This window comes from Bosea sp. 29B, assembly GCF_902506165.1.
Classification (GTDB): domain Bacteria; phylum Pseudomonadota; class Alphaproteobacteria; order Rhizobiales; family Beijerinckiaceae; genus Allobosea.
This window is the reverse complement of sequence record NZ_LR733817.1, coordinates 2,720,001-2,777,393: the sequence shown is the minus strand read 5'-3', so window position 1 is coordinate 2,777,393 and position 57,393 is coordinate 2,720,001. Positions and strand designations below refer to the sequence as shown.

General features: G+C 63.7%; 53 protein-coding genes (2 of these 53 running past the window's edge). 26 read left to right on the top strand and 27 right to left on the bottom strand.

Going from position 1 to position 57,393, the window contains the following annotated elements:
- From GV161_RS13610 to GV161_RS13595, 4 genes are all read left to right on the top strand, one after another.
- Positions 1-82 carry the end of a type II toxin-antitoxin system PrlF family antitoxin gene (locus tag GV161_RS13610; protein WP_152014036.1) on the top strand. Its footprint begins 254 nt before the window's first position, so 82 of the gene's 336 nt are visible here — the last part of the coding sequence; its start codon lies beyond the left edge, outside the window; the stop codon is at positions 80-82.
- Entirely contained in the window at positions 79-582 is a 504-nt protein-coding gene (locus GV161_RS13605; RefSeq protein WP_152014037.1) for a type II toxin-antitoxin system YhaV family toxin, read from the top strand. Before GV161_RS13610 ends, GV161_RS13605 begins: the two co-directional genes overlap by 4 nt.
- 20 nt (positions 583-602) lie before the next feature.
- The gene (locus tag GV161_RS13600) at positions 603-1,505 is read left to right on the top strand and encodes a hypothetical protein (protein ID WP_152014038.1); all 903 of its coding nucleotides are present in this window, start codon (positions 603-605) and stop codon (positions 1,503-1,505) included.
- Positions 1,506-1,906: 401 nt separating this feature from the next.
- Positions 1,907-2,170, top strand: a complete 264-nt coding sequence (locus tag GV161_RS13595; protein WP_152014039.1) for a WGR domain-containing protein — start codon at positions 1,907-1,909, stop codon at positions 2,168-2,170.
- A gap of 40 nt (positions 2,171-2,210) precedes the next feature.
- Here the strand turns inward: GV161_RS13595 and GV161_RS31155 are convergent, their stop codons facing one another.
- The 6 genes from GV161_RS31155 to GV161_RS13565 all read right to left on the bottom strand — a co-directional run bounded on the left by GV161_RS31155 (position 2,211) and on the right by GV161_RS13565 (position 6,850).
- Positions 2,211-2,399, bottom strand: coding sequence for a hypothetical protein (locus GV161_RS31155; RefSeq protein ID WP_244624022.1), 189 nt, complete (start codon positions 2,397-2,399; stop codon positions 2,211-2,213).
- A 27-nt stretch (positions 2,400-2,426) separates the two neighbouring features.
- Complete coding sequence (locus GV161_RS13590) at positions 2,427-3,182, bottom strand: hypothetical protein (protein ID WP_244624023.1); 756 nt, start codon at positions 3,180-3,182, stop codon at positions 2,427-2,429.
- Between the two features lie 346 nt (positions 3,183-3,528).
- Positions 3,529-3,843, bottom strand: coding sequence for a DUF736 domain-containing protein (locus GV161_RS13580; RefSeq protein ID WP_152014041.1), 315 nt, complete (start codon positions 3,841-3,843; stop codon positions 3,529-3,531).
- 686 nt (positions 3,844-4,529) lie between these two features.
- Entirely contained in the window at positions 4,530-4,688 is a 159-nt protein-coding gene (locus GV161_RS13575) for a hypothetical protein (protein ID WP_159654023.1), read from the bottom strand.
- Positions 4,689-5,127: 439 nt separating this feature from the next.
- A complete protein-coding gene (locus GV161_RS13570) occupies positions 5,128-5,697 on the bottom strand; it encodes a hypothetical protein (protein ID WP_244624024.1) in 570 nt (189 codons plus the stop codon).
- A gap of 226 nt (positions 5,698-5,923) precedes the next feature.
- On the bottom strand, positions 5,924-6,850 hold the full coding sequence (locus GV161_RS13565) for a DUF3991 and toprim domain-containing protein (protein WP_152014042.1): 927 nt from the start codon (positions 6,848-6,850) through the stop codon (positions 5,924-5,926).
- Between the two features lie 781 nt (positions 6,851-7,631).
- On the opposite strand from GV161_RS13565, the gene GV161_RS13560 reads away from it, so the two are divergent.
- Together GV161_RS13560 and GV161_RS13555 are read left to right on the top strand one after the other, a co-directional pair.
- Positions 7,632-7,958, top strand: a complete 327-nt coding sequence (locus GV161_RS13560; RefSeq protein ID WP_244624025.1) for a hypothetical protein — start codon at positions 7,632-7,634, stop codon at positions 7,956-7,958.
- A 650-nt stretch (positions 7,959-8,608) separates the two neighbouring features.
- Complete coding sequence (locus GV161_RS13555) at positions 8,609-8,914, top strand: hypothetical protein (RefSeq protein WP_152014044.1); 306 nt, start codon at positions 8,609-8,611, stop codon at positions 8,912-8,914.
- Between the two features lie 104 nt (positions 8,915-9,018).
- Here the strand turns inward: GV161_RS13555 and GV161_RS13550 are convergent, their stop codons facing one another.
- Together GV161_RS13550 and GV161_RS13545 are read right to left on the bottom strand one after the other, a co-directional pair.
- A complete protein-coding gene (locus tag GV161_RS13550) occupies positions 9,019-9,447 on the bottom strand; it encodes a DUF305 domain-containing protein (protein WP_244624036.1) in 429 nt (142 codons plus the stop codon).
- A gap of 270 nt (positions 9,448-9,717) precedes the next feature.
- Positions 9,718-9,915, bottom strand: a complete 198-nt coding sequence (locus GV161_RS13545; RefSeq protein WP_152014046.1) for a heavy-metal-associated domain-containing protein — start codon at positions 9,913-9,915, stop codon at positions 9,718-9,720.
- A 155-nt stretch (positions 9,916-10,070) separates the two neighbouring features.
- On the opposite strand from GV161_RS13545, the gene GV161_RS13540 reads away from it, so the two are divergent.
- The 8 genes from GV161_RS13540 (at position 10,071) to GV161_RS13505 (ending at position 17,970) form a co-directional block, all read left to right on the top strand.
- Complete coding sequence (locus GV161_RS13540) at positions 10,071-12,623, top strand: heavy metal translocating P-type ATPase (protein WP_152014047.1); 2,553 nt, start codon at positions 10,071-10,073, stop codon at positions 12,621-12,623.
- The gene (gene cueR, locus GV161_RS13535) at positions 12,620-13,057 is read left to right on the top strand and encodes a Cu(I)-responsive transcriptional regulator (protein ID WP_152014048.1); all 438 of its coding nucleotides are present in this window, start codon (positions 12,620-12,622) and stop codon (positions 13,055-13,057) included. The genes GV161_RS13540 and cueR overlap by 4 nt, the downstream gene beginning before the upstream one ends.
- A gap of 37 nt (positions 13,058-13,094) precedes the next feature.
- Positions 13,095-13,553, top strand: a complete 459-nt coding sequence (locus GV161_RS13530; RefSeq protein WP_244624026.1) for a DUF411 domain-containing protein — start codon at positions 13,095-13,097, stop codon at positions 13,551-13,553.
- Between the two features lie 111 nt (positions 13,554-13,664).
- Positions 13,665-13,868 carry a DUF2934 domain-containing protein gene (locus GV161_RS13525; RefSeq protein WP_152014049.1) on the top strand — a complete coding sequence of 68 codons (204 nt, stop codon included), beginning with the start codon at positions 13,665-13,667 and terminating at the stop codon, positions 13,866-13,868.
- Between the two features lie 60 nt (positions 13,869-13,928).
- Positions 13,929-15,623, top strand: a complete 1,695-nt coding sequence (gene glgP, locus GV161_RS13520) for an alpha-glucan family phosphorylase (RefSeq protein ID WP_201304305.1) — start codon at positions 13,929-13,931, stop codon at positions 15,621-15,623.
- Between the two features lie 13 nt (positions 15,624-15,636).
- Positions 15,637-16,290, top strand: coding sequence for a CBS domain-containing protein (locus tag GV161_RS13515; RefSeq protein ID WP_152014050.1), 654 nt, complete (start codon positions 15,637-15,639; stop codon positions 16,288-16,290).
- Entirely contained in the window at positions 16,287-17,297 is a 1,011-nt protein-coding gene (locus GV161_RS13510; RefSeq protein WP_152014051.1) for a hydroxyacid dehydrogenase, read from the top strand. Before GV161_RS13515 ends, GV161_RS13510 begins: the two co-directional genes overlap by 4 nt.
- A 1-nt stretch (position 17,298) precedes the next feature.
- Entirely contained in the window at positions 17,299-17,970 is a 672-nt protein-coding gene (locus GV161_RS13505) for a DUF6629 family protein (RefSeq protein WP_152014052.1), read from the top strand.
- A gap of 13 nt (positions 17,971-17,983) precedes the next feature.
- On the opposite strand, the gene GV161_RS13500 is transcribed toward GV161_RS13505, so the two are convergent.
- Together GV161_RS13500 and GV161_RS13495 are read right to left on the bottom strand one after the other, a co-directional pair.
- A complete protein-coding gene (locus GV161_RS13500) occupies positions 17,984-19,582 on the bottom strand; it encodes an AarF/UbiB family protein (protein ID WP_152014053.1) in 1,599 nt (532 codons plus the stop codon).
- 42 nt (positions 19,583-19,624) lie between these two features.
- Complete coding sequence (locus GV161_RS13495) at positions 19,625-20,665, bottom strand: type II glyceraldehyde-3-phosphate dehydrogenase (protein ID WP_152014054.1); 1,041 nt, start codon at positions 20,663-20,665, stop codon at positions 19,625-19,627.
- Between the two features lie 398 nt (positions 20,666-21,063).
- Here GV161_RS13495 and GV161_RS13490 point away from each other — a divergent pair, with 398 nt between their 5' ends.
- Both GV161_RS13490 and GV161_RS13485 read left to right on the top strand, forming a co-directional pair.
- The gene (locus GV161_RS13490) at positions 21,064-22,182 is read left to right on the top strand and encodes an IS5 family transposase (RefSeq protein ID WP_152014055.1); all 1,119 of its coding nucleotides are present in this window, start codon (positions 21,064-21,066) and stop codon (positions 22,180-22,182) included.
- Positions 22,183-22,347: 165 nt separating this feature from the next.
- Positions 22,348-22,686, top strand: a complete 339-nt coding sequence (locus GV161_RS13485; RefSeq protein WP_244624027.1) for a hypothetical protein — start codon at positions 22,348-22,350, stop codon at positions 22,684-22,686.
- Positions 22,687-22,849: 163 nt separating this feature from the next.
- Here GV161_RS13485 and GV161_RS13480 read toward each other — a convergent pair whose 3' ends face one another.
- The 8 genes from GV161_RS13480 to GV161_RS13445 form a co-directional block, all read right to left on the bottom strand.
- The gene (locus tag GV161_RS13480; RefSeq protein ID WP_128778336.1) at positions 22,850-24,349 is read right to left on the bottom strand and encodes a multicopper oxidase domain-containing protein; all 1,500 of its coding nucleotides are present in this window, start codon (positions 24,347-24,349) and stop codon (positions 22,850-22,852) included.
- Positions 24,350-24,439: 90 nt separating this feature from the next.
- On the bottom strand, positions 24,440-24,775 hold the full coding sequence (locus GV161_RS13475) for a hypothetical protein (protein WP_152014057.1): 336 nt from the start codon (positions 24,773-24,775) through the stop codon (positions 24,440-24,442).
- A 172-nt stretch (positions 24,776-24,947) separates the two neighbouring features.
- Entirely contained in the window at positions 24,948-26,225 is a 1,278-nt protein-coding gene (locus tag GV161_RS13470; RefSeq protein WP_152014058.1) for an MgtC/SapB family protein, read from the bottom strand.
- Between the two features lie 43 nt (positions 26,226-26,268).
- The gene (locus GV161_RS13465; RefSeq protein WP_152014059.1) at positions 26,269-26,769 is read right to left on the bottom strand and encodes a cytochrome b/b6 domain-containing protein; all 501 of its coding nucleotides are present in this window, start codon (positions 26,767-26,769) and stop codon (positions 26,269-26,271) included.
- A 20-nt stretch (positions 26,770-26,789) separates the two neighbouring features.
- Positions 26,790-28,316 carry a thymidine phosphorylase family protein gene (locus tag GV161_RS13460; RefSeq protein ID WP_152014060.1) on the bottom strand — a complete coding sequence of 509 codons (1,527 nt, stop codon included), beginning with the start codon at positions 28,314-28,316 and terminating at the stop codon, positions 26,790-26,792.
- On the bottom strand, positions 28,313-29,671 hold the full coding sequence (locus GV161_RS13455) for an MBL fold metallo-hydrolase (protein ID WP_128778332.1): 1,359 nt from the start codon (positions 29,669-29,671) through the stop codon (positions 28,313-28,315). Before GV161_RS13455 ends, GV161_RS13460 begins: the two co-directional genes overlap by 4 nt.
- Before the next feature lie 8 nt (positions 29,672-29,679).
- A complete protein-coding gene (locus GV161_RS13450) occupies positions 29,680-32,049 on the bottom strand; it encodes a xylulose 5-phosphate 3-epimerase (RefSeq protein ID WP_128778331.1) in 2,370 nt (789 codons plus the stop codon).
- A 37-nt stretch (positions 32,050-32,086) separates the two neighbouring features.
- Entirely contained in the window at positions 32,087-33,115 is a 1,029-nt protein-coding gene (locus tag GV161_RS13445) for a ribose-phosphate pyrophosphokinase (RefSeq protein WP_128778330.1), read from the bottom strand.
- 430 nt (positions 33,116-33,545) lie between these two features.
- On the opposite strand from GV161_RS13445, the gene ftsH reads away from it, so the two are divergent.
- The 4 genes from ftsH to GV161_RS13425 all read left to right on the top strand — a co-directional run bounded on the left by ftsH (position 33,546) and on the right by GV161_RS13425 (position 40,355).
- Entirely contained in the window at positions 33,546-35,420 is a 1,875-nt protein-coding gene (ftsH, locus tag GV161_RS13440; protein WP_128778329.1) for an ATP-dependent zinc metalloprotease FtsH, read from the top strand.
- A 63-nt stretch (positions 35,421-35,483) separates the two neighbouring features.
- Entirely contained in the window at positions 35,484-36,470 is a 987-nt protein-coding gene (locus GV161_RS13435) for an HlyD family efflux transporter periplasmic adaptor subunit (RefSeq protein ID WP_248310620.1), read from the top strand.
- Complete coding sequence (gene rbbA, locus GV161_RS13430; protein ID WP_152014061.1) at positions 36,460-39,225, top strand: ribosome-associated ATPase/putative transporter RbbA; 2,766 nt, start codon at positions 36,460-36,462, stop codon at positions 39,223-39,225. The genes GV161_RS13435 and rbbA overlap by 11 nt, the downstream gene beginning before the upstream one ends.
- Before the next feature lie 2 nt (positions 39,226-39,227).
- Positions 39,228-40,355: an ABC transporter permease gene (locus GV161_RS13425; protein ID WP_128778326.1), complete on the top strand. Its 1,128-nt coding sequence runs from the start codon at positions 39,228-39,230 to the stop codon at positions 40,353-40,355.
- A gap of 58 nt (positions 40,356-40,413) precedes the next feature.
- Here the strand turns inward: GV161_RS13425 and GV161_RS13420 are convergent, their stop codons facing one another.
- From GV161_RS13420 to arcC, 5 genes are all read right to left on the bottom strand, one after another.
- Positions 40,414-41,652, bottom strand: a complete 1,239-nt coding sequence (locus GV161_RS13420) for an MFS transporter (RefSeq protein ID WP_244624029.1) — start codon at positions 41,650-41,652, stop codon at positions 40,414-40,416.
- 65 nt (positions 41,653-41,717) lie between these two features.
- On the bottom strand, positions 41,718-41,951 hold the full coding sequence (locus tag GV161_RS13415) for a hypothetical protein (protein WP_128778325.1): 234 nt from the start codon (positions 41,949-41,951) through the stop codon (positions 41,718-41,720).
- Positions 41,952-42,139: 188 nt separating this feature from the next.
- Positions 42,140-43,915, bottom strand: a complete 1,776-nt coding sequence (locus GV161_RS13410) for a DUF3141 domain-containing protein (RefSeq protein ID WP_152014062.1) — start codon at positions 43,913-43,915, stop codon at positions 42,140-42,142.
- A gap of 216 nt (positions 43,916-44,131) precedes the next feature.
- Entirely contained in the window at positions 44,132-46,234 is a 2,103-nt protein-coding gene (locus tag GV161_RS13405) for a heavy metal translocating P-type ATPase (RefSeq protein WP_128778323.1), read from the bottom strand.
- 210 nt (positions 46,235-46,444) lie between these two features.
- Positions 46,445-47,368 carry a carbamate kinase gene (arcC, locus tag GV161_RS13400; RefSeq protein WP_128778322.1) on the bottom strand — a complete coding sequence of 308 codons (924 nt, stop codon included), beginning with the start codon at positions 47,366-47,368 and terminating at the stop codon, positions 46,445-46,447.
- 409 nt (positions 47,369-47,777) lie between these two features.
- On the opposite strand from arcC, the gene GV161_RS31150 reads away from it, so the two are divergent.
- The 3 genes from GV161_RS31150 (at position 47,778) to GV161_RS13385 (ending at position 49,702) form a co-directional block, all read left to right on the top strand.
- Positions 47,778-48,245: a DUF305 domain-containing protein gene (locus GV161_RS31150; RefSeq protein ID WP_244624030.1), complete on the top strand. Its 468-nt coding sequence runs from the start codon at positions 47,778-47,780 to the stop codon at positions 48,243-48,245.
- 73 nt (positions 48,246-48,318) lie between these two features.
- Positions 48,319-48,786, top strand: coding sequence for a hypothetical protein (locus tag GV161_RS13390; protein ID WP_152014064.1), 468 nt, complete (start codon positions 48,319-48,321; stop codon positions 48,784-48,786).
- 238 nt (positions 48,787-49,024) lie between these two features.
- Complete coding sequence (locus GV161_RS13385) at positions 49,025-49,702, top strand: NrsF family protein (RefSeq protein WP_159650691.1); 678 nt, start codon at positions 49,025-49,027, stop codon at positions 49,700-49,702.
- Positions 49,703-49,770: 68 nt separating this feature from the next.
- On the opposite strand, the gene GV161_RS13380 is transcribed toward GV161_RS13385, so the two are convergent.
- The 3 genes from GV161_RS13380 to GV161_RS13370 form a co-directional block, all read right to left on the bottom strand.
- Entirely contained in the window at positions 49,771-51,045 is a 1,275-nt protein-coding gene (locus tag GV161_RS13380; RefSeq protein WP_152014066.1) for a cyclopropane-fatty-acyl-phospholipid synthase family protein, read from the bottom strand.
- A 139-nt stretch (positions 51,046-51,184) separates the two neighbouring features.
- Positions 51,185-51,841, bottom strand: coding sequence for an isoprenylcysteine carboxylmethyltransferase family protein (locus GV161_RS13375; RefSeq protein WP_128778318.1), 657 nt, complete (start codon positions 51,839-51,841; stop codon positions 51,185-51,187).
- 20 nt (positions 51,842-51,861) lie between these two features.
- A complete protein-coding gene (locus tag GV161_RS13370) occupies positions 51,862-52,116 on the bottom strand; it encodes a DUF2933 domain-containing protein (RefSeq protein WP_128778429.1) in 255 nt (84 codons plus the stop codon).
- 1,525 nt (positions 52,117-53,641) lie between these two features.
- Between GV161_RS13370 and GV161_RS13365 the strand changes: the two genes are divergently transcribed.
- Together GV161_RS13365 and ppk2 are read left to right on the top strand one after the other, a co-directional pair.
- A complete protein-coding gene (locus tag GV161_RS13365) occupies positions 53,642-54,553 on the top strand; it encodes a Crp/Fnr family transcriptional regulator (RefSeq protein WP_244624031.1) in 912 nt (303 codons plus the stop codon).
- A gap of 808 nt (positions 54,554-55,361) precedes the next feature.
- On the top strand, positions 55,362-56,132 hold the full coding sequence (gene ppk2 / locus GV161_RS13360; protein ID WP_152014067.1) for a polyphosphate kinase 2: 771 nt from the start codon (positions 55,362-55,364) through the stop codon (positions 56,130-56,132).
- A gap of 509 nt (positions 56,133-56,641) precedes the next feature.
- Here ppk2 and GV161_RS13355 read toward each other — a convergent pair.
- Positions 56,642-57,298, bottom strand: coding sequence for a sigma-70 family RNA polymerase sigma factor (locus tag GV161_RS13355; RefSeq protein ID WP_244624032.1), 657 nt, complete (start codon positions 57,296-57,298; stop codon positions 56,642-56,644).
- Between the two features lie 32 nt (positions 57,299-57,330).
- Here GV161_RS13355 and GV161_RS13350 point away from each other — a divergent pair, with 32 nt between their 5' ends.
- On the top strand, positions 57,331-57,393 hold the 5' end (the start) of the coding sequence (locus GV161_RS13350; protein ID WP_244624033.1) for an acyl-homoserine-lactone synthase. Its footprint extends 825 nt past the window's final position; the window shows 63 of its 888 coding nt (coding positions 1-63); the start codon lies at positions 57,331-57,333; its stop codon lies beyond the right edge, outside the window.

Genomic DNA, 57,393 nt, shown 5'->3' with positions numbered 1-57,393 from the left:
GTCGCTGGTCGCGCGCGGCAAATCCCTCGTCAAGGGCGTCCAGGTCGATCTCGACGCTGCTCTGCCGGAAGATGAGGCGTGAACGACGACACCGTCGAGGTTAACGGTTGGACGATCTATGCGCATCCGCTGTTTCTCGACCAGCTCGAGGCGATGACCGCGGCGGTCGAGAAGGCGCGCGAGAAGGATCCCAAGGGGTACAAAAAGAAGCGCGCCGCAAAGCTCCTCGCGGCGGTCTTGAAGGTGGCGTTCGAGGATATCCCGAGTGACCCGACTCGCGACGCCTATCGGCAGGGCGGCACGCTCGGCGACGACTACAAGCACTGGTTCCGCGCGAAATTCCTGCAGCAATTCCGGCTCTTCTTTCGCTATCAGCAATCGGCGAGTTCCATGATCATCGTGCTGGCGTGGGTGAACGACGACTCGACGCTACGGGCCTATGAGAGTGCCAACGACGCCTACGCCGTATTTCGGAGGATGCTGGATCGCGGGAATCCGCCCGATACGTGGAAGGAGCTTCTCGCCGCCGCGTCAGATACCGGCGCAGCAAGTCGGCTCACGCGAGTTGCCCGCAAGCGTTAATTCAAGGAAAGCGGCATGAGATGATCGCACGAACAAAACTCACTCGATTTGATGCGCGCGTCCGTACTTTCCTTGCGCACCAATTTAAGAATAGCCCTTGGTCGCTGGCCGAACTCACAGGGCTTTGGGAGACCTACGCGCGCCTTGGTCTCCCCAACGAAGATTTTGTCGCTGAATTCACCAACGGGAAACCGTCGAGCCTTGCGCAACGCACGTGGGAGCTTCTGCTTGCGCAGCATCTGCATGATCAAGGTCACGAGCTGACCTGCGTCGGCGATGGCCCGGACCTGTGCCTTGAACATAATGGCGTGAGGATTTGGATCGAGGCTGTATGTCCTGAGCCAAAAAACCTCCCCGCCGATTGGTTGGAGGGTCCGAAGCCGAACGAATGCAAGGTCGGTACGTTCCCCCACGAACAGATCTTGCTGCGCTGGACGACCGCCTTCGACGCGAAAGTCAGCAAGCTGAAAAAGTATCTCGAAAAGGGAACCGTCTTGCCGACGGACGGCTACATCATTGCGATCAACGGTTGCCAGTTGGGATGGACTCCCGGTGCGCGCGGAATCACACGAATGCCGTTTGGCGTTGAAAGCGTTTTCCCAGTGGGACCACTTCAGTATGCGATTAATCGCGAGACCAGTAAAATCGAGGGCGCCTCTATTTCACTGCGCTTCTCCATCATCAATCACAACAACACTGCAATTCCGACGACGCCGTTCCTGGATCCGGCCTACGCCGGTGTGTCAGCTGTATTCGGCTGTGCCGCCGATCGGCGCCATGGAAAGCCTCTGGCCATGCACGTAGTCCATAACCCGCTGGCGACAGTGCCAGTGTCGCACGGGCTCTTTGGCGTCGATGAAGATGAATGGTTCGCGGTGCCGATCAAAGATGCGCCGGGCGAGTTCGATCTAAGCCACGCTTAGCGGCGTCGACCTCGATGATCTGAATGCCACATTTCCCAACAGAGATATCGATGGAGAGGATATACGGGGCGCGTCCCGAAAGCCCGTAAAGGTGATTTGTTGTTTGGTGCCGTGCCGAGGCTAGTTCCAACGAAGTACCCCATCAATCAGCCGGATCTTGTCTCGCGAGATGGATCGTCACCCTGCTGGGCGGAGACCGCGAAGCGGGCTCCGGGAGTGACACGGAGTGGCGCGAGTAGAGCCAGGCCGCCACAGGCGGCTCGCCCAACCACTACCGCTTTTTCCGATCGGCCGGATCACGTGCTCTTGCGTTCCCACCTATCGATGCCGTGAATCATTCGCTCCTGATCGATTCAAGAATTCAATTGGACCGCGTCATCGGAGCAGGCGAGACTCCTGGCATGGCTAGGAAGGATCAGGACTCTCTTTGTCTTCGGCGCATCGATCCGACGCGGAATATGCGGCGGTTCTACGTGCTCTCCATCCAGCCGACCCTGTTCGGTGGCGTCTCGCTGGTTCGACATTGGGGGCGCATCGGCACTATTGGGCAGTCGATGATTGAAACGTTCGATGATGTCGAGGAAGCTGACGACGCGTTGAACAGGCTCGAGCGTGCCAAGAGGCGGCGAGGCTATCTCGATCCCAACTCGATCGAACGCCATTGATCGGCACCCGGCGTGGCTCCAGGCGACGCGCACACTTGGCCTATTGGGGTTGCGCCGCTGCCGGACCCGCGTTCAGAAGAAACGTCTGCATGGTCCGGCCGATCTTTACGGCTTGGCCGATATCCTCGGGGACGGTGGGATAGATATCGATCACCGGCTCACCAGGATCGTGAAGGAACTTCGGAATGAGCGTTCCGACACGCCGCTGCCCCTCGCGTAGAGCGTCCATCTTCTCGAACTCCTGGGCGTGAAGCGCTTACGAGATCAAGGCCTCGAACCGCTCGAACTCGACCACGTCCTCCGGCGTCAGCGCCGCCGGCGGCACGTAGAGCGGCATGCGGTGAGCTGCCGGGTTGCGTCGGGTCTTAACATCTCTCTCCCAGTCACTGAACGGCTGCAGGGCATCAGCCGCAGGCTTTAGAGCGGGATCAACGGCAAAGGCCTGTTTGAACAGACCGATCGAGAACGGGTTCGCAGCCTTCATCGCTGCTGACCCGAGCTGATGAACGGCCACCCAGGCGTAGTTGTCGAGAAGGCCGAGGAGATCGATGTAAATCGCGTTGAGGTCGCGACAGACCCGATCGGATTGATCCGGCGACAGAGGGACGGTCCGATTTGGCGGAACGATGCTCTGAAAGCTCTTGAACGATGAATCAATCATCCGCAGACGACGCATCACACCGAAACGGAGAAAGTGAGAGGCCTCCGCAGTGAATGCAATCCGAGACAGGAGGGTGAGGGCGTCTCCCGTCAGTTCGAGCAGTGCGTTATTGACCCCGTAAATGTGGTTCTGCTGTGCCTCATGGATAAAAACTAGGTTATTCTCAGCATTTCCTTCGACCAGGAAGGGAGCCGCAAACTGTCGATACAGCTTCTGATATTCGACCTCTTGAAACCCGAACTCATTAAAGGGCATCGTTATCTCGCGCGCCATTGAACTAGCTTCGACGATTGCCCAGTCAGGCTGATTTTGGAAGTCGATGTCGGAGATTTCATTGGCGAGCGACAGCAAGTGGCCAGGCTTGAGATTTTTGCGCGATCACATGGCGTAGAATAGATCAGCGCGAGGGCCCACGCTTTCGATTGTGTTCCAATTGCCTGCAGGGGACTGCAATGTCGGAAATCAGGCTCTCTGCGACGCCGAAAGGCAACGGCTATCAGGCGACAGTGACGTTTCCCGGTGGTGTTTCGGTGAGCTCCGCCGAAACCTATCCGACCGTCGCCGAGGCGATGATCGCCGCTGCGCAAAAGCTACTCGCTATGCCGGAGCGTCTTGCGGCGTTGTTTGGCCGCAGCCCGAGCGTGAGGCGTAAATGGCGAAGGCCCCGCCTTTCGGCGGGGCCCGCTCGTCGCCCGGATCAATCCCGGTTCGGCCGGGACCAGATCAGCTGCAGGCCTTCTTCGCCTTCGACCTCGACCAGGGTCGCGTAGATCGGGGCGGGGAAGCTCGGATCGTCGAGCTTGACCGAGAGGTAGTCGCGGTCCGTCTGGTCGGAGTGCTTCTGCCAGGCGGCGCCGAGCTCGACATTCGCAGCGGCGAAGATGCGGAAGTGCGGGCCCTTGTCGGAGGGGTTTTCGATTCGGACCAGCCGAGCTTTGACGTTCAGGGTCAGGGTGCGGATCGTGCCCGTGAAGCCGTTGCCGTTCGAGGTGAAGTTGCCGATGTTAGCCATTGTCTCATTCCCTTGTTTCAGGGCCGCGCCCATCGCGACCCGATGGCGGTCGTGAGACCGGAGGCGATCGACCCGCACCCGGAGGGCTGAAACGCAGTGGAAGGCGGCCGGAGACGGCTTTTTTGTTTCGCGATGCAAAGCCGAAGGCGGCGGAAAAAAGTCGTCGAAGGACGTTGCGGGGACAAGATCGAGAGGACGCGTGCGTGCTCGTCCTTCGGTCAGACCAGGCCAATCGGGTTCGTGCTGGGGGTGGCTTTCGCAAACGCCTTGGGAATGATGACAGGCGCTTCCACATCGACATCGCTATCGCACTCGACGGCAGCATCACGGCGCACTCGCTCTCCCAGGCCGGCGTCGAACTCGCCGACCGCAACCGCACCCGCGCAAGGGATTCGCGATCACCCGCCTTCGCGCGAATGTCGCGCACCAAGGCTCGCCTGACGCTCGATGTTCAGACTGCACGATTTCTCGGCCGCACCGTCCGATGTTCCGCGCTCCGCGCCAACCGGCACCCGACATTCTGGCCCGAGGTCGGAGGTGAGCCCTGCAGATCGCTCTGAGCCGCCACCGCTCCATCCGTTCGACGAGCGAGCCCCGCCGAGAGGCGGGGCCTTCGCCCGAGGGACGCAAGCGCATCACTTCCGGATGCAACAACACCCACAGCCATCGCCGACAAAAAAAGGGGGCTAAGCCCCCTCTACCGCGCGCTGCCGACGCTCAGCTTCCACGAGCGCTCTATCAAGCCGCAGCTGCGTTTCGCGGCGCTCCTTGCGCGTTAGGATGCAGTGCGCAAGCTCGGCGCGGAGTTCTGCGATTTCGGCGTAGATGTCGCGAATGTCTTCCATGTGAACCTCCTTCGTCTCGATGACGGAGGCAGGCGACCAGGTGTTGGAGGGAGGGGTCAGGGATCGCGAGGCGACCGGCGGAGCCGGCGCGTGGGGGTGCCGATTTTCTGGCGACGCCCAACGGGCGGCGACCGAAAATTGGGGGCACCGCGCGTCCTTGACGCCGCCCGACTGCCGGTACGATCAGCCCCCAATGAGAGAGAGATGGCCCTGGCTCGACGTTGAGACCGGGTCACTCTTTCTTCCTTCCCGCGGCCTGAGGCTGCGGGGTCGGCTCTGCCGATAGTCGAGGCGCCGCGTGGCGCGGCGCCGGCGCAACCGGCTCAGTGAGCCGGGCCGCGCTCGTAGGGATCGAACTCGTGGATCAGCTCGAGGTCGTCGCTGTCGTCAAGCTCGTTGGAGGGGAGGGCGCCATAGGCGTCGCCGGATTTGAAGAGCGTCACCGGGACCATGAGGGTGCGGGCCAGCTGGAAGGCGTGGTTCTGTCGTCGTCTCCGATCTCATCGGCCGAGAGCGTGGCGAAGGTCTCGTCGCCGGCGATGATTTCGCCGATCGTCGCGCGCACCTCGCTCTCGTCGAACGACAGCAGGATGTGCGGCCGTGGCATCGGCGCGTCCGGAGCAGGATCGCGCGCACCGGCAAGGATCGCCTCCGCCTTGGCGACGGCCGATGCCGCGCGCTCGACCCAATAGGTACTCTGCTTCGCATCGCCCGCGCCGCCCAGAACCTTGACCAGGCCGAGCAGGATCTCGAAATGATCCGCCTTGCGCTGCACGGTCTCGTCGAAATGCGACGGCACGGGCAGCGCCGGGCCGCTATAGGCGCAGTCGCGGCCGTCCCAGGCGCCCGTGACATAGGTTTCGCCGGCGAATTCATAGTCGCGCGTTTCCGCCTCCCAATCATCGTCCTCGATGGCGAGGCGGCAGGCCTCGGCAAGGCTCGGCGCCTCATAGGAGCGGTGGCGGTAGACCGGCAGATGGTAGGTAGTCTCGATCGTGTAGATGGGCATGGGGGGCCGTCCTTCCCTTCGGGTGTTGATGACACCTTCGGGGCGGCCGCTTCTCCGGTCCGGCGGGTCAAGGGCCGCGCAGCGGGCGGAGCCTCCCTTGATGCGCCGGCCGGGCATGCGGCAGCGCTCACTCATTTCCTGTCCGGCCCTCGGCTCTCGCCTTCACCTCTTATCCGCGAAAACCGTACCCGGCTGATTTCGCCCGGCGGTTTGCAACCTCGGATGATCACCCGGCCGCCGCGAGCGGCTCTTGTGCAAGTCGGCCGAGAAGCACGAGCAGGTCTTCGTTCCAATCGCCGGTGCGGGGGCGCGCTCGCACGTATGCGGCGCCGGTCTCGTCAGCGATCTGCCGGATGCGCTCCGCATAAACCTCGCCCTGCCGATTGTTATCGGTCGCGCCGACAAGACGAGTGTTCCGCCTACTGGCCAGACGGCGAATGGCTTCCTCGCTGGCGGGCGACCAGCCGCCGCCGGTGCTGACATAGAGCGTGTCTGGCCGCAGAACCTGGATCGCCGCCAGGCTCATGGCGTCGATCGCCGCCTCCGTGATGCAGATCCTTGGCGCTGCCGAAGGACCCAGCCGAAACAGTTCCTTCGCACCGCCGGTCGCGAAACCACGCCACTCAGGGCCACGCTCTTCCCAGCCAAGCAGAGCGCCATCGTCGTTGCAATGAGCCGCCCACATGCTGCCGCGCGGGCCCTCGCGGAGTGTGCCCTGTCCGACGGCGGCAATCACAATCGTGTCGGGTATGCCGCGCACCTCGGTGAGGTAGCGCCAGGCCTCGGAGCCGAGCCGTGGGATGCCCCGCCGGCGCCAGCGATCGGCTACCGCCGCGAGCGGCGTGGGCCGGACCTCACGCTGCCATGCAGGCGGGCTCGGCACAAAACCGACAAGCGCGGCGACCCGTTCGCAGGCTTGCGGAAAGCTTTGCGCGCCCAGATGCCCGGCTAAATCAAACACGTCGCCTTTCGCAATCGACAGGGGATCGAACCAGCCGCGATCATTGTGAATGACGATGATGATCTGGGCATCGCGACGGTACTTGACGGCGCGCCGCGTGCTTTCTTTCAAATCGACCTTCCAACCGCCCTGCTGGAGCAGCGCGGCGCAACCCACCTTGGCTCGCAACTCTTCGATTTCGCTTTTCTCCATGATCCTTCACCTGGCGCGCTTCCCGCCTGGTCCTTTCTGTAGCTGACCCTCCGTTGCCCTATCGCGACGGCAATGCCATCCGCCCGCCGCGAAGCGTGCCGGATGCAAGGGCGCGTTGACAAGCCGTCTCAAAATCGGATCCCGGCCGCGGCGCAGCCTCCCTTGCATCAGGCACCGCGCCAGCGGCATCACCCCCGCTCAGCGAGCCGGGAGCATGGATCATGCTGTTGGACGAGGGTTACATCCTCTGTTTGAGTTCCCGGCGCGCGAAATCCGGGATCGATGCGGCGGACGGAGCTGTCGCGGGAGGTTCTGGGCGACAAGCAAGATTTCAGGCGATCTCGCGCCGGGGCGGAGATCGTGTCGCAGGAATTCGCGCTGTGTGCGTCAGGGATGGTTGCCCGAATGGGGGAAGACCCGCCCGCGGGGCTTCCGCGCAGCCGCCAGCCCGGCCCCGAAGGGGAGACGCCCAATCCTGTGGTCGGAAGCGTAGCTTTACGCAAACCATCTAGAAGCCGCTCGAACGAGCGGTTATGAGTCGTGCGGGGCAGTACGCGCTGCCCTGGGGCGTCGACACCCCTGCTAGCGGTTGGTGCCGGCCGTTACGGCATCAAACTCCTTGACCTTATGGTCGGGGAGCCTGCGGCGTATGCAACAGGTTCACCCGAACTAAAGGCCACAGGGCCGTCTAGCACGGTTTCGAACTCCCCGATCACCAAGAGTCAGAGAGGGTTCGTTTGCGGGGGCGTACCGCAGACACTATCCCGCCGGGGAATGTGTGGTGGTTGAGAACGGACAGCACGAACTGTCGCTTGAGTCGCGCGCTGTTGCGGCACATCGTGCTTATGTCGAGGCGTTGGCGGCTTGGGAGCATAGTTTTCACGTCGCCTCCTGCCCGATCTGCCGACCTGAGGGGCTCACGGACGAAGAACACGCAGACCGCTGCGACAGTGCCCAGATCGAGAAAGAACGGCGGCGACTTGCGTTCCGCGATCTGTGCGACGAGCTGGGCTATGTTCCGGAAGGCCACGGCGTCGAGCTCGCCGCGCCGCCCTGTCCGGTCGCAAGAGCAGGCCACAGTCGGATCACAAACGACGATCGTGCCTGACCTACCGGATTGGGTTGTCCGCTGCGATCGCTCACTCTCGCCCTACTCCGGACATAGCTGTCGCAATACTTGCTGACGATTGCGAATCGGGTCGAGGTGGGAATGGTATCGCGTAGGATCGCGCTGCCGCGTGATTGGGGCCGTCGGCTGATGAGTTGGCTCCTGGTGGCGTGGATCGCTGCGTCTGCTTTGACCCATGTGCCGGCTGCTCTTGCGGACGTCTCCGGCTCGGAATCAGCGGTTCATGTGGCCGAGGGCGCCGCCGAGAACGCATCCGCTCAATCGCCATCAGCGGTTCACTTGCATGCGTGCAGCGGAGCGACATGCCCATCGTCGGCCCCGCAGCTGTCAGACCTATCGATCGCCGTCCTTAGCGATGGCAAAGCCATGTTGCATGCGCCCGACGAAGACGGTGCAGGCCTCGGGCCCTCCGACTTTGAGCGGCCGCCGCGTGACGCCGCGGGCGTCAGCACGTAGCGCGGGACGCGTGCCGTTTTTGTAAGGCACCCGTTCCTTTCGGACATTATCCGGTCTCTCGATCTCGCGCATCGGTGCTCAAGGCTTGGGGCCTGGGCGCGGCGCGGATCGAGATCCACGCCTGCGCTCCCGAGAGGAGCCGCGGGGGAAGCCGGGCTTTTGGAAAATCTGCCATGAAGAAGACTATCAAGATGCGGCAAGCGCATCGCACCCCGGTCGTGAAGTCTTGCGTCGGGGTCATTCTCCTGTCGATGGTGACGGTCGGCGCGGCATTCGCGAGCGATGGCCAGCTCAGTGCAACGCTGCAGGCAGCACGCTGCCTGCCGGGGAAGATCGAGGAGGCTTACAAATCAGACGCGATCGCCGTCTTCAAAGTGGATTGCGAAGGGCCGGGCAACCGCCAACTGACCATTACCTGCACACGAAGCACATGCAGCGCAGCGTCGGCGCGCGGCGAGGACAAGGACGATGAATCATGAGTGTCGATCCGCCCGATGCGGCGGCCGCTTGCGCCATGCGTGCGTTCTCGAGTCGCCGTTTGAAAGGGAGAACAGCCGAGTCCCGATGGGTCCTGACCACGCTCTCAGCGTAGGCGTGCGGCGATCGCATTCATCTGTTCGATTTCACGCCGCTGTCCCTGCGAGATGTCCTGACACAGCTTGACCAGTTCCGGGTCCACGAGCTTGGCCTCGCGGCACATCAGGATAGCGCCGGAGTGGTGCGGGACCATCGACTGGATAAATTGGCGATCATCGACCAATGCCTGGCTGCGCGTGGCCCAGAACGAGCCGAGTGTCACCAGAGCAAAGACTGCATAAAGCACGATGTTCGTTCGCGCGTTCTGGTACATGCTGCCCATTGTGACGATCATCAGGATGCCCATCGGCGCCCACATGGTGAGCGCCATGTAGAGCATATTGATGTTGTTGCGGTAATCGGGCCAGCCGTCGATCATCGTGTACATGACCAGATACATCACGATCAGGCTCAACAACAGATTGAGGCCGAGCATCCAGTATGCGCGCGCCGCAGAATGACTGTGTCCCTGATGATGATGCGTCTCGTCCATCGGCCGTTACCTTCTTCTGGTTGGTTGTACGGGTCAGCTGTCGTGTTTGTGGCGCACCAAGGGAACGCATCGAAAGGATGATTGTTTCGGGCGACCCAGCCGCCCGTTGCCGCGGAGGGGCGACGAGCAATCAATCCCGGACCGGGCAGGCCACCAAACTAAACCGCAAGAGCAGCGCGGCCCGGCGGCGGACCCGGGCCGCGCCTTTCCGCCTCACGCCGCGCCCGCTGCCGGATAGCCGGCGCGCTGCAAGGCTGCCTCGAAATCGACGCGCGGCCGCTGGGACGCGACGTCGACCTTGCGGGTGTTTGGATCGATGGTGACCTTGGCCTGGGCGTCCACACTCTGGATCGCCTTGGTGACGCTGCGGGCGCAGCCGCCGCAGGTCATGTTCTTGATGTGGAACTGCATGAGGATCTCCTTTTGGCTCTCATGCCCACTCAGATGGCGGTTTCCAGCGTGGGAAGGTCAAGGGGCTGCCGAAATCTTTTTTTGGCCTTGACCTTCCAACGACTGGAAGCCCCACCTTTCGCTCCAGACGAGAATAGTTGCGGAAGGATGACGCCATGAACGCACCCGTGAGGAACCTCTCCGCCGCCCGAAATGCGGTCATCTTGCCGGTCGAGGGCATGAGCTGCGCGTCCTGCGTGGGACGTGTGGAAAAGGCCCTGAAATCCGTTCCTGGCGTTGAAAGTGCCAGCGTCAATCTCGCGACCGAGACGGCGGAGGTGAGGGGCTCCGGCCCGATCGCCTATCAGGCGTTGGTCGCCGCGGTCGAGGAAGCCGGCTACGCCGTTCCGGCGACCCGGACGGAACTCGCCATCGAGGGCATGACCTGCGCCTCCTGCGTTGCGCGGGTCGAGCGCGCCCTCGCCTCCGTTCCGGGCGTCGCGGCGGCGTGGGTCAACTTGGCCACCGAGCGCGCGACCGTCGAGGGATCGATCGACGCTGCCTTGCTGGTCCAGGCCGTTGAGGAGGCCGGCTACGAAGCTCGGGTGGTGAGCGCTGGCGCGCCCGACCCGGCGACAGCGGCGCGCAAGGAGGCGGAGGCCGCCGGCCTGAAGCGGGATCTCGCGACCGCAGCGTTGCTTACGGCGCCCATTGTGGTGCTGGAGATGGGCTCGCACCTGGTTCCAGTGATTCACGACCTGATCATGCGCACCATTGGCATGCAGGCGAGCTGGTACATCCAGTTCACGCTGGCGACGTTGGTCCTGTTCGTCCCCGGACGGCGGTTCTACGCGAAGGGGTTGCCGGCGCTGGTGCGGCTGGCCCCCGATATGAGCTCTCTGGTCGCCGTCGGCACACTTGCCGCCTACCTTTATTCTCTCGTGGCCACCTTCGCGCCGGGCCTTCTGCCGCCTGGCACCGTGAACGTTTATTATGAAGCCGCCGCGGTGATCGTCACTCTGATCCTGCTCGGTCGCTTCCTCGAGGCACGCGCGAAGGGACGGACGTCCGAGGCGATCAAGCGACTGGTCGGGTTGCAGCCGAGAATCGCGCATGTCCGGCGTGGCGACGGCGTTGTCGAAGTGGACATTGCCGAGGTGGTGTCGGGAGACGTGGTCGAGGTCCGACCCGGCGAGCGCGTGCCGATCGACGGCGAGGTCATCCAGGGTGAAAGCTACATCGATGAATCGATGATCACCGGCGAGCCGATCCCCGTGGTGAAGGTTGCCGGCAGCAACGTCGTTGGCGGAACCGTCAACCAGAAGGGCGCGCTGAGCGTGCGGGCAAGCGCCGTCGGCGATGCGACCGTGCTCGCGCAAATCATTCGGATGGTCGAGGAGGCGCAAGGCTCGAAGCTGCCCATCCAGGCCTTGGTGGATCGGGTGACGATGTGGTTCGTGCCGGCGGTCATGGCGGTGGCCGCCGCGACATTCGCCATATGGCTCATCTTCGGGCCGGATCCGGCATTGACCTTTGCCGTGGTCAATGCGGTCGCCGTTCTCATCATTGCCTGCCCCTGCGCGATGGGACTCGCCACGCCGACCTCAATCATGGTCGGCACCGGCCGGGGCGCCGAGATGGGCGTCCTGTTCCGAAAGGGCGAGGCGTTGCAATTGCTGAAGGATGCCAAGGTCGTCGCGCTCGACAAGACGGGCACGGTGACCGAGGGTCGCCCGGTCCTCACCGATCTCGGCGTGGCCGATGGATTCGAGCGTAGCGACGTGCTGGCGCTGGTCGCCGCCGTGGAGGCCAAGTCCGAACATCCGATTGCGCGGGCGATCGTGGATATGGCAACGAATGAGAGGCTTCGCCTCCCGGACGTCAGCCGGTTCGAATCACTGACCGGCTTAGGCGTCACCGCGGACGCGGGCGGGGTCCGTGTGGAGATCGGCGCCGATCGCTACATGCGCTCGCTGGGCATCGATGTCGCGCCGTTTGCTGCGATCGCCAGCCAGCTCGCCGACGAGGGCAAGTCGCCGCTCTATGCCGCGATCGGGGGCAAGCTGGCCGCGATCATCGCGGTCGCCGATCCGATCAAGGCCTCAAGCCCCGATGCGGTCGCGGCCTTGCATGGTCTCGGACTGAAGGTGGCGATGATCACCGGCGACAATGCTCGTACCGCCGACGCTATCGCGCGCCAGCTCGGCATCGACGAGGTCGTCGCGGAAGTGCCGCCGGAAGGCAAGGTCGAAGCGGTCCGTCGCCTCAAGCAAGCCTATGGTCGGCTGGCCTTCGTCGGCGACGGCATCAATGATGCGCCGGCGCTGGCGGAGGCGGATGTTGGCCTCGCGGTCGGCACCGGCACCGACATTGCGATCGAGGCAGCCGACGTGGTGTTGATGTCGGGCAGCATCAAGGGTGTCGCGGATGCCTTCGCCCTGTCGAAAGCCACGATCGGCAATATCCGGCAGAACCTGTTCTGGGCGTTCGCTTATAACATCCTGCTGATTCCGGTTGCCGCCGGCGTGCTCTATCCGGCGTTCGGCATCCTGCTGTCGCCGGTGCTGGCGGCAGGCGCGATGGCGCTCTCGAGCGTCTTCGTGCTCGGCAACGCGTTGCGGCTGCGGCGCTTCCGTCCGGGAGTCATGCCTGGCGCCCATCACAAATCGGACGACGGCGAGGGACGCGCATCGCGCTCTTCTGCGGCATTGGAAAGGAGCGCGGCATGAATATCGGCGAGGCGGCGCGCGCTTCAGGCGTCAGCGCAAAGATGATCCGGTACTACGAGCAGAGCGGGCTGATCCCCAAGGCAGGCAGAACGACGGCCGGCTATCGCGACTACTCAGCCACCGACGTGCACATGCTGCATTTCGTGAGGCGGTCGCGCGACCTCGGCTTCACGATGGCGGAGATCGAGGACCTGTTGCAGCTCTGGCGGGACCGCAGCCGGCAAAGCGCCGATGTGAAGCGGATCGCGCTCGCACGCATCGCCGACCTGCGCCGACGGATCCAGGAGATGGAGGAAATGGCTGCGACGCTGGAGCATCTGGCGTCGTGCTGCTCGGGAGACAACCGGCCCGACTGCCCGATCCTTGCGGATCTGGAACTGGGCGAGGTTGGCAAGCCGCGACGCTCGCGTGGCGCCATCGATAGTGCGCCATGATCGAGCTTGAGACGATATCGCATCGAAGGAGAACACCGTGAACTTCAGCCGCCGGACACTCATGAGCCTTGCCGCGGGACTTGGCGCGTCGCTCGTCACGCTTGGCAGCACATCCGTGTCGGCTTCGGGCACCTCGATTGAGGTGACGCGCTCGCCAAGCTGCGGCTGCTGCTCGGCCTGGATCGCCCATCTTCGTCGGGCTGGGTTTTCCATCGAGGAAAAGCTGCTGGACGATCTCACGCCTTTCAAGGCGCGGCTCGGCGTGCCGGACGATCTGCAATCCTGCCACACAGCGATGGTCGGGGGCTACGTGATCGAGGGTCATGTTCCGGCGCAGGAGATTTTGCGCGTTCTTGCCCAACGGCCGACTGCGACAGGCCTTGCGGTCGCCGGCATGCCTATCGGCTCTCCCGGCATGGAGACCGGCGGTCCACCGGACCGATACGACGTGGTGCTCTTTGGTGCGCGCGGGCGGCAAATCTTTGCGCGCTACTGAAAGGTGCGGCGGGCGCTGATCTTTAACATCCATCAACGATGACCGGCCACCTCAGGCCCATGCTGCCGGGCGCCTGGTGAGGTCAGACATTGAAGAAGGAGCCCGACGATCATGTCCGAAACCGACGCCGCTGCCGAGCAGGATATCCTTCGGCCGAAGATTGAGCTGCGCGCCTATGAGATCTGGGTGCATGAGGGCTGTCCGGAAGGCCACGATCTGGAGCACTGGCTGCGCGCCGAATCCGAGATCGTCGGAGAGGGACCTAGCCCGGAGGCGACGGACGAAGCTGCCGTGGCAAGCAAGAAGAAGAAATAGCTCGTCGTCCGACCGAAGGGCGCCGACGCGTGGGGCCGGCCTCATGCCGGAGGTGCACAGTTGAATTTCCTCGATCGATCGATCCGTCGCGCGCGGTTTGCCTATTTCTCGATGGAGATCGCGCTTCGCACCGAGATGCACACCTACAGCGGCGGGCTGGGTGTGCTCGCCGGGGATTCGGCACGCTCGGCGGCGGACCTCGATCTGCCTATGGTGTTCGTCACGCTCGTGAGCCGCCAGGGTTACGTGCGGCAGGAGATCGACGCGCGCCATGCGCAAGTCGGTCATCCCGATCCGTGGTCGCCGCAGGACTTTGCGACGGCGTTGCCACAGATGGTGGCCGTATCGATCGAAGGGCGTTCCGTCTGGGTGCGCCCGTGGCTTCATGCATTGGAATGCCCCCTCGGGCATGTCATTCCAGTTCTGCTGCTCGACACCGATCTCGATCAGAATGCGATCGAGGACCGCCGGATCACCGATGCGCTCTATGGCGGCGATCAAGCTTATCGACTGAAGCAGGAGATCGTGCTCGGGATCGGCGGTCAGAGCGTGCTGCGCGCGCTCGGCTTCAGCATCGAGAAATATCATCTCAATGAAGGTCATGCGGCCCTGCTGACCTTGCCCCTGCTGCGCGCGACCCAGCAACTCGACGGTGGCCGCGCCGCGGACCCGATGCTTGGCTATGACATCCCGGGAGTCCGGGAGCGGTGCGTGTTCACGACGCACACGCCGGTGGAAGCCGGCTTCGACAAGTTCGATTATGACCTCGTTCAGCGTGTGCTTGGCGACTATGTCGAGCGCGAAGTCCTGACGCGCCTCGCCGGCTCTGATCGGCTCAACATGACTCGTTTGGCGATGAACCTCAGCGGCTATGTGAACGGCGTCGCGCGCCGGCACGCCGAGACGACGCGAAAGCTCTTTCCAGGTTATACGATCGCCTCGATCACCAACGGCGTTCATGTGCATCGATGGACGCATGGCGCAATCGCCAGGCTCTTCGAGCAGCAGTTTTCCAATTGGGCGCATGAGCCGGAAGTGCTCGCCTTCGCCGATCAAATCGACGATGGGGCACTGTGGTCGGCCCACGAGGAAGCCAAGAGCGATCTGCTGGCGCGGATCGCTCAGACAAATCGGAGGCAGTTGCGTCTCGACCTGCCGCTGATTGGATATGCGCGGCGCATGACGGCCTACAAACGCCCCGAACTCATTTTCTCCGACATGGAAAGGCTGCGCGAGATCGCCAAAGGTCAACCGTTCCAGATCGTTCTCGCCGGCCTGGCCCATCCGAGCGACGGCGGCGGGCAGGAGGCGATCCGGGCGCTTGGAGCGCATATCGATGTGCTCGACGGCGTGATCCCTGCCGCGTTCATCCCCGGTTACAATCTCGACATCGGCGCGGCCTTGGTGGCCGGCTGCGATGTGTGGTTGAACACGCCGCAGCCGCCGCTCGAGGCATCGGGCACCAGCGGCATGAAAGCGGCCATCAACGGCGCGCTCAATCTCAGCGTCCTTGATGGGTGGTGGGTCGAGGGATGCGTCGACGGCGTGACGGGCTGGTCGATCGCCGGCAACGGCGTCGAGGCGAGCGATGCGGGCGCGCTTTACCAGAAGCTGCGGGATGTGGTGCTCCCGCTCTATCACAGTGATCGTGGACGCTGGATCTGGATGATGAAGCAGGCGATCAGCAAGATCGGCCCGTCCTTCAATTCTCATCGGATGATGCGGCGCTACGTCACCGAAGCCTATCTGCGTTGACGGGGGACGAGCGATGTATGTGCGCGATGTGATGTCGACCCGGCTGGTGACAATCAGCCCCGAGCACAGCGTCTGGCACGCAGCGCAGATCATGCTCGCCGAACATGTCAGCGGCCTGCCGGTGCTCGATGACGGCGGGGCCTTGGTCGGCTTGGTGACCGAGGGCGACCTGCTGCGACGCTCCGAGCTTGGAACACCGCTCGGCGACGGAGGGGCGCCGGAGCGCGCCCGTGCCTATGTCCAAAGCCGGAGCTGGAAGGTTGGCGCGCTGATGTCGTCGCCAGTCCTCACGATCGGGGAAGACGCCCCGCTATCCAAGGCGGCGATGCTGCTCGGCGTTCACCGGATCAAGCGCCTGCCGGATGTCCGCGACCCGCAGCTGGTGGGCATCGTCAGCCGGGCGGATCTGCTCAAGGCCATCGCAACGGGCGGGCCGGACGCCGAAATCAGGGGCGACGAGGCGGTCCGCCGCGCGCTACACGCCCGCCTCGCGGAGGCCGGGAACGTCTTGAGCCGTCAGCCGGAACTTCACGTCGAGGCTGGCAGGGTGCGCGTGGCCGGCGCAATGGGGTCGCCCGCAGAGCTCGAGGTCGTGCGGATGGTGGTCGACAGCGTCGTCGGATCGGGGTTTAAGGACGAACTGACAGTCGAGAAGGAGCGTGAATGAGGGTTGTTCTGTTCGAGGCGGAGGATTGGGAAAAGAAGGCTTGCGCAACACTGATGCGTCTGCACGATGTCCGCTGCACGACAGTTCCGCTCAACATCTCGACAGTCGATGACTTCAAGGATGCCGAGGCAATCAGCCCCTTCGTGGCCTCGCGCCTCGATGCCCGCATCATCAACCGACTGCCCGATCTGAAGCTCATTGCGACCCGATCGGCGGGATACGATCATATCGACCTCGACGCCTGCCGCGAACAGGGGGTCGCCGTTGCCAATGTCCCGGACTATGGGGATGCGACGGTCGCCGAGCATGCCTTCGCGCTCCTGCTGGCGCTCGCCCGCAACATTGTCGAGAGCGTTGCGCTGACCCGCCGTGGCGGCTTCTCGATGGCTGGCGTGCGCGGTCTCGAATTGCGCGACAAGGTCATCGCGGTCGTCGGGACGGGGCGCATCGGCCGCCGCACGATTGAGATCGCGCGCGGCTTCGGCATGAAGGTGTTGGCCTTCGACCAAGTAGAGGACCACGCGGCCGCGACGCGGCTGGGATTCACCTATGGCGCGCTCGACGAAATCCTGGCGCTCGCCGATGTCGTGACGCTGCATGTGCCGTCATCGCCGACGACCGTGGGGCTGATCGGCGACCAGCAGTTCGCAACCATGAAGGATGGCGCCATCCTCATCAACACGGCGCGCGGCAACGTGGTCGATACCGAGGCGCTGGTGCGGGCGCTGGCAAGCGGCAAGCTGCGGGCGGTTGGTCTCGACGTGTTACCCCAGGAGCCGCTGATCCGGGAAGAAGCCGAGATCTTCCGCCAGGACAAGGCGGTTGATGCGTCCGATCTCAAGGCGCTGGTCGCCAACCATGTGCTGCTGCGATTTCCGAACGTTCTGATCACGCCGCACAATGCCTACAACACCGACTCTGCTCTCCGGCGGATCATAGAGACCACTATCGCCAACATCGAAGGGTTCGCGGCCGGTCGCTCCGTCGACCTGGTCCAGGCCGGCTGAGATGTGCCTGTCGGCAGAGGTCAGTCTGGGCGCCGCGGCCGTTCTCATCCCGACCGGGGCGGTTGCCGCCGCCTCCGCCTGGCGGCGGGATCGCCGCTACCTGATGATCGCGACTCTGCCTTTTCTCTTCGGACTGCAGCAATTGGTGGAAGGGCTGATCTGGATTGAGGGCCGTGCCGGCAATGCGCATCACGTCGCACAATACTCGCTCCTCTATATGTTTTTCACCTGGATCGCCTGGCCGATTTGGGTGCCGGTCTCGGCCTATTTCCTCGAAAGCGGCGCGCGGCGGAACGTCATCCTGCTGTTCGTCATCGCCGGCGCGATGCTGGGCGGCCTGCAGTTCATTCCGTACTTTGTTCACGACGGCTGGTTGACGACGACCTTCCTGCGTTGGGCCGTCCGCTACCAGGACATCAACCTGCTCGACGGGCTCGTGTCGCGGACCGTGACCTACGCGGTCTACGTGAGCGTCATCATTGTCCCGTTCCTGCTGGTGCGCAGCCGGGAGATCAAGGTATTCGGCCTGCTGGTCGCTGGCGTCCTCATCGTCACCTATGTGTTCTTTTCCTTCGCCTATATTTCGGTATTCTGCTTTGGCGGTGCGGTGATCTCCGCCTATCTGCTGGCGCTGATGTGGCGCCGGCGGCGGCCCACGCCCGCCTTGGCGTGATCGCGCGGGAGCTTCAGCGCCGCCAGAGCGAGTTCGCCGATCGCACGACGCGACGGCAAAGCCAGAGCGCCACGGCGAATCCGGCCAGGGCGGCTGCCGGCACGCCGAGCACGACCGGTCCGACGCGCGCCAGCGCGAGCAGCGCGGAGGCGATGAGGATGCCGATCGCCAGGAGCGCCAGCGCCATGAGTCCCGCGCGTCGATCAAGCCCCCGCTCCATCTCTTCCGAATGCTCGACGCGCAGGCCGAAAGCTGGTGTTTTTCCGTCTTCATGGGCGCGATGCAGGAGCGAGGCCAGCAGCGCGGGCAGGTCCTGGGCTGAAAGCGCCAGCTCGGTCTTGAGACGCGCCATCGCGGCGCGATCGGGCCGGCCGCCCAGGGTGTGAGCGATCGCGGCCTCGCCCTTGGCGATGAGGTTGTCAAGGACGTTGAAGTCCGGATCCAGCCGGCGCAGGCAACCCTCGATGAGGAAGAGCGCGCGCACCAGGACCATGAGATTGTAGGGCACGGCGACATGGGCGCCATCGCCGAGCCGCATCACTCTGAGGAAGGCATCGGCGATCGACCAATCCTTCAGCGGCAGCGATGAATAGTCGCTGAGTATCTCTTCGATGCCCCGCACGAAAGGCGTTCGTTCCGCCTTGCGGTCGATCAGAGAAAGCTCGATTGCCGCGTCGAGCATCCATCCGGCGTCCTGTTGAACGAAGGCCTGAAGGAAGATCCCGAGGTTGCGCCGAGTCGTGCGATCGAGATAACCGACGAGCCCGAAATCATGAAAGCAGAGTCGACCGTCCTCCATCAGGAAGAGGTTGCCGGGATGCGGATCGCCATGAAAGAGCCCGGTCTTCAACAGCTGCTCGAGATAGAAATCGACCAGAACGCCCGCGATCCTGGGACCGTCCCGCATCGCGACTGGATCCTCGATCGATCGGCCATGGCTCATCACCTGGACGAGGATCGCCTCGCTGCACAGCGCTTCGAACGCTGCGGGCACATAGACGTCCGAGCGCTGTTTGTAGGCCTCGCCGAAGCGGCGGATGTTGCGGGCTTCCTGTAGGAGGTCCGTCTCGCGAATGAGATTGGCCCGCATCTCGCCGGCGAGGCGCTGGAGTTGAAAGCGGCGCAGGCCGGGAACCAATGCGCCGGCGCATTTGGCAACGACAATCAGAATGCGCATGTCGCCGTCGATGCGCTCGCGCATCTGCGGGCGCCGGATCTTCACGATCACGTCCTGTCCGTCGCGCAGGGTGGCGCGATGGACCTGGGCGATCGAGGCAGCGGCGAAAGGTTCGCTCTCGAATGTCCGGAAGACCTCGTCAAGCGGGCGTCGCAGGGCGCGGTCCAGCTCGCGCTTGGCCTCCTGCGCCGAGAACGGCCGGGCATGCTCGCGCAGGTCCCGCAACTGCCTCAGATAGGGCTCCGGGAGGAGGTCTGGCCGCATGCTGAGGGCCTGGCCGACCTTGAGGAAGGTCGCGCCAAGATCGTCGAGCGCCTGGCGCAGGTGCAGCGGCAGGGCCGACGCATCGGCGCTGACGCCGCGACGGCGCTCGCCCAGATAGAGCAGGATCAGCGAAGATGCTGAGGCAACGATCTTGAAGAAACGGGCGATCACTTAGGGGGCGGCCCGTATTGATCACGGACTCCGGCCATCGCGTCAGAAAAACCGCTGCCGAATGCCGAGGGAGGCATTCGTGCGCGCGATGGAGCTGTGAGCGTCCGATGCGAGACCGGTCAGCGCGCGGATCGCGTCGATCGTCTCGGGAATGACGATGGCCTGATTGTCGACCATATAGGCATAGAACACCTCGTCGCCTTCCGTGCGTAGCATGTCTTCCCAAAGCGCCACTTCGTAGAGATTGTCGCGTGGGCGGTCGAGGTCGGCCATCAGCTCCTTGACGGTGTTAATGGCGGTGAGGCCGTCCGCGGTTCGGATCAGCGCGATCCGCGACGAAGACCGGAAGGCCTGAAGCACCTCTTCCTTCTCTGCCGGGCGTGTCAGCTGCACCACCCAGTAATGGAGGTGCGCAAGCGTTTCCGGCACCTTGACGGCCATGGTGACGACATCGAGCTCCGGATCGACGCTTCGTGCATCCGGGCCCTGATGGCTTGGGATTTCCGGCTCGGGAACGAGCGTGTTCATGATGCCGCCCGCATCGCTTTCCCAGGGGTCGGTGGCGCGCCTGAGGAGCGTGCCGCGCGCTCGCTTCAGAAGACCGGCGCGCTTCAGCGCTGACAGCGTGCGGACGATGGAGGTGGTGTTGCACGACACGACACGCGTCGATTCCCGGCCGACCGCTGTCGTAAAGGAACTGTCTGCAACGAAGGAGTGCCCTGTGACGGCGTGCTTTTCGCCGCCATGCACGATGAACTTGATGCCGCGGGCGCGGTAATGCTGGACGTTGGCTGCGCCGACGCGCTTGGGTGTGCAGTCGACGATGATGTCGACGGCTTGCAGGAGCGCCTCGAGGGTGCCGGCGACCGCAAGGCCAGCCTGGTTCATGCTGCGGGCCGTCTCCTCGGAGGCTCCGTAGAGTGGAATCCCTTTGTGGTCCAACGAGCGCAGGCGCCAGTCACTGGCGACATCGCATACGCCGACGAGCTCCATGTCATCCTGCAAACGCACGGCATCGGCGACGCGCTTGCCAATCACGCCATAGCCATTGACCGCAACGCGGACGGGACTGCGTCCTATCATTGAAGCGCCCTTCGTGAAGTTTGCCTGACCTAGGGACCACCGCCAGTCCTGTCGATCGGTGGAAATCGCCTCGACATCGCATCTTGTTGCCGCCGCATGAGCCTGCGCGCGTCGTCGCAAGTCATCCTTGATCGAGGTTAAGGAAACGCGTTTCCGGGTCCTGGCTTTATGACTGCTCGCCAGCGGCGAAGCGCCGAGCGTCTGCGGTCATTGTCCTGGCAAGGGATTGGGGGCCGTCTGATAAGCGAGATATTGAACCGAAGGCTGTTCTCAATGGTACCAAGGAAAGATGCGCTTTCGGGGATCTTGCTTGTCGCTCTAGCAGGGCGATGAAAAAGGCCGTTCCCAGCCGGAGCTTTGCGTGATTCCGTCGTTCTGAGGGATGACGGAGTGGTTTGATGCGCGGTTCGGCCGAGAAGTCGGGGACGCTGTTCAGCTATGTGGATCTGGAGAGCCGGATCCCGGCGAAGCACCCGCTGCGCACGATCCGGGCGATCGTGAACGAGGCCCTGGCTGCGCTCGACGGCGACTTCGGCGACCTTTATTCCGAGATCGGTCGCCCTTCGATCCCGCCCGAGCATCTCCTGCGGGCGATGCTGCTGCAGATCTTCTACGCGCTGCGCTCCGAGCGGCTCCTGGTGGAGCGGCTGGATTTCGACCTGTCGTTCCGATGGTTCGTCGGTCTGGGGATAGACGATCGGGTCTGGGACGCCTCGACGTTCTCGAAGAACCGCGACCGCTTGCTCGACGGCGACGTCGCGATGCGCTTCCTCGCCGCCATCCTCGACCGGCCGAAGGTGAAGCGCCTGGTCTCCACCGATCACTTCTCCGTCGACGGCACGCTAATCGAGGCCTGGGCTTCGATGAAGAGCTTCCGCCGCCGCACCGACGACAGCTCGGGCGGGCCTCCCGCCGACGGCGGTTCCTCCGGCAAGCAGCCCGCCGGCCGCAATGGCGAGGTCGATTTTCACGGTGACAAGCGCTCGAACGCGACGCACGCCTCGACCACCGATCCCGACGCCATGCTCTATCGCAAGAGCCCCGGCGCCGGCGCGATGCTCTGCTACATGGGTCACGTCCTGATGGAGAACCGCAACGGCCTCGTCGTCGATGTCGAAGCCACCCGGGTCTCCGGCCATGCCGAGCGCATGGTGGCGGTCGAGATGGTCAAGGGCGTCACCTCAGCGTCGGGCACGCGGCGCGTAACGGTCGGGGCCGATCGTGGCTTCGACGCGCGCGACTTCGTCGAGGACATGCGCGAACTCGGCGCCACGCCGCATGTCGCGCAGAACACGTCGGGGCGCCGATCGGCGATCGACGGGCGCACGACCCGCCACCCCGGCTACGCGCTCAGCATCAGGGTTCGAAAACGCATCGAGGAGGTCTTCGGCTGGGTCAAGGCCTCGGCTGGGCAGAGAAAGACCAAATTCCGAGGGCTCCCGAAGGTGCGCTTCGCTTTCACCATCGCGGTGGCCGCCTACAATCTCGTCCGATTGCCCAAGCTCCTCGCAGAATGAAACAGGGCAATGCGTCAAAGCTCTCGGTTCGGACGGCAAAGCCAGCAGATACCCGACCGACCCTGAAGCCCAAGCCGCCAATCCCGAAGCCCACCCCGTTAAACAGGAGCGTATTTCATCACCCTGCTAGGGGTCGTCAGTCTCGGTATCGCGACATTCTTCCTTGTGCTTCGCCCGTCGCTGCTACCCGAGGACCTTGCCTATACGGGCGTTGACGCAAGTGCGCTGCCAGAGGCCTTTCACGATTGGCTTCGCATCGTTTTTCGCACCTGGGGCGGATTCATTGCAGGTTTAGGCTGCCTGTTGGTGGGAGTCGGCGTCTTCCTGCTCACGGGGCGCCTGCGCTGGCTCTATCTCGGCTCCTCGGCAGGCATCGTGCTTGCGTTTGGACGCTTCCTGTTCAGCAATATCGTGTTGGGCTCCAACTTCCTTTGGCTGATCGCGGCGGCGTTCGCGTTGGCGCTCTGCACAGCGTTTCTTTTGGTCGTTAGGAGTGGTCGATGAAGCGCAGCATGGAGCCTGCGGATTGCTTGGCTCGATGCTTTTGACCACCCATCGATGTGGTGGGCGCAACGCAGGGGGTCAGTCATCCGGGCGGCACCGGCTGGGCCGCATGGCTTCGGACGCCTGATGCCGGCTGCGATGCCGGCACCAGGCTTGTCGTGGTCTAGCCAAGGTCCTCATAGGTGAGGTAGGCCATCATGCCGGTCGCCATATGGTAGAGATGGTGGCAATGCAGCGGCCACGTCCCCGGATTATTGGCATCAAAGACGATCGTCACCGTGCCGCCGGGCGGAACCAGCACCGTATCGCGCAACGCTCCGCCCAGCTCCGTGCCGTTGATGGCGGTCACCTGGAAATGGTGCCCGTGCAGATGCATCGGATGCGACATCATGGATGCATTCCGCATGGTGATCTCGATGCGTTGGCGCCGCCGCGCGCGCAGCTCGTCGCCGCCGTCGATCGCCCACGCATAGCCTTGCATCTGGCCCGTGAGCGTCACCGTGAAGCGTCGATCGGGCGGTCTCGATGCAAGTGGATGGCGCGCCCGCAGACGCATCTCGAGGTCGGTACCGACGATCGGACCCGGCGCATCGCTCGCAGTGTCGACGCGCTTTGCCGTGGATCCGGCTGTGGCGAGGATCACGCCGGTGCGCTCAACAGCGCCCTCCCGCATCGCGAGGATGGGGTAGGAACCTCCGCCTGACGGGAGCGACAGCGCGATGTCGAGGCGCTGTCCCATGCTGATCGGGAATTTTGCTCCGACGATTGGTTCAACGTCTTGGCCGTCGACGGCGACGAGGGTGCCCCGAAGAGTGCCCGTATCGACGGTAAAGCCCGTCGCGGTTGCGCCATTGATGATGCGAAGGCGAATGCGGCCGCCTTTTTCGACCCGCACGATCTCGGGGTCGTCGAGGGTCCGCTCATTAGCAAGATACGCGTCATACTCGATGTCGTTAAGGTCCATCCCGCCCATTTGCATGCCGGGCATCCCCGCCATGGGCATCTTGGCCATGTCGCCGGCACCCATCTTGGAATGATCCATCATCGGCATGCCCGCCATTCCGCCCGCTCCCATCGCCGAGTGGTCCATGGCAGCGCCATGATCCTGACCTTGCTTCAACCGGGCGAGCAGCTCCTCGACGGGCGTGAAGGAGAAATCGTGAAGGAGGATGACGACTTCCTGCTCGTCTCGCGCGCGGTCTGCCGCGCGGCGGACAATGAGCGGGGCGGCCAACAGATTCTGCTCCTGCAGCGTGTGAGCGTGCATCCAGTGCGTGCCGCCGTCGCCGACCGGGAATGTGTACCGATGGCTGCTTGCCGGCTTGAGCAAGGGCATCGGATTGTCGGGAACGCCATCGGCCTCCCAGGGCGGCGTGAGTCCATGCCAGTGAATCATCGTCGGCTGGTCGATCTGGTTCGATAGCTCGACGTCGAAGTGCGCATCGGCATCCAGTGTCAGCCCGTGCACGCCATTGGGCTGCAGCAAGCCGAAAACGCGCGCGGCGCGGCCATTGACCTCGATCGTCCGGCTCGTGGCCGCGAGCTTGATTGGCGGACGATCGCCCGGCGCCTGCGCCCAGCTGGTAACTGGACGCGCAAGCGCGCCGACACCGAGCGCTGCTGCGCCACCCATCATCGAGTTGAGAAAACTACGTCTGTTCATGGTGCTGATTCCTCATCGTGCCTGCATCGGGCAGGCGAGCTGATTGAGCGCGTCGTGGCGACGCGCACCGACTGGGGAGGTTGGGCTGGATCAGCGTCGAGGAGGTCCGTGCGGCTGGCCGACAAAGATGCCGGCGACCCAGTCGCCCCGGTCGAGCCGATGCTTGACGAGTATCGGCTGGGGCTGTTCGCCCGAGCCTGCAGCGACGGGAGCATTGCAAAGGCTGCACATCGACGTGCAACAGGAAGCAGGGCGGGCGTCGGCTCGCTTGTCGATGGCGTTCGCCGCGAAATGGACGACGGCGTCATGATTCGCGCTGTCAACGCTGCGGACGTGCTCTGCAAAGGGCGTTGCATGGGAGCACGGCATCACGTGCGCGCTCGCCATCGACATGCCCAGCCAGGCGAGCACGAGCACGGCGACCAAGGCCGTTCTCATGGAGCCGACAACACTCGTCAGTAACCACATCTGCGCGGAGAACCCTGTTTTCACGAGACTATCTTACCACGCCCCGTGTTCGATTGATCGGGATCAATCTGTTTGAGCTTTCGTGTTGTTGAGAATCGGACATGATCCCAGATGGCGATAGCTTTGATTATCAAAGGATCGGTGTCGCTCCAGGCCAGGTAAAGTGCGGCAGTGCCGCGAAGGCCGCGGCGCCGGCAGCACCCGCGAGGGCGGAGGCGCCGGCAAGCGGAAGCCAGAAACGCACCGGCCCCGTGGCGGCGGCGACGATCAAGCGGCCAACGGCATTGGTCGCGAGCGCGATCAACACGGCGTGGCCGACCGCCTCGACATCGGCCGAGGCTCCCAGAAGCCGCAGCGCGCTCAGAACTGCAACGTCGACATCGAAGACGCCGGAGACTGCAGATGTCGCCACCATTCCCGCGGAATGTCCCGAAGCGGCGGCAGCGCTGATGGTCGAGACGACGGCGAAGCCAACCGCGAAGAGGAGGAGCGGTCCGAGCTCGAACGGATTTCGGGGAGAACCATCGCCAGTTCCCGCGAGATTACCGCGCGTGAGATAAAGGCCTCCGCATATCGCAAAGACGGCGACCGCTGCGAGAATTGCAATGCCCGCGACGCCAAGCACGGAAGGCGCGACGATGGCGACGATTCCGGTGACCCGCAGCACCGAGACCGCTGCCGCGAGCGTCGCCGCTCCCGCAAGCGGCCATGGATTGCCGCCAGCGGCCGCCGTGCGCGCGAGCGCAAGCGTAACCGCTGTGGATGAGACGACCGCGCCCGCCAATCCGCCGACCAGCACGCCGCGCGTGGCGCCGAGCACGCGGACAGCGATATAGCCAAGATAGGAAATCGCAGCGGTGAGGACCGTGAAAATCCACACCTGCCGCGGATTGAAGCCGCCCCATGGATCGACCGCCTGCGCCGGAAGGAGCGGGAGGATGATCGCTGTCATGACCGCGAGCACGAGCGCGGCCCGCAGCTCGACCCATGAGATTCGCTTGACCAGCCCATGGAGGAGGTCGCGGCTCGCAAGAATGACGGCGAGCGCGGTGCCGCCAGCGGCCGCGGCGCGTTGATCGCCCGTGACCGCCAGCGCGCCGAGCATGAAGACGCTCATGCCTGCCACCACGCCCGTGACGCTGAAATCTGCATCGTGAAGGGCTTCGCGACTCTTGTACCAGGCAAATACGGCGGTGAAGGCGAAGAGCCCTGCGATCAGCAGGGAGGGCGCCTCCAGGCTGAGGGCGAGAGACGCCGTGAGACCGCCCAGCAGTCCTGTAATGGCGTAGGTGCGGATACCGGCGGTCCGTGCGCCATCCGGAGCATCGCGTTCACGCCAGCCACGCTCGAGGCCGACCAACAGGCCGATGGCGAGCGCCAGCCCGAGTTTGGCGATGAGAGACTCCATCACCAGCCTGCCGATAGCCGATGGTCACGGGGCGAACAGGGCCTCATCGCGCGCCCCGAAGCATGCGCCAAAGGACCGCGTCGCTGCGCCAGAAATGGTGCCAGAGCGCGGCACCTGCATGGAGGAGAACCAGCGTGAGCAATGTCCAGCTCAGCAGGCTGTGAAGCGGCGCGATCCTGAACGACACATACATGGCGATCGTGCCGGTCACCGGAAGCGCGATCAGGACACCGTAGAGAGCGGCATGCATGACCGCGGCGATGATACGCTCGCCTACCGACATGCCCTCGACAGGTGCCGGCCTGCCATAAGCGAAGCGCAGGACCAACTGCGCCAGAACGAGACCAAGGATGGCCCAGCCACTCCAAGCATGGACCTGATGCAGAAACAGGTCAAAGGGGCGCGGCTTCATGAAAAGGTGCATCATGTGGGTGCGCTGGATCGCCCAGGCCGTCGGCACCTGCACCAGGCACAAGACCAGCACCGTCCAATGCATGAGGCGATGGGCGCGGGGAAATCCATCCGGCGGCGCGGCGCGGCGCATCGATCCTGGCCCGAGCCACCTCAAGCCTCGACCTCGACGATATCCCCGGCCCGCGCGGCGTAATCGAGCGCGTAGGCGAGCTCGCCCGTCGTTTCGGCGTGGACATGGAGCAGGGGTTGCCCGCGATCGATGTCGTCGCCGAGCCGCACCGCCATGCGCAGGCCCGCCGCCTTCGCCTCCGGGGCGCCGGCGAGCTTGGCGAGCCGGGAGAGCTTGCGGTTGTTAATGTGAACGACGCGACCGGCGTGCGCCGCGGTCAACGGATGGACGTAGGACGCCTTCGGCGGCGTGCGAAAGCCACCCTGCGCCTGACAGATCGCCTCGAACTTCACCCATGCCCGCCCGCTTGCGAGCGTTTCAAGTGCGAGGTTCACACCTTCTCCCCGCGCAGCCTTGCCGCCGATCTCAAGCGCTGCGCCGGCCAGCGCCGCCGCGCGTCGGCGCAGATCGTCCGGCGCCTCCGGCGTGTTCTGCAGCACGGCGAGGACGTCGTAAGCCTCCAACGCCGGTCCGATTCCACGGCCGACAGGTTGGGAGCCGTCGGTCTGGACGCAGGTCGTCGCCAGGCGGAAGCGCTTCGCGACGGCGTCGAGGCGCGAAGCCAACCGGTTGGCCGCGTCGTCGCCCCGCACCTTCGCCGTCGGCCCGACAGGGATGTCGATGACGACATGGGTCGAGCCCGCTGCGATCTTCTTCGACAAAACCGAGGCGACGAGCTGCCCTTCGGTGTCGATATCGAGTTCGCGCTCGACGCGCACAAAGATGTCGTCAGCGGGGCTCAGATGCACGGCGCCGCCCCAGGCGACGCAGCCCCCTTCGCTTTCGACGACGCGTCTCAACGTAGCGAGATCGAGTTCGACCGGCGCCAGCGTTTCCATCGTGTCGGCGGTGCCGGCCGGGGAAGTGATGGCGCGCGAGGAGGTCTTGGGCATGACCAGCCCGTTCGCGGCAACGATCGCGACGACGATCGGCGTCGTCCGGTTGCCGGGAAGGCCGCCCACACAATGCTTGTCGACGACAATCGGCGCGTCCCACCGCATCCGCTCCCCGACATCGACCATGGCGCCTGTCAGATCGACGGTCTCGTTCTCGTCGAGGGGGAGAGCGGCGCTGGCGGTGAGGAATGCCGCAAGGTGGACTTCGGTGTAACGCCCTGCAACGATATCACGCAGAATCTCGGCAAAGGCGTGGGCGTCGAGCCGATTGCCATAGATGCGCTGACGCACACTGGCGAGAGAATCGATCGCGGGCGCGTGGCTGACATGGACCGCATCGCCGTCGGTGAGCCCGAGCCGTTCCCAGGCGGTCTCCGAAAGGCCGACCTCGTCGATGGCGATCAGGCCATCGCCATCGACCTGAAACAGGGTCGCCTGGACCTCTCCTTTGCCGTTCGACACGAGCACCTGCGATCGCGCCGACAAGCCCTCCGATCGGCAGACGTGGCAATCGCTGCGCATGACGGCCACTGCCTGATGCTGCGTGTGCAGCCGGATGCGCCTGACTCGGAGCGTGGGCTGAGCAGGAATCGTCGCGACGGAAGACGTCATAGCTTGAAAGCCTGGTCCTGACGCGGAACGACGGCGTTCCATCCGAGCTCGCGGTCGATGCGAACCCGCAAGGCTTCGGAGCCCTCATCCTCGCCATGCACGATGAAAATGCGGGTCGGCGCATGCCGGAACCCCGACAGCCATCGTAACAGCTCATTGGAATCGGCATGAGCCGAGAGCATCGACAGTTCCTGGACAGCGGCGCGGACGGGAATCCACTCGCCATGAATTTTGGTCTCCTGGGCGCCCTGCAGCATGGCGCGGCCGCGGGTGCCTGCTGCCTGGAAACCCGAGAAAAGAATGGTGTTGCGGGCATGGGGGGCGAAGGTCTTCAGGTGATGGAGGACACGCCCGCCGGTCGCCATGCCGCTCGCTGAGATCACCACCTTGGGATAGGGGCTTGCGGTAATCGCCTTCGAAGCCTCGACATCGCGCGTGTAGGTCGCGATCGCGCAGACCTCCTTGCATTGCTCGGGCGTCAGGCGGTGATCCTGGCGATGGGCATGCAAAAGGTCGGTGGCGTCGATCGCCATGGGGCTGTCTAGATAGACCGGAACCTGGGCCAGGCGCCCTGCCGTCTTGAGCTTCCACAGATGATAGAGCAGTGACTGGGCGCGACCGACGGCGAAGGCCGGGACGACGACCGTCCCACCGCGCGCGATTGTCCGCTCGACGACGGCGCCGAGCGCCTCGGTCGGATCGGCCGGATCGTGAACACGATTGCCATAGGTCGATTCAATCAGAACGTAGTCGGCTTCCGGCACCGGCGCTGGATCGGGCAGAACCGGATCGTCATAGCGTCCGAGGTCCCCAGAGAATGCGACGCGCCGGCCGCCCCATTGGATCTCGGCGGTGGCCGCGCCGAGGATATGCCCGGCATGGCGGAAAGTCAGGGTCGCGCCAAAGGGCAGCTGGGTCGGTGTGTCGAACGGAACGGTCGAGAAGAACTCGAGGCTGCGTTCCGCATCGCGGATGCCGTAGAGCGCGAGCGCCGGCTTGTGCTTCGAGAAGCCTTTCCGGTTGGCGTATTCGGCATCCTTTTCCTGCAGGTGCCCACTGTCCTTGAGGATGAGCTCCGAGACGTCGCGCGTCGCGGACGTCGCATAAATCCTTCCACGAAAACCATCACGCACGAGCTTCGGAAGGTAGCCCGAATGGTCGAGATGGGCATGCGTCAGGATGACGGCGTCAATGCTCGACGGCGCGATCGGCAGCGGCTCCCAGTTCAACTCGCGCAGGTTCTTGAGGCCCTGAAACAGACCGCAGTCGACCAGGATGCGCTTGTCGCCGTTGGCGAGGAGATGTTTCGAGCCGGTGACGGTGCCTGCGCCGCCGAGGGAGGTGAGTGTGAGCATGTCGTCCTTCACTGCGTGGCGGTGGACAGAGCGGCGGGTGTGCCCTTCCCATCGATGGCGTTGCGTTCGTCAGGCGTGAGGTGGTCGTGGCGGGACCAGCCGGCGAGCGGAGCCGCCGCGTCGATCAGATGCGCCCATGAGCACCGATTGGCGAACAGCATCCCGGCGACGTCGAGCGTGCCGCCCCGGCTGATATAGCCGCGCGCGCCGGTCCGTTTCGGGCCCTCGTCGAGCCGGCGCAGCAGGCCGAGCATCGGCTCCGGACGGGTGTGCGACACGATCAGGCGCGGGACGCCGGGCGGAAAGAGGCGCGCGAGCGTATCGTCTGTCGCCACGAAGCGCGCTTCGATCGGATCGCGTGGGATCCGAAAACGGCCGGGCTCATTGATCGCCGTCACCAGGACATGCCGTCCGCGCGCCTTCAGCCGACGGGCGGCCTTGAGCGCCTCTTCGAGCTGGTAGGCGCCGATCGCGACGATCTGCAGCTCCGCGCTCCCGGCCTGTCCGAAAACAGGGGCGGCGCCGTCGGCCACGAAACGGGTCGCGGCCTCGCCGTCGAAGCGATGCGGCATGTCTCGCTTCGAAACGATCACGCAGCCGACTTGCCCGCGTCCGTCGAAGACCGAGACCATCGTGGCGACCGCGCTGTTGGCGTCCACAGGGAACAGCACACGCGCCGTATCGGACATTTCGCCAAACAGCGCCTCGCCGAGGGTCGGGTCCTGGTGCGATTGCTCGTTCTTGGAGTTCTCCCAGGTATGCGAGGTGACGACGAGCGGCACCGAAATCCAGCCCGGCTCCTTGCCATCCTCGCGCTGGCGGCGCGCGAACACGATTTCCTGTCGCAGGCCGCCGAGCATCTTCATCGCGAAGGCCTCGTAGCTGACGATGAGATTGATCCCGCCCTTGTTCGCAAGTGCCGCGGCGGCGACCGCCTCCTCGTTGAGCGCCGTGATCACACCGCCGTCGTAGGCCTCGGCCACGCCTGTCTCCGGCGCGTTGACGCGATGGCGCAGGCGCTCGAGGGTCGCGCTCATATGGTTGGAGCTCAGCTCGTCCGGATTGCCGACGCGCACTCTGAGCCCCGGATTGGCATCGACAAGCCGGACGAACCAGCGATCGAGCGCATGCATGGCGCAATCGGGCGGAGCGTTCGTATCGGTCCATTGCGGCTGCGGCTGGATCGGCTGAGGCGGATGGCGCGAAGCCAGCGGATGCCGGCTCGCCGCGGGCCGGTTCTGCTCCTGGTGGACGGCGATGGCGGAGACCGCCGCAGCGATGTCGGCTGGCGCGACAAACAGAGCCCGCGCCGCCTCATTGAACGCATCGCGCGCGGCCCGATCGCGCGACGGGTTTGCGGCAAGCGGCAGGTTATGCGCGGCATTGGTGCCCGCGCCGGGAAAGCCGAAGCCCTTCACGGTTTCGGCGATGGCGTAGGGGATGGGAGCAGGATAGCTGCGGGCGGGATCGGCGGCAAAACGGCCGAGGCGTTCCTCCGCCGTCAGGATCGCCCAGACGAAGGCTGCGGGATCACGGCCGTCGATCCCGAAGGGGTCGAAGCCGTTGAGCCTGAGATGATCGGCAAGCCACGCCGCGCCGCCTTGCTGCGCGATCTGCGCCCGCTCCTCGATACGCCGCCCATTGAGGATCATGATGGGAACGACGAGGCCGCAATCCTCCGCCCGCCACCAGCGCGCCGTCCAGTCCGAGCCCCGCTGCTCCTCGAAGGCGCCGTCGCTCAGAAAGGCGACCAGGCTCTCTCCCGGCAGCGGTGCGTGGACATACTGGACTTCGGCGAAGCCGAGATAGCCGCCCTCGGAGATAGCGCCGGCCGTGTTTGGCCCGGCATGGCTGCCAATCGGAACCGCCGGCCGGCCGTCGGCGTCGATCGCGTAGGAATAGAAATCGGCGGCAAGCTGGGACAGGCCCTTCTCGCTGCGGTCATAGCGGCCTTTTTGCGCGTCGGAGACATCGCCGGTGAGGGCGTTGACCGCCTCGACCGCGGCGACACAATGGCCCTGTCCCATCAGCCAGGAGCGAGTCGTGGCCGACAAGGCGTTCGCCGTCAGATAGCCGACAAAGGCGGGCACCATGTTCAGCGATCCGCCGGTGTGCCCTTCCGGCGCAGTCTTGAAGGCGTCGGCCGGCAAAGGCGCTCCGGATAGATCGACTCGCTTGGCATAGGTCATGTGCACGACCGTCCACATCGCGGCACATGCCAGCCGGTCAGCGGCGGCGAGACGACGATAAAACGTTTCCGGGTCGAATCTCCCCGATTGCGCAAGCGTGCGAATGCGCTCCACCGTCTCGTCGCCGTGCGTGATCGGGCCGTAGCCGCTGCGCCAGTGTTCGACGGCTGATGATGTCGTTGCGACCATACGCTTGTCATTCCTTGAGTTCTCTGTGTCGGCTGTCCTATTCGACCCCGCCGGTCCAGGGTGGAGGGTCGCTTGCGGGAAAGGAATCGATGCCCGCCCGTTCCACGTCGTCGATCGGCTCAGGTGGCCGCCGATGGCGGATCGGCCCAGGACCGGGCGTGTCTGCGGCAGCGACCGCATCGGCGATCAGCCGGGCGAGCCCGATCGCGTTGCTGGCGTGGCTGACGGAATTAGTCGAGACAATCCTGCCGCAGAGCGGCGCCAACCGCGCATAGGAGTCGCCGGCGAAGATGCCGTGCACCACCGCGACGTCGGGGCGGGTAAAACCCTGCGACGGCAGCTGGCGCGCCGCTTCGATGAGAGTGTTGCCGGACGAGGCGATATCGTCGACGAGTACGGGCTGTAGATCACTCCATTGCGAGAGGTCCGGCAGCGCGACTTCGACATCGCGGTCGCCATGGCGGATCTTGCGCAGCACGGCATGCGGCGCGCCGATCCGCGCCGCGATCGCCGACACCCACTGTTCGCTTTCCTCATCCGGACCGATGACGAGCGGCTTGGTGATCGAAGCCGCGATCCAGTCGGCCAGCAACGGTGCGGCATGCAGCGTCAGCGTCCGGATGTCGTAGAGCGCGGACAGCGCCGGATAGCGGTGAAGATGAGGATCAACAGTGACGAGCCGGTCGAAGCTGGATGAGATCAGGCGCGCGAAGCTGCGCGACGTGACGGCTTCGCCCGGCTGGAAACGGCGATCCTGCCGCATATAGGCGAGATAAGGGGCGACCAGCGTCACCTCGGCCGCGCCGAGGGAGCGTGCTGCATCGGCAAGGAAGATGAGGCGCAGGAAACCTTCGTCGGGTCGAGCGAGGGTCGAAACCAGCAGAACCGCTCGTCCTGCCACGTCGGAGGCGAGGCGCACATAGGTCTCGCCATCGGGGAAGTTGCGCGTCTCGATGGCGCCGACCTCGCCGGCGCCGGCGCTTGCAAGATCGCGCGCGAAGGCCTCATTGCCCGGCAAGGGGATGATAATGTGCGGAAAATTCTTCGAGACGGGGACAATGGCCATTCTTTATCTTTCGTCGTCTCGCCTCGGCGTTTAGCAGGACCCGGCGTCGGCTCGTGATTTCTGTCGCGAAGGCGAAGACTCGGTTCCTGATAAGGCTGCGCGGCGCCGCAATTCTTTAATCGAGATTAAGTTCTGTCCGGGTCCCTGCCGACCGTCCGGGCTCGTGGAATCGCCTTTCCCGTCGCGCTCAATGCCTGGGTAGACGGTCTCGCCGGCAGCGACTTTCCGGGCGCAACCTTGATTTGAGTTAAAGTTTCGGCCGGCACGGACGCGCATCGTCGCCGCCGAGGAGGGGGCACGGGTTCGCCGTTGTCGGCGAGCTCTCTAGGCCCTGATGCTCATTAGACGTGGTGATCGGTTACGTTCCGGGGCTGATGATTTCAACCGGATCGCGCCCGTCACGGACGAGGGAAGTACGGGAAGGCGGCTGATGGCGACTGACAACAAAGCTCCCGCCAAGCGGGTCTTCAAGTTCGACATCCTTTACTTCATCGCGGTTTTTTTCGCCGTTCTGCTGATTCGTGATCTGCTGGTCGGCCAGAACCACGTCAAGGTCATCCCCTATAGCGAATTCCAGAACCTCATCGAAAAGGACGGTGTCACCGACCTGATTGTCGGTCCAACCGAGATCACCGGCGCCTATAAGCCGCCGGTCGACAAGGACGCGCCTCAGCATTTCTCGACCGTTCGCGTCGACCCCCAGATCGCGGATGTGCTCACCCGCCGCAATATTTCCTTCTCCGGGCAACCGGCGCCCGGCCTTTTCGAAAACCTGCTGTCGTGGCTCATGCCGGCCGCGATGTTCGTGCTGATCTGGATGTTTCTGCTGCGCCCGATGATGGCCGGGCAGCATGGCGGGTTGATGAGCATTGGTCGCAGCCGGGCCAAGGTCTATGCGGAGAAGGGCGTGAAGGTGACATTCGCGGATGTCGCGGGCGTCGACGAGGCAAAGCAGGAGCTCGCCGAAGTCGTCGGGTTTCTCAAGGACCCGGCAACCTCTGGCCGGCTCGGCGCACGCATTCCCAAAGGTTTGCTTCTCGTCGGACCGCCCGGAACGGGCAAGACGCTGTTGGCGCGCGCCGTCGCTGGAGAATCGGGCGTTCGCTTTTTCTCCATCACGGGCTCCGAATTCGTCGAAATGTTCGTCGGCGTCGGCGCCTCGCGCGTGCGCGACCTTTTCCAGCAGGCGCGCGAGCAGGCGCCAGCCATCGTCTTCATCGACGAGCTCGACGCGCTGGGCCGCGCGCGTGGCATCGATGTGCCAGGCGGGGGACACGACGAGAAGGAGCAGACGCTCAATCAGCTGCTCGCCGAGATGGACGGCTTCGACCCCAGCGTCGGCATCGTCGTCCTCGCAGCAACCAACCGGCCCGAGATCCTCGATCCGGCGCTTTTGCGGGCCGGGCGCTTCGATCGGCAGGTTCTGGTCGACCGTCCCGACCGGCAGGGCCGGATCGACATCCTCAACGTGCATCTGAAGAAGATCAGTGTGGCGCCCGATCTCGACGTCGCAGCGGTCGCGGCGCTCACACCGGGATTTACCGGCGCCGATCTGGCCAATCTCGTCAACGAGGCTGCGCTTGTTGCCACGCGCCGTGGCGCGAGCGCCACCGTTCTCGACGATTTCACACAGGCTGTGGAGCGTATCGTCGCCGGACTCGAGAAGAAGAGCCGGATTCTCATTCCGCGCGAGCGTGAGATCGTCGCCCATCACGAAATGGGACATGCGCTCGTCGCCATGGCCCTGCCGCAGACAGACGTGGTGCAGAAGGTCTCGATCATCCCGCGCGGCATCGCGGCGCTGGGCTACACGCTGCAGCGGCCGATCGAGGATCGCTTTCTCATGAGCCAGTCCGAGCTGGAGGATCGCATGGCGGTGCTGCTCGGCGGCCGTGCCGCCGAAAGCCTGGTCTTCGACGAGATTTCGACCGGCGCGGCCGACGATCTGGTCAAAGCGACGGACATTGCGCGCAACATGGTGGTTCGGTTCGGCATGTCGAAGGAGCTGGGACAGGTCGCCTACGAGCCGGAGACAGGCAGCTTCCTGGTCGGCCAAACCCCGGTCTGGCGTCCACGTACCTATAGCGATGAGACGGCCGAGGCGATCGATCACATGGTGAAGGACCTCATCAGCAGCGCCTTCCAGAAGGCCCGCGCGATCCTCGAGCGCAACCGGTCAATGCTCGACGCCAGCGCGCGCGAGCTTCTCGCCCGCGAGACGCTCGGCCCGGATGAACTCGCCACGTTGACCGCGGGGCTCGAGCGCGAGGTGCGGCGAAAGCCCGGTCTCGCTCTGGTCGAATGATGCGGATCGGAAACTGCCAGATTGGCCTGCTCGGCGGGCGCTCGCTGTTCAGGGGTATCTATGGTGCGTAGATCGTCCGTTGTCGTCGTCGCCGTGCTGGTCGCCACCGCTGCGGCCGGCGCCTACGTCTATTGGCTACGAACGCAGAACCAGGTGCCTGCGGGGTTAGCGCGGGTGAATGGAAGGATCGAGGTCGAGCGGGTCGACATCACCAGCAAATATGCCGGCCGTCTGGCCGAAGTGATGGTCGACGAGGGGGCCAACGTCAGCAAGGGCGACGTCCTCGCCCGGCTCGATACGAGCGAGATCCGGGCGCAATTGACGGCGGCGAGAGCTGCTGTCCATCGCAGCCATCAGAGCGTGGCCAGCGCTGAAGCCAGCGTCGCGCTACGCGAGGCGGAACTCAATCTCGCGCAAATCGAGCTCCAGCGTGTCGTGGATCTCATGCGGACGAATACCTCCACGCAGGCCGAGCTCGATCGGCGGACGGCACAGCGCGACATCGCACGAGCCTCGCTGCTGACCGCGAAAGCCGCAGTCGAGGACGCCAAGGCCTCGGTGGAGGTCGCCGAGGCGCAGGTCAGCCAGATCGAAGCCGCCATCGCCGACATGACGTTGAGGGCGCCGGTGTCCGGCCGCGTCGAGTACCGGCTGGCGCGAACCGGAGAGGTTGTCGGCGCCGGAGGGCGGGTCCTCACCGTCTTCGATCTTTCGGATGCGCACATGACCATCTATCTGCCGACGGCCTCCGCTGGTCGTGTGGCCGTCGGTTCGCAAGCCCGCCTCGTGCTGGATGGCCCGGGCGGTTTTGTCCTGCCGGCGACCGTGTCCTTCGTCTCCGCCGACGCGCAGTTCACGCCGAAATTCGTCGAGACCGCGAACGAACGCGAGAAGCTGATGTATCGCGTCAAGCTGCACCTCGATCCGGCCCTTGTGGCCTCCGAGCGGGGCTATGTGAAGGCGGGCATGACCGGCAACGCCTATGTCCCGGTGACGGGCAACGCGAACTGGCCGGCCGAGCTTGCGCCGAGGCTGCCCGATGGAGGCTGAGTCAGCAGCAGCCGTCAGCCTCTCGGCGATCCATCAGGCCTATGGGAAGGTGATCGCGCTTCGCGATCTCGGGCTCTTGATATCAACGGGCTGCAAGCTTGCGATTGTCGGTCCAGATGGCGTTGGGAAGTCGACTTTGCTGGGTCTGATCGCGGGGGTGCGGCGCATCCAGCGCGGTTCGGTTCGCGTGCTCGGCGGTGACATGGCCTCGGCGTCCCACCGCAGCGCGGCCGCGCCGCGGATCGCCTATATGCCGCAAGGGCTCGGACGCAATCTTTATCCGACGCTTTCGGTCATGGAGAATATCGACTTTTTCGCCCGACTCTACAGCCAGCCGGACGGCCGCAGACGTCGACGGATCGATCAGCTCATGCGGGTCACCGGGCTTTTTACCTTTGCCGACAGGCCGGCGGGAAAGCTGTCAGGCGGGATGAAACAGAAGCTCGGCCTGTGCTGCGCGCTGGTGCATGATCCCGATCTTCTCATCCTCGATGAGCCGACGACGGGCATCGATCCGCTGTCGCGCCGCCAGTTCTGGACGCTGATCGCGCGTATCCAGGCCGAGCGGCCGGCCATGACGGTGATCGTGGCGACCGCCTATATGGAGGAGGCCGGCGAGTTCGATCGCATCATCGCCATGGATGATGGAGCGATCATCGCCGACGGCAGCAAGGCGGAGCTTCTCGCCCGGACCGGCGCCGCCACGCTCGAGCAAGCCTATATCGAGCTGCAGCGCCCAGAGCGGCGCGGCGCGCGCCCAGTGTCGTCCGTGCCACGTCTTGTGCCGGATGGCGGGCCCCCGGCCATCGTGGCCGAAGGCCTGACGATGCGCTTCGGCGATTTCACCGCGGTCGACCATGTGAGCTTCCGCATCGAGCGAGGCGAGATCTTCGGCTTCCTCGGCTCCAATGGCTGCGGCAAGACGACCACGATGAAGATGCTGACCGGGCTGCTGCCGGCGACGGAAGGACGCGCCGAGCTTCTGGGAAAGCCCGTGGACGCCCGTGATATCTCGACTAGGACGCGGATCGGCTACGTCTCGCAAACCTTCTCGCTCTACGAAGAATTGTCCGTGCGCGGCAATCTCGAATTGCACGGGCGGCTCTGTGGCATTGGCGGCAAGACGCTCGTCGAGCGTGTCGAACAAGGCTTGTCGCGCTTCGAACTCGCTGATGTCGCCGAGACGCTGCCAGACGCATTGCCGTTGGGCATGCGCCAGCGGCTTCAGCTGGCGGCGGCATGTCTGCACCGGCCGGACGTCCTGATCCTGGACGAGCCGACGTCAGGTGTCGACCCGGCGGCGCGCGACCGCTTCTGGAGCCTTTTGGTGGAGATGTCGCGCAAAGACGGGGTGACGATTTTCATCTCGACGCACTTCATGAACGAGGCCGAGCGCTGCGACCGCGTCTCTCTCATGCATGCCGGTCGGGTGCTGGCCGTCGGCGCGCCACACGAGCTTCAAACCGCGCGCGGGGCTGCGAGCCTCGACGACGCCTTCGTCGCCTACCTGGAGGATGCCGCCGCGACCGGATCCGACGCGGAGACGCCCAGTGAGGGTGCCTGGTCAACCGAGCCCGCTGCGCCAGCCTCCAAGGACGACGCCATTGCGCCGCCACGGCCGCTCCTGGCGTCGGCGAAGCGGATCTGGACGTTCGCACGGCGCGAGGCGCTGGAGCTCAGCCGGGACCGCATTCGGCTGGCTTTCGCGCTCGTCGGCCCCCTCCTACTCATGGCGGCGTTCGGCTACGGGATTTCCTTCGATATCGAAGGCCTGCGTTACGCCGTACTCGACCGCGACCAGTCGCTGGAAAGCCGTGCGTTTCTCGATCAGTTCTCGAACTCCCGGTATTTTGTCGAGCAGGAACGCCTTGGCGAGGAGATCGACATCGATCGGCGCTTGCGCGCCGGTGAGCTGAAGTTCGCCATCGACATCCCGCCTGGCTTCGGGCGCGACCTGTTGCAAGGGCATCGTCCCGAAATCGGCTTCTGGCTCGACGGCGGCAACACCTTCCCCGCCGAGACCGCTCGCGCCTATATCCTGGGGACGCTTCAGACCTATGCCGGCGAGCTCGCGCGCGCCTCGCGCGCGGCAGACGGGCCGCCGGCGGAGACGCTGCGGGTCGAACCGCGCTTTCGCTACAATCAGGATTTCCGCAGCGTCTTTGCGATCACGCCCGGATCGATCATGCTCCTGCTGATCATCTTCCCGGCCATGCTGACGGCCCTCGGCGTCGTCCGGGAGAAGGAGATGGGCTCGATCGCGAACGTCTATGCGTCGCCGGCGACGGTGGGTGAATATCTGCTGGGCAAGCAGCTCCCCTATGTCGCGATCGGGATCTTGAGTTATCTGAGCTTGCTGGCCTTTGCCGGCGGTGTACTCGGCGTCGTGCCGAAGGGCTCGCTGCTGGCGCTCTCTCTGGCGGCCGTCCTCTATGTCTTCGCCGCTACGGCTTTCGGCCTCCTGGTTTCGGCCTTCGTCTCGACCCAGGTGGCAGCGATCTTCGGCACCGCGATCCTGACCGCGATGACCGCGGCCCATTATTCCGGATTCCTGATCCCGGCCTCCTCGCTGGAGGGCCCGGGGCGCATCATGGGCCTGTCTTTCCCCCCGCTCTGGTTCCAGACGATCAGCCTGGGGGTCTTCGCCAAGGGACTCGACACACCCGCCTTCACCCGCGAGCTCATTGTGCTGGCCGGTTTCGGGCTGGGATTCCTGCTGCTCGCGCGGCTGCTGATCCGCAAACAGGGGGCGTAGCGATGCGCCGCTGGATCGAAAATGCCTTCCGTCTCGGCGTCAAGGAATTCGCCAGTCTGTCGCGTGACGTCGTGATGGTGGTGCTCATCGCCTACGTCTTCACCTTCGCCGTTTATTCAGAGGCGACAGCGATGCGAACGGACGTCAATGACGCAAAGGTGGCCGTCATCGACGGCGATCGCTCGACTCTTTCGGGCCGGATCAAGGACGCGCTGCGGGCACCCTATTTTCGGCCTCCGGTCGAAATCGACCGCTCGAGCCTCGACGGCTTGATGGACAAGGGCGCCTTCACCTTCATCATCGATATCCCGCACGGGCTGGAAGCTGATTTCCTGGCCGGTCGTAGCCCCGCGATCCAGGTCAATGTCGACGCAACCAGCATCTCTCAGGCCGGTGTCGGCACGGCCTATATCCAGCAGATTGTCGCGCAGGAAACGACCAGCTTCCTCAAGCAAGCTCCCGCCGAGACCCTCGCTCCGGTCAATGCCGTGATCCGCGCGATGTTCAATCCGAATCTCGAAGCGATCAGCTTCACCGCGAGCATGGGCGTCATCAACAACGTCACCATTCTCGCCATCATTCTGGTTGGCGCCGCGGTGATGCGCGAGCGCGAGCACGGCACGATCGAACATCTCCTCGTCATGCCGGTGAGCGCCAGCGAGATCATCGCCGGGAAGGTCTGGGCGAATGGCCTGGTCATTCTTCTCGCGGCCGCCTTCTCTCTTCATGTCGTCGTCGAGGTCGTCCTGCGCACACCGATCGTCGGTTCGATCGAACTGTTTCTCGCTGGAACGGCGATCTACCTCTTCGCCGTGACATCGCTCGGCATTCTGCTCGCCACGGTCGCGAACTCCATGCCGCAATTTGCGCTGCTCTCGATTCCGGTCTTTGTCCTAATGTTTCTGTTGTCGGGCTCGTTCACGCCGTTCGAGAGCATGCCGCGGGCCCTCCAGGCGATCATGGACCTCTCACCGTCGACCCATTTCGTGCGCTTCGCCCAAGCGGTCCTCTACCGCGGCGCGGGCATCGCCGTTGTTTGGCGGGATCTTCTGATCATGGCTGGGCTTGGCGCGGCCTTCGTTACGCTTGCGCTTTATCGCTTCAAGGCGATGTTGTCGCGTCAGTCGTAGGAGTTGCGTTCAAGGGTGCGACGAGGCTTGCGCGGTTGCGCACATTCGTCTCCAGCAGCTATTTGCTCGCGGGCGTGTCCGGCATCAGGAGCTGGGGCAGGCGCATGCTGGCGAGCAGCGTTCCCAGGACGAGCAGAGCGGCGAGGACGAAGCTGGCATCGGGCAAGACTGGCAAATCGAACAACGCGCCGCCCGCGACCGATCCAAGCGCCTGACCGAGGCTGGCTGCGGCTGTCATGCGGCCGAGCTGCGCGCCCTCGCTGGTCGCGATGCCGAGGGACGCCCAGTATGTGGCAACTGGCGAGAGCATGCCGGCGCTTGCCGCCACCAGCGCAACGGCGATCGACATCAAGACCGAGCCGCTCACAAGCGAGACGACGACGAGCCCGACGGACAGGGTCGCGAGCCCGGGCGCAATGAACCAGCGCGTGAGTTCTGGTTTGATGAGAGGCGAGAACACCAAGGCCTGGACGATGGCCATCACGAGGCTGCATTCGGCGAACATGATGCCGATATGTGCGGCATCGAGTCCGAGAACCTTGCCGCGCAATGCCAGCCCGACCTCGAAAACGCCGATCGCGAGAGCGGCCACGAGCGCGATCGCGAGAAGCCGCACCATGGCGCGACGCTCGATCTGTGCGGCGTCGGGTGGCGCATCAACGCGGTTGCGTTCTATCCCTGCAGGAAGGAGAAGAACCACGAGGATTGCTGCGATGACCGCCAGGCCTGTCGCTGTGAGCAAAGGCATCGCCAGCGATCGGTCAGGCGAGAGCGCCCAGAGCTTGCCGGCGACGCGCACCGCAAGCCCGCCGAGCAGCGGACCGATGAAGAACCCGGCAGTGCCGGCGATATTGATCAGCGCGAAGCGGTGGGCGCGCCATTCTTTTGACGGCGCATGATCACCGATGAGAGCATAGGCGACCGGGGTGATGGCGGCGGCAAAAAGTCCGGCAAGAAACCGGCCAAGATAGAGAAGCGGAAGGCTTTCGGTAACGGCAAAAAATCCCGTCGTCGCTGCAAAGCCGACCAGGCCCAGCAGGATGATCGGCTTGCGTCCGCAGCGATCCGAGATTCGTCCCCAGACTGGAGCGCCGACAAAGATGGCGATGATGTAGGCCCCTGTCAGCAGCCCCGTATGCCACGACAAGGCCTGAGGCGCGGTCTTCCCGGCGACCTGTTCGATCAGGAACGGCAGGATCGGCAAGGCGACACCATAGCCGACCGTGATCGCGAACATCGCGACGAGCACCGCCGACAGCGCGGTCCAGGTTAGCCGCGCCGGCTCAGCCACGGCCATGCCGATTTGGCCTGGCACTAGACTGGCGGGCTGATCGGACAGGAACGGGCGACATTCGGAGATCTTCACAAATAAACGACTGGCCGAATGCCTTCGGAACGCGAAGCCACCTTGTTGTCGTCTCTCGCACGGCCGTGGGAATATTGCGGATGAAAGACATGCTCCGCGCCGGGGAAAGCGGCAAAGCCGTGCCGACTGCGGATGAGGAGAATATGGTCCGCCAAACGCGACGCGACGTCAGCGCCGATCGCGACCCGGGCAGCGAACGTTGATGGGCTCGCATCGTCATCATCGTCCATTCTCACCTGCCGAAAGCTGCGTATTACTCGCCAGAGCTAGGTGGTGATCCCGTCTGAATCTTTAATTCGCATCAAGTTTTGCGAGGATGTCGCAACTGAAAGTACCGGGATCAAGCGAAGGCTTGCGCCCACCGCAGGGCGGCGGTCGGCCTCCCGTCAGATTCCCAGGGCGATGGCGTCGGCGACACTTAATAACTGTAGAGCCGACGGAACAGCTGCTCCTCGGCGCTGTCCCGAGCTTCGCGGGCGATTTCGATCGCTGCTTCCATCTGCTCGCTGAACGCACGCTCAGCGGCGCGCGCCGGGTGGTCGGGTGAAACCGACATGCGCGCCGTGCGGACGGCGTTCGCGAGCCGCGCTATGACATGCATCCAGGGCGAAAACTTTTCGGACAGCAGATAGCGGCTGGTTCGCATCGGATGCAGCCATCGGAGCGCCTCGGCCGACCATGGCGTAGCCATGGCTTGCACCCACGGGCTGACGAAATTGCCATAAAGAGTTTCGTTCGCCTGTGACAATTGCCGGACGCGTTCGAAGGCTTTGCGCGGGTTGTTGAAGGCCAGGTCCTCAACACGCCGTTCTTCGAAGGCGACGCTGTATTGGGGTTTGCGGCAGTCGGGATCATTGGTCGGGTTGGAGATCTTCATCTCGTAGAGACCGGGTGCGAGACTGGCGACCTCATCAAGGCTATCGAGGATGGCGCGGTGCTCAAGGCGCGCGACCGACGCGGAGACGAAGATGCCGAGATGGCCGATGCGAGGATCCGTCAGGTAGACGATCCGCTGGCCTGCCTCCTTCAACGCATTCGTGGTCTTGTAGACGGCTTTTAGCCAAGCCAGGGCCTGATGTGGCGGCGTGATGTTGTCCCCATACGAGGCAAAGACGACCAGCGGGCTCTTCAGGCTGCGCAGATCAATCGTCACCTCGTCACCGAGGTCGAGCGTGCCCTGCTCGAGTTCGTTGCCAATGAAGAGATGGTCGACGATCTCGACCATCTCTTCCCGGCTGAAGCTATACCAGGCATTCCACCAGCGCTCGAATTCCAGGAACCGCTCCTCCTCGCGATCGACATCGAGGTACAGATTTGCGTATTTGTCCCAGATCGCCGCCTCGGGCTTCAAGGTCTCGAAGTTCTGGATGAGCCAGGCGCCGTCAAAGCGGCCATCGCCGAGATCGCCAACGAAATGCGTGAGCCAGCTTCCACCGAGCAGGCCGCCGGCAAGCCGCATCGGATTCGCACCCGATTCTCCCGCCCAATAGGAGAGGGGAGAGCCGTTGAGGACGATCGGGCCGACGGGCGCCCGGCAATGGATCGCGACCAGCATGGCGGCCCAGCCGGCCTGGCAATTGCCGTAGAGGACTGGCGTCTTACCGGGGTGTCTTGCGACAACCTCGTCGACGAAGCGATGCAGCGCGTGCAGGACATCGACAAGCCTTTGGTGGGGGCTCGGCGCCGGAAAGAAGCTCACAAAGTAGACCGGAAAGCCTTCATGCAACGCGATGCCAATTTCCGAGTCCCGCTTGAAGCCGCCGATGCCGGGCCCGTGCCCGGCGCGGGGGTCCATGACGATGACGGGAGGTTTGGCTTCGTCGACGCACACGTCCGCATGCTCTGTTCCGGCGGTCGTGATGCGAAGCAGCGCATAATTCGCGGGGCGCTCGAACCGCCTCGCATCGAACAGCATTTCGTACTGAAAGGTGAGCACCGGTGGCATGCCAGCCTCCTCGTGCTCCAGCATGACGTTCGCCCGCTTCCTCAGCACATCCCAAAACAGCACCGATCGCTGCCATGCATCGATCGTATAGGCCCATAGCCCCGTAGGGTCGAACAGCATCCCTGCCGCGTGCCTGGCCGAGGCCGGATCACGCATGTCAGATCGCGCAGAAGCCAGCGCCGGAAGCGCCAGCGGTGCCGGGGGCATTGAACCACTTTCGTCGCGTTGCGCAGGGCTGGTGACCGGCATCGGATGCTCCTTTGAAGCATGACGGGCTGAACTTGCACCGGATCCAGCGCCGCGCCGGCGTTCCCGTCCTTGACGGACGTTAAAGACGATCCGCCTGGGCGCGAAGCGCCGGCCACATCAGCCGCCAAGTTCTCTGCTCTACGATCGCCCAACCGCCGAAGGACAGCACCGGCCCGCCCTTCCGGTCGCCGCGGTCGCAGCGACCGTGAGCGCTCGTCAGCCGTGTCTGCGGTAAAAGCGCAGGAACTGGGCATTGATGGCGACGATGATCGTGCTCGCGGACATGAAAACTGCAGCGATGGCCGGCGTCATCAGGAAGCCTGTTCCGAAGGTGATGCCGGCGGCCATCGGGATGGCGACCGTGTTATAGCCGGTCGCCCAGATTAGGTTTTGCACCATCTTGCGATAGGTGGCGCGCGACAGGCCGAGGATCGCGGCGACGTCGCGCGGATCGCTCTTGACGAGGACGACGTCCGCCGACTCCACGGCCACGTCGGTGCCTGCCCCAATGGCGACGCCGAGGTCCGCCTGGACGAGCGCCGGCGCATCATTGACGCCGTCTCCGACCATCGCCACGGAGAGGCCGCGGGCCTGGAGTTCCTTGATCTTGTCGGATTTCTGGTCGGGCAGCACTTCCGCGAAATATTCCGCGATCCCGAGCTCCTTCGACACGCTTTCAGCGACGCCCTTCGCGTCGCCTGTCAGCATGATGGCTTTGATGCCGAGCCGCGTCAGTTCGTCGATCGCTTCCTTGGATTCGGGGCGGATGATGTCGGCGAGCGCGAAGAGCGCACGCGGTTCACCGTCGCGCAGCAGCGCCACCACTGTCTTGCCCTGCGTCTCGAGCTGCTTCAGCTTCTCGTGGGTGATGGGCTTGCCCTGCCGGGCGAGATGTCCGGGACTAACGATGCGAATGTCCTGCCCGTCGACCTTCGCGACGATGCCTTCGCCCGTGATGTTGCTCACCTCACTGGCTTTCGGAATGGCGACGTTTCTGCGCTTCGCCTCGGCGACGATCCCGTGCGCGATCGGATGTTCAGACTGGTTCTCGGCCGCGGCGGCAAAGGCGAGTTCGGCATTCTCGTCACCCCCTGCGAGCAGCACGACGTCGCTGACACCGAAGCGGCCTTCCGTGAGTGTGCCGGTCTTGTCCAACACGACCGCATCGAGATTGCGTGCCCGCTCGAACGCTGCGCGGTCGCGGATCAGAAGGCCATTGCTGGCGCTCAGCGATGTGCTGACGGCGACCACCAGCGGAACGGCGAGGCCGAGGGCATGCGGGCAAGCCACGACCATGACGGTGACCATGCGCTCAAGCGCGAATTCAAGGGGCGCGCCGAGCCAGATCCACCAAACGAACAGCGTGCCGAAGCCGACGACAAGGGCGATATAGGTCAGCCAAGCAGCCGCCCTGTTGGCGATGTCCTGGGTGCGCGAGCGCGTTGCCTGCGCCTTTTTCACGAGATCAATGACCTGAGCGAGATAGGTCGAATCGCCCGTCTTGGTCACTTTTATGGTGACCGCGTTCGCGCCGTTGATCGCGCCACCGATCGCCGTCGCGCCGACGGTCTTGGTGACGGGACGCGATTCGCCCGTCAGCATCGCCTCATTGAAGCCTGACGATCCCTCGACGATCTCGCCGTCGACCGGCACCTTAGCGCCCGGGCGGACGATGACGTGGTCGCCCGGCTTGAGATCGGAAATCGCTACCTCATGCGTCGTGCCGTCAGCGTCGATTCGGGTCGCACTGTCGGGCAAGAGACGAACCAGCTCTTCCAGTGCGCGCGAAGCGCCCATCACCGAGCGCATCTCCACCCAGTGACCGAGCAGCATGATGGCTATGAGGGTGACGAGCTCCCAGTAGAATGCCTCCCCTGGGAAACCGAAGGTGACTGCTGCGGAGAAGAAATAGGCCGCCGAGATCGCCAGTGCGATGAGCGTCATCATTCCCGGCTGGCCCTTGCGCAGCTCGGAGAAGAAGCCGGTCAGGAACGGCCAGCCGCCGTAGAGATAGGCGATGGTCGACAACACGAAGAGGACCAATCCGTCGCCTTGGAAGGACAGAAGATCGGTGAGGCCGAGCCAGTCCCGGATCATCGGCGAGAGCACTAGTACCGGAGGTGTCAGGACCAAGGTGACCCAGAATCGGCGCCGGAAGTCGGCGACCATGGCTCCGTGGTCGTGACCGGCGTGATCCGAATGGCTGGACCCGGCTGCCGCAACGATCTTGGCGCCACCCTGATCGGCATCAGGCCCGGATTTGGCGCCCGCGTGCTGTTGATGATCGTGGTGGTCGTGATGGGAATGCGGTGAGCTCATGCGTCCTCGTCCGTCAGGTGGTCCGGCCAGAGCTTCGCCATGGCGGGCAATCGGTGTCTCTGCCGCACTGATCATAACCGGGAAGCGACAACGTCCTGATCACGAACCTCGCTGCCGCGCGCCCTGAAATCTTTAATCCAGATCAAGTTCAGTCTGCGCGTCGCCTCAGCTGGACGGGAGGAGCCTCCGTCACGGGCTTCGGAGAAGGGATCACGAATGGGCCTCATCTGATATGACGGTCGTTCCGGCGTTGCCCTCGAGGATCGCCCGGGCGTCTTGCAGTCGCCCGATGCCCGCAATCCGGCCGGGCGTCGCAGCGAACTGGCAGGCTGCCTCCACCTTCGGACCCATGGAGCCGGGCGGAAACCGGTGGGCCGCAAATTCAGCGGGCCGCGCTCGTCGAACCGGACGTTGCTGGGGTGTACCCCAGTCGAGATACACGGCATCGACATCCGTCAGCATGAGAAATGCATCGGCGGCGAGGTCTGCGGCAAGCAGTCCGGCGGCGCGATCCTTGTCGATAACGGCCTCGACCCCCTGAAGGTCGCCAGCAGCGTCGCGGACAACGGGAATTCCGCCGCCGCCAGCGCAGATCGTGACGACCTTCGCGGTGACCAACATGCGGATGACCTCGATCTGGACGATCCGTTTCGGCAACGGCGAGGAAACCACGCGCCGCCACCGGCCCGGCGCCTCTTCAGCTACGGGCCAGCCATGCGCCGCGCGGGCATTTTCGGCCTCATGGGCCGTATAAATCGGACCAATCGGCTTCTCGGGACGGCTGAACGCGGGATCGTCGCGCTCCACCTCGATGTGGGTCAGCAAAGTGGCCAGTCGAGTGGCCGGAGGGAGGACGTTGGCGAGTTCCTGCTCGATCATGTAGCCGATCATGCCGATGCTTTCGGCGCTGATGACATCCAGGGGATAGGGTGGAACCTCCGTCAACGCGGCGGCCTGAAGGGCGAGCAATCCCACTTGCGGGCCACTTCCATGAGCGACGACGATATCGTGGTTTCTAGCGAGATCGGCGAGGGCCGCAGCCGCCTGTCGCACATTGGCGCGCTGAACGTCGGCGCTCATGGGCTCTCCGCGTTTCAGCAGCGCATTCCCCCCAAGTGCAACAACAATGCGCATCGTCAACTCTCCAAGCGGCCAACGGCGAACGGAAGCAAAGAAGCCGCGGTCTCGACTGGGAAAGGTATGCCTCCGGTCGGCGAAACGGCAGTTGCGAAGTACTCTCTCCCTATGCTTTCGGCCACTTTCAGCCCGTCAAATGATAAACGCGCCGCTGTCACCGATGCCCCGCTCGACATGGGTGGCTGCGACCGCACGAGCCAATACGGCAGGTCGTCTGGTTTGGGCGACAGGACTTCAAATGTCGAGGTCCGACGCTGATCGATCCTTGATCGAAGTTAAGTTCATCCATGGTGGCCTGTTCTACTGTTGGAATGGAAGTCGCGGTCTGCTCCAGCGCTTTCGGCAAATGAGCGCCGACGGTCGCGCACCCCGATCGCTCGACGGAACGGACGACGAGGACCTGCCCATGCAGCCCAAGCTGAAAGCGATGCTGGTATTCGCGTTCCTGTTCCCGCCGACGCTCGCTCTTGCGCAGCACGACGCGCACCATGACAGCGGGGTGGGGGACCAGCCCTCTCCTCCCGCAGTCGCGGCGGCACCGCAGCCATGCGGGCCGATGACGGGTATGATCAAAGACACGATGGGCGAGCACATGTCGGCATGCCTGGCGCCCTTGCCGCAAGCGTCGCAGGCTTACATGCGGGCGATGATGGGCATGCACATGCCGATGATGGAGGCGATGCAAGCGAAAGACCCGGATTTGGCTTTCGTCAAAGGAATGATACCGCATCATCAGGCCGCGATCGACATGGCGCGAGCAGTGCTTCAATTCGGATCCGACGAATCCGCGAAGACCATGGCGCAGCAGATCATCGCGAGCCAGCAATCCGAAATCGATCGGATGCGTGAGTGGTTGCGGCGACGCGGCGAGTAAGTCGGACGGATGTGCTGACGTCGAGCTCCAACATAGTTGAGCTTGAGATGTGATCGTGACCGGAGCGGATCAAATGGATGTGCGGGCGTGGCTGCAACGCGCTGGTATCCTCATCACAATGCTGTTGGCGACCGGCGCGGCGATCGCGGACGATGGCTATCGGCAGGCGGATGGCCTGGCCGTCTACCTTGGCCTTATGCCGGCGGCGGTCGTTCGAGGCCATCCAACCACTCACTCGGAGAGTACGATGCACGGCGGCGCCGGAACGGCGCGCCATCAGCAACACATCGTTGTTGCCGTGTTCAATGCGCAAACTGGCGCCCGCGTCGAGAATGCGCGCGTGTCCGCGACGATCGGCGGCCTCGGTCATGTTGGCCAGCAAACCGTTCAGCTCGATCCGATGACGATCGAGAACACTGTCACATACGGGGGATTTGTCATTCTCCCTGGAAACGATCGCTACGACATCACCGTCGTCATCATCGTTCCGGGAGTTTCGCGCGCCGTTTCGGAGACTTTCTCCAGCGATCACGTTCAGTAGGAACATAGGCGCGAGGCCTTGGGCACCGGCCGCCATCATGCGAATTCGATCAACTCGAGGTCATGACGCACGACTGCCGTAACAAAGAGCCGTCTGTTTACGAAAGAGAGGGGTGGGGCCGTGGCGGATGCACGCGTCGGCACAATACCACCAAGTCGGCCGGTGCCGCTACGACACGTCCTGTTCGGTGCGCGAAGGCCAGGCCGGCACGATCGAATCTCCTACTGGAGGCCGGCGGATGGCATGGCAACGACCGCGAACGGAAGAGCTGATCGACAGGCTCGTCGCCGACCTGCGGCCTCGACAGATCGAAAATCGTATCCAGGCCCGCCGGCACTGGGCGGCTGCCATTCTCGCGATCGCACTGCCGCTGCTGGCGCTCGCGCAGCCTCTTCGTCCCGATCTCGCCTCGCGTCTGGCGGATCAGATGTTCGTCGCTTCGATCATGACCTCTGCGATGATTTTCGCCACAGGTCTCCTGACGGTCCTCATGCTGCGCGTCCCAGGCCGATCGTGGCTCTGGCTTCTCCTGCCGCTGATCGCCTTCGGGCTCTGGATCGTTTCGGAGTCAGCCACCATCGCCCTCGACCTCTCCCAGGAGGGTCGGCGTGCCTTGGCCTTTGAGAGCAGCCCGCAATGTCCATTGATCATCGGGGCTGTCGGCGTCCCCGTTTTTTTCGGCCTCCTCGGCCTCAGTCAGGTCGGCCTCATTGTGTGGAGAGGACCAGTCATTGCTATCGCCGCTCTGTCCGCCTTCTCTTTACCGGCAACCATGCTGCATCTGCTTCACGGCCTCGATACGGGCGCGATGGTCTTGCTATGGCATCTCGGCGCGATCAGCGTTTTCTCGATCGCGGCGGCATTCCTCCTTCATCGACGCTTCCCGCGCATTCTGTGCGACTGGCTCGGATTATGAGCCTCGGCTCGGGTCGCAATCACCCTCGGCTTCGCGAGAGGGCGAATGCTCGGCCCGGGCGCAGCCGGTCAACTGACCGTCACGAAAGTCGGCTGGCATATCCGCCCGCATTCTGGCTCTTCGGCTGTGAGGTTCTGCAAACGGCGCTCTTCGCGCTCGATATAGGCGCGCGTGAGGGGAACCGCATCCTGCCGTCTAGCGACCTGAATCTGAAAAACCATCATCCCCTGATAGCGGAAAGCAAGCTCCGAAACGGCAAGGTAGTACTCCCACAACCGCGCGAAGCGTTGATCGAAGAGTTCAACGGCCGTCGCGCGGTGTGCTAGAAATCGCTCTCGCCAGTGTCTGAGCGTCTCCGCATAGTGCAGCCGCAAGATTTCGATATCCGTGACGACGAGCCCGGACCGCTCGATCGCCGAAAGGACTTCGGAGAGCGCCGGTATGTATCCGCCGGGGAATATATACTTTGCGATCCACGGATTTGTGTAACTTGGTGGATCGGAACGGCCGATAGAGTGAAGCAGAAGCACGCCATCGTCATCCAGCAGATCGCGGCATTTGCGGAAGAACGCGTCGTAATGATTCACGCCAACATGTTCGAACATACCCACAGAGACGATGCGATCGAAGCGCTCGGTGACGTCGCGATAGTCCTGAGACCGAAAGTCGAGACGCGCCGGATCTGAAGACGCGGCAGCACGAGTTCGGGCGAATTCAAGCTGCTCCGTCGACAGCGTGATTCCGGTGACGCGGGCGTCGAAGGCTTCGGCAAGGTACAGCGCCAGGCCTCCCCAACCGCAGCCGATGTCAAGTACGCGGTCTTGGCGATCGGCGCGGAGCTTTGCTGCGATGTGGCGCTTCTTCGCCTGCTGAGCCTCGTCGAGGGACATGTCTGGATTTTCGAAGTAAGCGCAGCTGTATTGCATGTCCTCGTCGAGGAACAGTTCGTAGAGTTTTGCGCTGAGATCGTAGTGATGGGCAACGTTTCGCTTCGATCGCTTGCGGCCGTTTGTCTGCGCAAGCCGCCGGACGACGAAGCGCAGGCCGGCCAGCATCTTTGTCGCAATCGGCCTGGTGCCGGTGTGCTCCTGGGACAAAAGCAGCTCGAGCAACTGCGTGATGGTGCCCTGCTCGACGATGAGGTCGCCGTCGACGAAGGCCTCGCCAAGGCGAAGTTCAGGATCAAACAGGACCCGTCGCTGCGCAGTGGCGTTTCTGAACCGGATCGCGACCGGCGCCCCGCCACCATCACCGAACGTTCTGGCGACGCCATTGGCTGTCATTATTGTGAGAGTACCCTTCTTGATCAGGCGGCGAAGGGTTCTGAAGACAAGGGCATTCATGACCGCGCTTTCTCAGTCGATTGACGCAAAAACCCGACTAGAATGCGCGCGAGCGGGCAGGAAACTTTAACGTGGATTGAATAGACGCGCCGGCGAGATCACGAATGATGGGAGTTGAACGTGGCTTCGACAATTGCACTCATCCGCTGACATTGGCGCGTTGAGCCGAGAGGCGGGGAATGAACGCCGGGACCTCTCGCATATAGCGCGCATAGGCGTCGCCGAATTCGGCAAGGGACTCGCTTTCTTCGTGCTTGGACAGCCTCCAATACATGAATACAAGGATGGGAAACATGGCGAGCGTCAGCAGGGTCGGCCATTGCAGCAAGAACCCGAACATGACCAGGACGAAACCGACATATTGCGGGTGCCGGATCCGCGCGTAGATGCCTGTTGTTGCGAGCTTGTGCTGCCGCTGCGCCCGATAAAGCGCGTTCCAGCCGGCAGAGATCAGAATGAAGCCGCCTCCGATGAAGACAAAGCTGAGAATGTGGAACGGGCCGAAATGGGGATTGGCACGCCAGCCGAAGAATTCCTCGAGCAGGTGGCCCGCATCGTGCGAGAACCAGTCGACGCCGGGATAGCGCGATTGCAGCCAGCCTGAGAGCAGGTAGATCGTTAGGGGAAAGCCGTACATCTCGGTGAAGAGCGCGACGATGAAGGCGCTGAAGGCTCCGAAAGAGCGCCAGTCCCGAGCGGTCGCCGGCTTGAAGAAACTGAACGCGAAGAAAATAAACACGATCGAGTTCAGAACAACGAGGGACCATAGACCATAGGCTGGAATACTGTCGTGCATGGGGCGCTCCGCTGAAATCATCAATGCTGGTGCGGGGATTGGCCAGGCGGTGATGACGACGAGCTTTCATCATCGCCATGCCCACCGTGCCCGCCATGTTTTCCATGCATGAACACATGCAAGAGCGGGCAAGCAAGGATGAGAAGCCAGGGCAGCCAGCCCAGCAGATGCGCGCGATGTTCCGTGATCAGGTAGAATGCCGCGATCGCCAGAAAGCCGTACAGAGCAATGTTCGCTGCGCTGAAGCGGTTCGACGGTTTTTGCTCGTGATTCATGTGGTCGGTGTGCGGTTCCATGAGGGGCTCGCCGGGTTAGTGACCTTGCCAAGAGAGTAAGGGCATTGTCCTTCCCGAGGGATCGGAGGCCGCTGCCGCGAGAGGCTTGGCAAATCGCGCTTCTGCTCTCGTGCGAACGTTGAGCGCCCGCAGCGGCCTAGTCTTTAATCTCGGTTAAAGTGCCGGCGACGCCGCCCCGAAGGCACCGCGGCGCGGTATGGCCTAGTGTCTGTCTGAGCGTCGCGGCTTTCGCGGCCTGGGAGCCGTGTTCGCCGGCGCGTATGGCGCGTATGGAAGGCCTCTCGCGCGTCGGGAGGAGGCGTCGGGGCCGAGCAGCGCATCGTCCCCGCGAAGCAAAGAAGCGGATGGCAAGGCATTGAAGTCTCGGACCAGGCTTGCCACCGACCGTGCGCACGAACCAACTCGGATATCGATGCCAGACGCGGCAAGGCGCTCACGCTCAGCGCCACCGATAAAGCCGCAAACGAGCTTTGTGGCGCCACTGGAGAGGATGAGTTCGCAGGTGGACTCGCTGGTCCGCTCGCGATTCGGCCAAAATTCCCGAAGCGGCGAGAGCGGGTCAATTAGGAGCAAGCCATCGCATTTCGCGAAGAACGGACACAGAAGGGTTCTCTGCCGGCTGCGCGAGACGAGCAGGGCGATCCAGCGCGTTCGTTCTGCCGGTGTCGGGTCTATCGTTGCCATTTCCGATCCGCAGGACACGTCCTTGGACATTTAGAAAACATGGCCGGGGATTCCGCACTTTAATCTCGATCAAACATAGATCGAACGGCGACGAATGCCATGAACTCGCATCGGAAAGGGTGTCGGCTTGGCAGTTCTGGCTCCCGGTCGAGCTCACCTGATTGATCTGAATCAATACGCATTGGCCTAGAGTATGATCGACTCTACGGGTCGGCTTCTTTCAGCGACGCGGGAGGGATATAGTCCATTCTCGCGCAGCGGACGCGGCGCGGCCGCCAACGGAAAGCCTGAAGGTGCGAGCGTATGCTCAGGGTCCTGGCCTTGTTGATCTTCTGCACGGTGTCCTTGCTAGCGCAAGGGGCGCCGGCGCAGGCTCATGCGGGTCATGCCAGCCAGGTCAGCCAGCAGAGCCACGCGAATATTCCGGAGTTGCGGGTTTCTGGTCCCAATGAGGGCGATTGCCCGTTCCAGCATGGACGCTGCTGCAAAAGCATGTGTGCCATGTGTTATCTGCCCATGCCACCGCAGCACCAAGGGGTTGTGACCCTTCGGCTCGAATCCTCCGCAATGCAGCCTTCGCGCGAGGATCTGGCCCGGCTTGTCCTGCTCGGCAGAGACCCTCCAGTCCCGCGGCCTCGCGACCTCTAAGGGCATCCTGGCCAGTCTGTGACCCTGTTTCGCGGGGCATTGGCTGAGTTCGGCTAGGCCCGGCTGAGAGCCCTGGCGCGCGCGCCAGCGGGCATCAGGACACTCCCATCAAAGAATTTGTTCGGCTGCGTAAGCAGCTGCCGGAACGGGCTCCGCGCCCGGGAGGTGTAATGTGAGCTTGGATCGAGCGTCTTTAACAGAAAAGACAGCCCGGTCGCTCCGCCGCGACGATTGGGAAACCGTTGAGCGCGAGCGGAATGGACTGGTGTTACGTGAATTGTCGTTGGCTGAGGCGAGCCGCCGGGGCTGTGCGCGGGGCGATGAGTTGATCCGGCGCCGGGGGCGCCAGGAGTCGCAGGATGGTCCGCCGGCAAGCGCGCCGGTCGGCGGAGCGTTGCCGGGTGAGCAGCACCGTCTGCTTGCCCGTTATCACACGGGCGATCGCAAAATTGAAGCTGGCCGCGACCTGTTCAGCATCGGCTGGACGGGCAAATCGGTCTTCAACCTGCTCGACGGCTGGGTGGCCGTCTACACGCTCTTGGAAGACGGTCGGCGGCAAATCGTTCAGTTCGCGCTGCCAGGTGCGATCCTTGGGATTTTGCCGTCCAGGCGGGGACCGGCCACGGTGGGCGCGCAGGCCTTAACGGATGTGAGCGTTTGCGTCATCCCGACGTCTGTCCTGACCGCCCATACGCGCACCGAACCGGAGATCTGCCTCCGACTCGTGCGGTCGCTTGCCCGCGATTGCAGCCTCGCGTTCGACCATCTTACCAGCATCGGACGGCGTTCGGCGCGAGAGAGGGTCGCTCACCTGCTTCTGGAGCTGTTCACGCGCTACCGGGCGCAATGGCCCGGCAATCATATCGAAGAGATGACGCTACCGTTGACGCAGGAGCAGATTGGCGATGCTACCGGCCTGACATTCGTCCATGTCAACCGCGTCCTGAGCGCCATGCGCAAAGAAGGGATCGTTCAATTCCACTATCGTCGATTGCGAATACTGAACCCAGATCGACTTATTGAGGTTGCCGGTGTGGATCCCGAAACGGCGATAGGCTGGCTTGAGCGACGCCCCTGGGCCTAGTTTGGCTGAATCAAAAGCAGCCCGGTCGGCGGAGTCCCGAGGGTCCGCCGGAGAATCGAAGCCATTGTTGCGACGCTGGGGCCGGCGTCGCGGTCGCGATCCTTGGCATTCTGCTGGTGAAGCGTCCGGTCGGCGAAGGAATGGCGATCCCCGGATATGCAGGAAACGCTTGATCGAGATTAAAGATGGTCCACCTGCCAGCGGCTAGCCTTGATAGTTGGCGAAGAGGAAACGCATGAGGCGAAAGCACCAGCACGCCCCCGATCGTCATGCCCTCGAGCAGGAGCCATCGTAATGAGCACCCCCTCTGTCGACCAGACCAAGACCCCTGAGCACGCGACCCCAGATGCCTCGTCCTGCTGCGGCGGCCATGCCAACACGGAAGCCTCCGAGAAAGCGCATGGCCACGCCTCATGCGCAACCCACGACCGTACCGCTGACCATGCCATAACGGCCGTGTCCCCGGATGATCAGGGTCGCGCGCCGTCCAGCGCCGGCCGTCCCGCGAAGAAATCCAGCTGCTGCAGCGGCGGGTGATAGGGCGGGAGGAGGAGGGCATGATCGGGCCTCGCGTCGATTTGGCAGCGGAGACGGCTTCGCCAATGACCGCCGAGATGCTTTCTGTCCGCCCATCGCTGAAAACGCGCCCTATGTCGGCCGACAGCTGTCGCTTCCGCCGCCGGCTGCTTCTATGTCGGCTCGGCGAAGGTCAGTTCAGAGGAATGACGCCTCGACCTGGAAACCGTTCGGGCCGGAGCGAACGCCTGCAACGGCAGGATGCGCTATCGACTTCATGACAGGATTGCAGATGGGCAAGAAGGAAAAACGCGAAGCCGCCGGCAAGGCACTTCACGAGCTTCAGGTGGAATTGTCGCGCCTTCAAAAACACGTCATCAAATCCGGGACGAAAGTTCTCGTGCTTTTCGAAGGCCGCGACGCGTCCGGCAAAGATGGAACGATAAAGCGGGTCGTCGAACATCTCAGCCCGCGCGAGACGCGCGTGGTCGCGCTGGGCAAGCCGTCTGACCGCGATCAAAAGTCCTGGTATTTCCAGCGTTGGGTGCCGCATCTCCCGGCAGGCGGAGAGATCGTGCTGTTCAATCGCAGTTGGTACAACCGTGCCGGCGTCGAGCGGGTGATGGGATTCTGCAGCACCGCGGAATATGATGAGTTCCTCACAACGGCGCCACTCTTCGAACAGTTGCTCGCCCATTGCGGCGTCACCATCCTCAAATACTATCTGGACATCTCCCGGACCGAACAAAAGCGTCGGCTGAAGGAGCGACGAGATGATCCACTGAAGCAGTGGAAGCTCAGTCCCATCGACGACACCGCAACAAAACATTGGAACGACTATAGCGCAGCCCGGAACGAGATGCTGGCTCGCACGCACACCCCATTCGCGCCATGGACCGTCGTCCGCGCGGATGACAAATCAGAGGCCCGGCTCAATGTCATCCGAGACCTTCTGACGCGCTTCGACTTCGGCGGCAAGGATCGCGCTCGGGACCTACCGGATCCGAACGTCGTATTCCCGTACGACAAAGCGGCGCTGACGAACGGCCTAATTGCGGAGTAACTGATGCCCTATCCATCCGACGATTTTCGCTACCATCGTCGCCCAGCAAAGTATGACCCGCAGCTTGTTTCCTAAGGATGCTCCGATGATGGACCACTCTTATATGATGACCGGTTATTGGTCACCTTGGCACTGGTTTGCGTTTGTTATGTTCGCCGCCCTCGTTCTTTACCCCGTCGGGCGCATCCTCGCTCGAATTGGCTACTCGCCATTTTGGTCAATCCTCGCGTTCGTGCCGCTGGCCAACCTGGTTGGCCTCTGGTTTGTCGCGCTAGGCGAATGGCCACGGCATAGGTCGAGCTCGTGATGACGCACGCGTTTTATCGCTCAACGGCCATGGCCCGGAAGAGTGAAAACGGTTGATGGCCCTGAGCGACGTGGCCTGCGCTTGGGAGAACACTGGTTTATCGCGTAATACCGTTTGACGCGCGAGTTTCACGGGCCAGACTAGCAGCGGTCGGTGCAGCCAGACTGTCGGCGTTCAAATCGGCAACGGCCGGGGCGTCGGTTCAAGGGTCGGCCTTGGCTTTGGCATCGGCGAACGCCTTGCGAAATTGTTCGGCCTTTTCGCAATGGCAATCCAGGAACCCGTGCACTGGGCAGGTTCGGCACATCTCCTCGAGACGTTTCCGCAGCGCCTGCCGGCCGCGATGCAATCGAACGGTCACATTGTTCAACGAAGTCCCGAGACTTGCCGCCAGGCGCTCACGTGGCTCCCCGAGGATATCCGCACGCCAGATGATATCGGCGTATTCCGCTTTCAGTGTCGGCAATATGCGATAGAGGCAGTTGCAGATCGCCGCATCGAGCTCCTCATCGACGGGGTGGTTCTCGACGTCCGCCTGATCGATTACGATTTCGCGTCGACGCCGTCGTGCCGCTTCTCGTTGATAGTCGGCAATTGTCGTCGCCAGGATCCGGCCTAGCCAGCCGCGCACCATTCCCACATCGCGAAGCTGCGACGCTCGTTCCAGGGCCCGCAGCGAGAACCGTTGCAAGACCTCGTCGGCGGCGTCCCGATCGCCGAGGCGGCGCTGGAGAAATAGAAGTATCTGCTTCTGCGCCTCGACCAACGCGTTTTGCACCGCGCTATCATGAAGTTTTGCGGCTTGAACATCCTTGGCGGCGGGAGGCGGAGTCTTCTCGTTTTGCGGGCTGTCTGTCACGACCCTCCGTACTCCTTGACTTGCAGATGCGGGTGACGCTGACCACGCTGACATTAGAAACCGCCAAGTCTTTAACCCAGATCAAGGTCTGCTCT

What these genes read in the sequence shown, in the direction of transcription:
- GV161_RS13525 (WP_152014049.1), top strand. Translation starts at nt 13,665, where the DNA reads ATGTCCGAAACCGACGCCGCTGCCGAGCAGGATATCCTTCGGCCGAAG.
- GV161_RS13570 (WP_244624024.1), bottom strand. Translation starts at nt 5,697, where the DNA reads ATGCCCATCTACACGATCGAGACTACCTACCATCTGCCGGTCTACCGC.
- GV161_RS13470 (WP_152014058.1), bottom strand. Translation starts at nt 26,225, where the DNA reads ATGGAGTCTCTCATCGCCAAACTCGGGCTGGCGCTCGCCATCGGCCTG.
- GV161_RS13450 (WP_128778331.1), bottom strand. Translation starts at nt 32,049, where the DNA reads ATGGTCGCAACGACATCATCAGCCGTCGAACACTGGCGCAGCGGCTAC.
- GV161_RS13495 (WP_152014054.1), bottom strand. Translation starts at nt 20,665, where the DNA reads ATGATAGGACGCAGTCCCGTCCGCGTTGCGGTCAATGGCTATGGCGTG.
- rbbA (WP_152014061.1), top strand. Translation starts at nt 36,460, where the DNA reads ATGGAGGCTGAGTCAGCAGCAGCCGTCAGCCTCTCGGCGATCCATCAG.
- arcC (WP_128778322.1), bottom strand. Translation starts at nt 47,368, where the DNA reads ATGCGCATTGTTGTTGCACTTGGGGGGAATGCGCTGCTGAAACGCGGA.
- GV161_RS13555 (WP_152014044.1), top strand. Translation starts at nt 8,609, where the DNA reads ATGAAGAAGACTATCAAGATGCGGCAAGCGCATCGCACCCCGGTCGTG.
- ppk2 (WP_152014067.1), top strand. Translation starts at nt 55,362, where the DNA reads ATGGGCAAGAAGGAAAAACGCGAAGCCGCCGGCAAGGCACTTCACGAG.
- GV161_RS13545 (WP_152014046.1), bottom strand. Translation starts at nt 9,915, where the DNA reads ATGCAGTTCCACATCAAGAACATGACCTGCGGCGGCTGCGCCCGCAGC.
- GV161_RS13575 (WP_159654023.1), bottom strand. Translation starts at nt 4,688, where the DNA reads ATGGAAGACATTCGCGACATCTACGCCGAAATCGCAGAACTCCGCGCC.
- GV161_RS13375 (WP_128778318.1), bottom strand. Translation starts at nt 51,841, where the DNA reads ATGCACGACAGTATTCCAGCCTATGGTCTATGGTCCCTCGTTGTTCTG.
- GV161_RS13415 (WP_128778325.1), bottom strand. Translation starts at nt 41,951, where the DNA reads ATGGACGATGATGACGATGCGAGCCCATCAACGTTCGCTGCCCGGGTC.
- GV161_RS13425 (WP_128778326.1), top strand. Translation starts at nt 39,228, where the DNA reads ATGCGCCGCTGGATCGAAAATGCCTTCCGTCTCGGCGTCAAGGAATTC.
- GV161_RS13600 (WP_152014038.1), top strand. Translation starts at nt 603, where the DNA reads ATGATCGCACGAACAAAACTCACTCGATTTGATGCGCGCGTCCGTACT.
- GV161_RS13505 (WP_152014052.1), top strand. Translation starts at nt 17,299, where the DNA reads ATGTGCCTGTCGGCAGAGGTCAGTCTGGGCGCCGCGGCCGTTCTCATC.
- GV161_RS13390 (WP_152014064.1), top strand. Translation starts at nt 48,319, where the DNA reads ATGGATGTGCGGGCGTGGCTGCAACGCGCTGGTATCCTCATCACAATG.
- GV161_RS13460 (WP_152014060.1), bottom strand. Translation starts at nt 28,316, where the DNA reads ATGACGTCTTCCGTCGCGACGATTCCTGCTCAGCCCACGCTCCGAGTC.
- GV161_RS13550 (WP_244624036.1), bottom strand. Translation starts at nt 9,447, where the DNA reads ATGCTCGGCCTCAATCTGTTGTTGAGCCTGATCGTGATGTATCTGGTC.
- GV161_RS13480 (WP_128778336.1), bottom strand. Translation starts at nt 24,349, where the DNA reads ATGAACAGACGTAGTTTTCTCAACTCGATGATGGGTGGCGCAGCAGCG.
- GV161_RS13455 (WP_128778332.1), bottom strand. Translation starts at nt 29,671, where the DNA reads ATGCTCACACTCACCTCCCTCGGCGGCGCAGGCACCGTCACCGGCTCG.
- GV161_RS13370 (WP_128778429.1), bottom strand. Translation starts at nt 52,116, where the DNA reads ATGAATCACGAGCAAAAACCGTCGAACCGCTTCAGCGCAGCGAACATT.
- GV161_RS13510 (WP_152014051.1), top strand. Translation starts at nt 16,287, where the DNA reads ATGAGGGTTGTTCTGTTCGAGGCGGAGGATTGGGAAAAGAAGGCTTGC.
- GV161_RS13410 (WP_152014062.1), bottom strand. Translation starts at nt 43,915, where the DNA reads ATGCCGGTCACCAGCCCTGCGCAACGCGACGAAAGTGGTTCAATGCCC.
- GV161_RS13420 (WP_244624029.1), bottom strand. Translation starts at nt 41,652, where the DNA reads ATGGCCGTGGCTGAGCCGGCGCGGCTAACCTGGACCGCGCTGTCGGCG.
- GV161_RS13445 (WP_128778330.1), bottom strand. Translation starts at nt 33,115, where the DNA reads ATGGCCATTGTCCCCGTCTCGAAGAATTTTCCGCACATTATCATCCCC.
- GV161_RS13380 (WP_152014066.1), bottom strand. Translation starts at nt 51,045, where the DNA reads ATGAATGCCCTTGTCTTCAGAACCCTTCGCCGCCTGATCAAGAAGGGT.
- GV161_RS13595 (WP_152014039.1), top strand. Translation starts at nt 1,907, where the DNA reads ATGGCTAGGAAGGATCAGGACTCTCTTTGTCTTCGGCGCATCGATCCG.
- GV161_RS13465 (WP_152014059.1), bottom strand. Translation starts at nt 26,769, where the DNA reads ATGCGCCGCGCCGCGCCGCCGGATGGATTTCCCCGCGCCCATCGCCTC.
- GV161_RS31155 (WP_244624022.1), bottom strand. Translation starts at nt 2,399, where the DNA reads ATGGACGCTCTACGCGAGGGGCAGCGGCGTGTCGGAACGCTCATTCCG.
- GV161_RS13515 (WP_152014050.1), top strand. Translation starts at nt 15,637, where the DNA reads ATGTATGTGCGCGATGTGATGTCGACCCGGCTGGTGACAATCAGCCCC.
- GV161_RS13565 (WP_152014042.1), bottom strand. Translation starts at nt 6,850, where the DNA reads ATGGAGAAAAGCGAAATCGAAGAGTTGCGAGCCAAGGTGGGTTGCGCC.
- GV161_RS13580 (WP_152014041.1), bottom strand. Translation starts at nt 3,843, where the DNA reads ATGGCTAACATCGGCAACTTCACCTCGAACGGCAACGGCTTCACGGGC.
- GV161_RS13385 (WP_159650691.1), top strand. Translation starts at nt 49,025, where the DNA reads ATGGCATGGCAACGACCGCGAACGGAAGAGCTGATCGACAGGCTCGTC.
- GV161_RS13405 (WP_128778323.1), bottom strand. Translation starts at nt 46,234, where the DNA reads ATGAGCTCACCGCATTCCCATCACGACCACCACGATCATCAACAGCAC.
- GV161_RS31150 (WP_244624030.1), top strand. Translation starts at nt 47,778, where the DNA reads ATGCAGCCCAAGCTGAAAGCGATGCTGGTATTCGCGTTCCTGTTCCCG.
- GV161_RS13490 (WP_152014055.1), top strand. Translation starts at nt 21,064, where the DNA reads ATGCGCGGTTCGGCCGAGAAGTCGGGGACGCTGTTCAGCTATGTGGAT.
- GV161_RS13540 (WP_152014047.1), top strand. Translation starts at nt 10,071, where the DNA reads ATGAACGCACCCGTGAGGAACCTCTCCGCCGCCCGAAATGCGGTCATC.
- cueR (WP_152014048.1), top strand. Translation starts at nt 12,620, where the DNA reads ATGAATATCGGCGAGGCGGCGCGCGCTTCAGGCGTCAGCGCAAAGATG.
- ftsH (WP_128778329.1), top strand. Translation starts at nt 33,546, where the DNA reads ATGGCGACTGACAACAAAGCTCCCGCCAAGCGGGTCTTCAAGTTCGAC.